Source organism: Saccharopolyspora flava (assembly GCF_900116135.1).
Lineage (GTDB): Bacteria > Actinomycetota > Actinomycetes > Mycobacteriales > Pseudonocardiaceae > Saccharopolyspora > Saccharopolyspora flava.
Genome location: NZ_FOZX01000001.1, coordinates 114,484 through 172,154, shown reverse-complemented (window position 1 = coordinate 172,154; position 57,671 = coordinate 114,484). Strand labels below are relative to the sequence as shown.

49 protein-coding genes and 1 pseudogene (1 of these 50 running past the window's edge) are annotated in these 57,671 nt (G+C 70.6%); 22 read left to right on the top strand and 28 right to left on the bottom strand.

Annotated features, from left to right (window positions below; translation table 11 throughout):
* The 7 genes from BM424_RS00695 to BM424_RS00665 all read right to left on the bottom strand — a co-directional run.
* A protein-coding gene (locus BM424_RS00695) for a proton-conducting transporter transmembrane domain-containing protein (protein ID WP_093412899.1) crosses the window boundary here: on the bottom strand, positions 1-770 show its 5' portion. 694 nt of this gene lie to the left of the window's left edge; only the first 770 of its 1,464 coding nucleotides appear in the window; it begins with the start codon at positions 768-770; the stop codon falls past the left edge of the window.
* Complete coding sequence (locus BM424_RS00690; RefSeq protein WP_093412898.1) at positions 770-1,423, bottom strand: hypothetical protein; 654 nt, start codon at positions 1,421-1,423, stop codon at positions 770-772. The genes BM424_RS00695 and BM424_RS00690 overlap by 1 nt, the downstream gene beginning before the upstream one ends.
* 4 nt (positions 1,424-1,427) lie before the next feature.
* A complete protein-coding gene (locus tag BM424_RS00685) occupies positions 1,428-2,375 on the bottom strand; it encodes a respiratory chain complex I subunit 1 family protein (protein WP_093412896.1) in 948 nt (315 codons plus the stop codon).
* Positions 2,372-4,384, bottom strand: a complete 2,013-nt coding sequence (locus BM424_RS00680; RefSeq protein WP_093412895.1) for a proton-conducting transporter transmembrane domain-containing protein — start codon at positions 4,382-4,384, stop codon at positions 2,372-2,374. The genes BM424_RS00685 and BM424_RS00680 overlap by 4 nt, the downstream gene beginning before the upstream one ends.
* Complete coding sequence (locus BM424_RS00675) at positions 4,381-4,863, bottom strand: NADH-quinone oxidoreductase subunit B family protein (protein ID WP_093412893.1); 483 nt, start codon at positions 4,861-4,863, stop codon at positions 4,381-4,383. The genes BM424_RS00680 and BM424_RS00675 overlap by 4 nt, the downstream gene beginning before the upstream one ends.
* Before the next feature lie 75 nt (positions 4,864-4,938).
* Positions 4,939-5,316: an ArsR/SmtB family transcription factor gene (locus BM424_RS00670; RefSeq protein ID WP_093412892.1), complete on the bottom strand. Its 378-nt coding sequence runs from the start codon at positions 5,314-5,316 to the stop codon at positions 4,939-4,941.
* 305 nt (positions 5,317-5,621) lie between these two features.
* Complete coding sequence (locus BM424_RS00665) at positions 5,622-6,533, bottom strand: hydroxymethylglutaryl-CoA lyase (RefSeq protein ID WP_245775523.1); 912 nt, start codon at positions 6,531-6,533, stop codon at positions 5,622-5,624.
* A gap of 128 nt (positions 6,534-6,661) precedes the next feature.
* Here BM424_RS00665 and BM424_RS00660 point away from each other — a divergent pair, with 128 nt between their 5' ends.
* The 4 genes from BM424_RS00660 to BM424_RS00645 all read left to right on the top strand — a co-directional run bounded on the left by BM424_RS00660 (position 6,662) and on the right by BM424_RS00645 (position 10,391).
* Positions 6,662-7,321, top strand: a complete 660-nt coding sequence (locus BM424_RS00660) for a GntR family transcriptional regulator (protein WP_217649599.1) — start codon at positions 6,662-6,664, stop codon at positions 7,319-7,321.
* A complete protein-coding gene (locus BM424_RS00655; RefSeq protein ID WP_217649598.1) occupies positions 7,318-8,523 on the top strand; it encodes a CaiB/BaiF CoA transferase family protein in 1,206 nt (401 codons plus the stop codon). The genes BM424_RS00660 and BM424_RS00655 overlap by 4 nt, the downstream gene beginning before the upstream one ends.
* A 99-nt stretch (positions 8,524-8,622) precedes the next feature.
* The gene (locus BM424_RS00650; protein WP_139273977.1) at positions 8,623-8,886 is read left to right on the top strand and encodes a hypothetical protein; all 264 of its coding nucleotides are present in this window, start codon (positions 8,623-8,625) and stop codon (positions 8,884-8,886) included.
* The gene (locus BM424_RS00645) at positions 8,883-10,391 is read left to right on the top strand and encodes a sodium:solute symporter family protein (protein WP_093412887.1); all 1,509 of its coding nucleotides are present in this window, start codon (positions 8,883-8,885) and stop codon (positions 10,389-10,391) included. The genes BM424_RS00650 and BM424_RS00645 overlap by 4 nt, the downstream gene beginning before the upstream one ends.
* A 72-nt stretch (positions 10,392-10,463) precedes the next feature.
* On the opposite strand, the gene BM424_RS00640 is transcribed toward BM424_RS00645, so the two are convergent.
* Positions 10,464-11,345 carry a poly(ethylene terephthalate) hydrolase family protein gene (locus tag BM424_RS00640; protein WP_093412886.1) on the bottom strand — a complete coding sequence of 294 codons (882 nt, stop codon included), beginning with the start codon at positions 11,343-11,345 and terminating at the stop codon, positions 10,464-10,466.
* Between the two features lie 142 nt (positions 11,346-11,487).
* On the opposite strand from BM424_RS00640, the gene BM424_RS00635 reads away from it, so the two are divergent.
* Both BM424_RS00635 and BM424_RS00630 read left to right on the top strand, forming a co-directional pair.
* Positions 11,488-12,078, top strand: a complete 591-nt coding sequence (locus BM424_RS00635) for a TetR/AcrR family transcriptional regulator (RefSeq protein WP_093412884.1) — start codon at positions 11,488-11,490, stop codon at positions 12,076-12,078.
* A 124-nt stretch (positions 12,079-12,202) separates the two neighbouring features.
* Positions 12,203-13,240, top strand: coding sequence for an alcohol dehydrogenase catalytic domain-containing protein (locus BM424_RS00630; protein ID WP_093412883.1), 1,038 nt, complete (start codon positions 12,203-12,205; stop codon positions 13,238-13,240).
* An 883-nt stretch (positions 13,241-14,123) separates the two neighbouring features.
* Here BM424_RS00630 and BM424_RS00625 read toward each other — a convergent pair.
* Positions 14,124-15,614 (bottom strand): SulP family inorganic anion transporter, encoded by a 1,491-nt coding sequence (locus tag BM424_RS00625; RefSeq protein WP_093412881.1) that lies wholly within the window; start codon positions 15,612-15,614, stop codon positions 14,124-14,126.
* Positions 15,615-15,841: 227 nt separating this feature from the next.
* Positions 15,842-16,222, bottom strand: a complete 381-nt coding sequence (locus BM424_RS00620) for a MerR family transcriptional regulator (protein ID WP_245775521.1) — start codon at positions 16,220-16,222, stop codon at positions 15,842-15,844.
* 267 nt (positions 16,223-16,489) lie between these two features.
* Here BM424_RS00620 and BM424_RS00615 point away from each other — a divergent pair, with 267 nt between their 5' ends.
* A complete protein-coding gene (locus tag BM424_RS00615; protein ID WP_093412879.1) occupies positions 16,490-16,759 on the top strand; it encodes a DUF3040 domain-containing protein in 270 nt (89 codons plus the stop codon).
* Between the two features lie 52 nt (positions 16,760-16,811).
* Here BM424_RS00615 and BM424_RS00610 read toward each other — a convergent pair whose 3' ends face one another.
* Entirely contained in the window at positions 16,812-17,933 is a 1,122-nt protein-coding gene (locus BM424_RS00610) for an aromatic ring-hydroxylating oxygenase subunit alpha (protein ID WP_093412878.1), read from the bottom strand.
* Positions 17,934-18,221: 288 nt separating this feature from the next.
* Between BM424_RS00610 and BM424_RS00605 the strand changes: the two genes are divergently transcribed.
* On the top strand, positions 18,222-18,563 hold the full coding sequence (locus BM424_RS00605; RefSeq protein ID WP_093412876.1) for a bifunctional 3-phenylpropionate/cinnamic acid dioxygenase ferredoxin subunit: 342 nt from the start codon (positions 18,222-18,224) through the stop codon (positions 18,561-18,563).
* Here BM424_RS00605 and BM424_RS00600 read toward each other — a convergent pair.
* From BM424_RS00600 to BM424_RS00565, 8 genes and pseudogenes are all read right to left on the bottom strand, one after another.
* Positions 18,564-19,034 (bottom strand): annotated as a pseudogene (locus BM424_RS00600) (N-acetyltransferase family protein); the annotation flags it as partial.
* A gap of 55 nt (positions 19,035-19,089) precedes the next feature.
* Positions 19,090-21,516 carry a PEP/pyruvate-binding domain-containing protein gene (locus BM424_RS00595; protein WP_093414499.1) on the bottom strand — a complete coding sequence of 809 codons (2,427 nt, stop codon included), beginning with the start codon at positions 21,514-21,516 and terminating at the stop codon, positions 19,090-19,092.
* A gap of 137 nt (positions 21,517-21,653) precedes the next feature.
* On the bottom strand, positions 21,654-22,043 hold the full coding sequence (locus tag BM424_RS00590; protein WP_093412873.1) for a VOC family protein: 390 nt from the start codon (positions 22,041-22,043) through the stop codon (positions 21,654-21,656).
* The gene (locus BM424_RS00585; protein WP_425441964.1) at positions 22,040-22,345 is read right to left on the bottom strand and encodes an ArsR/SmtB family transcription factor; all 306 of its coding nucleotides are present in this window, start codon (positions 22,343-22,345) and stop codon (positions 22,040-22,042) included. The genes BM424_RS00590 and BM424_RS00585 overlap by 4 nt, the downstream gene beginning before the upstream one ends.
* A gap of 81 nt (positions 22,346-22,426) precedes the next feature.
* Positions 22,427-23,104 carry a hypothetical protein gene (locus BM424_RS00580; protein ID WP_093412870.1) on the bottom strand — a complete coding sequence of 226 codons (678 nt, stop codon included), beginning with the start codon at positions 23,102-23,104 and terminating at the stop codon, positions 22,427-22,429.
* Positions 23,097-23,825, bottom strand: a complete 729-nt coding sequence (locus BM424_RS00575; protein ID WP_093412869.1) for a hypothetical protein — start codon at positions 23,823-23,825, stop codon at positions 23,097-23,099. The genes BM424_RS00580 and BM424_RS00575 overlap by 8 nt, the downstream gene beginning before the upstream one ends.
* Positions 23,707-25,374, bottom strand: a complete 1,668-nt coding sequence (locus BM424_RS00570) for a WXG100 family type VII secretion target (protein ID WP_245775520.1) — start codon at positions 25,372-25,374, stop codon at positions 23,707-23,709. Before BM424_RS00570 ends, BM424_RS00575 begins: the two co-directional genes overlap by 119 nt.
* A gap of 4 nt (positions 25,375-25,378) precedes the next feature.
* A complete protein-coding gene (locus BM424_RS00565; protein WP_245775519.1) occupies positions 25,379-25,795 on the bottom strand; it encodes a YbaB/EbfC family nucleoid-associated protein in 417 nt (138 codons plus the stop codon).
* A 162-nt stretch (positions 25,796-25,957) separates the two neighbouring features.
* Between BM424_RS00565 and BM424_RS00560 the strand changes: the two genes are divergently transcribed.
* Positions 25,958-26,734, top strand: a complete 777-nt coding sequence (locus tag BM424_RS00560) for an adenylate/guanylate cyclase domain-containing protein (RefSeq protein ID WP_093412866.1) — start codon at positions 25,958-25,960, stop codon at positions 26,732-26,734.
* A 74-nt stretch (positions 26,735-26,808) separates the two neighbouring features.
* The gene (locus tag BM424_RS00555) at positions 26,809-27,996 is read left to right on the top strand and encodes a glycosyltransferase (protein WP_093414497.1); all 1,188 of its coding nucleotides are present in this window, start codon (positions 26,809-26,811) and stop codon (positions 27,994-27,996) included.
* Positions 27,997-28,099: 103 nt separating this feature from the next.
* Here BM424_RS00555 and BM424_RS00550 read toward each other — a convergent pair whose 3' ends face one another.
* A complete protein-coding gene (locus BM424_RS00550; protein WP_175547883.1) occupies positions 28,100-28,534 on the bottom strand; it encodes a MarR family winged helix-turn-helix transcriptional regulator in 435 nt (144 codons plus the stop codon).
* Positions 28,535-28,614: 80 nt separating this feature from the next.
* On the opposite strand from BM424_RS00550, the gene BM424_RS00545 reads away from it, so the two are divergent.
* The 3 genes from BM424_RS00545 to BM424_RS00535 are packed head-to-tail and all read left to right on the top strand — an operon-like array spanning position 28,615 to position 31,846.
* Positions 28,615-29,250: a TetR/AcrR family transcriptional regulator gene (locus BM424_RS00545; RefSeq protein WP_245775518.1), complete on the top strand. Its 636-nt coding sequence runs from the start codon at positions 28,615-28,617 to the stop codon at positions 29,248-29,250.
* Positions 29,247-30,866, top strand: coding sequence for an MDR family MFS transporter (locus BM424_RS00540; RefSeq protein WP_093412861.1), 1,620 nt, complete (start codon positions 29,247-29,249; stop codon positions 30,864-30,866). Before BM424_RS00545 ends, BM424_RS00540 begins: the two co-directional genes overlap by 4 nt.
* Before the next feature lie 14 nt (positions 30,867-30,880).
* Complete coding sequence (locus BM424_RS00535) at positions 30,881-31,846, top strand: alpha/beta hydrolase (RefSeq protein WP_093412860.1); 966 nt, start codon at positions 30,881-30,883, stop codon at positions 31,844-31,846.
* A gap of 178 nt (positions 31,847-32,024) precedes the next feature.
* On the opposite strand, the gene BM424_RS00530 is transcribed toward BM424_RS00535, so the two are convergent.
* The 4 genes from BM424_RS00530 to BM424_RS00515 all read right to left on the bottom strand — a co-directional run bounded on the left by BM424_RS00530 (position 32,025) and on the right by BM424_RS00515 (position 39,000).
* A complete protein-coding gene (locus BM424_RS00530) occupies positions 32,025-33,002 on the bottom strand; it encodes a glycoside hydrolase family 64 protein (RefSeq protein WP_093412858.1) in 978 nt (325 codons plus the stop codon).
* A 1,366-nt stretch (positions 33,003-34,368) separates the two neighbouring features.
* Complete coding sequence (locus BM424_RS00525; protein ID WP_093412857.1) at positions 34,369-36,213, bottom strand: hypothetical protein; 1,845 nt, start codon at positions 36,211-36,213, stop codon at positions 34,369-34,371.
* A gap of 344 nt (positions 36,214-36,557) precedes the next feature.
* Positions 36,558-38,009, bottom strand: coding sequence for a helix-turn-helix domain-containing protein (locus tag BM424_RS00520; protein ID WP_093412856.1), 1,452 nt, complete (start codon positions 38,007-38,009; stop codon positions 36,558-36,560).
* 301 nt (positions 38,010-38,310) lie between these two features.
* Positions 38,311-39,000: a type 1 glutamine amidotransferase domain-containing protein gene (locus BM424_RS00515; RefSeq protein WP_093412854.1), complete on the bottom strand. Its 690-nt coding sequence runs from the start codon at positions 38,998-39,000 to the stop codon at positions 38,311-38,313.
* Positions 39,001-39,142: 142 nt separating this feature from the next.
* Here BM424_RS00515 and BM424_RS00510 point away from each other — a divergent pair, with 142 nt between their 5' ends.
* Complete coding sequence (locus BM424_RS00510) at positions 39,143-40,060, top strand: LysR family transcriptional regulator (protein WP_093412853.1); 918 nt, start codon at positions 39,143-39,145, stop codon at positions 40,058-40,060.
* A gap of 246 nt (positions 40,061-40,306) precedes the next feature.
* On the opposite strand, the gene BM424_RS00505 is transcribed toward BM424_RS00510, so the two are convergent.
* The 4 genes from BM424_RS00505 to eccCa form a co-directional block, all read right to left on the bottom strand.
* Positions 40,307-40,828 (bottom strand): sigma-70 family RNA polymerase sigma factor, encoded by a 522-nt coding sequence (locus BM424_RS00505; protein WP_245775517.1) that lies wholly within the window; start codon positions 40,826-40,828, stop codon positions 40,307-40,309.
* Positions 40,829-41,324: 496 nt separating this feature from the next.
* Complete coding sequence (locus tag BM424_RS00500) at positions 41,325-44,159, bottom strand: LuxR family transcriptional regulator (RefSeq protein ID WP_093412850.1); 2,835 nt, start codon at positions 44,157-44,159, stop codon at positions 41,325-41,327.
* 61 nt (positions 44,160-44,220) lie between these two features.
* Positions 44,221-45,372 carry a S8 family serine peptidase gene (locus BM424_RS00495; protein ID WP_175547882.1) on the bottom strand — a complete coding sequence of 384 codons (1,152 nt, stop codon included), beginning with the start codon at positions 45,370-45,372 and terminating at the stop codon, positions 44,221-44,223.
* Positions 45,369-49,295, bottom strand: a complete 3,927-nt coding sequence (eccCa, locus tag BM424_RS00490) for a type VII secretion protein EccCa (RefSeq protein ID WP_093412847.1) — start codon at positions 49,293-49,295, stop codon at positions 45,369-45,371. The genes BM424_RS00495 and eccCa overlap by 4 nt, the downstream gene beginning before the upstream one ends.
* A 428-nt stretch (positions 49,296-49,723) precedes the next feature.
* Between eccCa and eccD the strand changes: the two genes are divergently transcribed.
* From eccD to BM424_RS00450, 8 genes are all read left to right on the top strand, one after another.
* On the top strand, positions 49,724-51,103 hold the full coding sequence (eccD, locus tag BM424_RS00485) for a type VII secretion integral membrane protein EccD (protein ID WP_245775516.1): 1,380 nt from the start codon (positions 49,724-49,726) through the stop codon (positions 51,101-51,103).
* Positions 51,104-51,127: 24 nt separating this feature from the next.
* Positions 51,128-52,534, top strand: a complete 1,407-nt coding sequence (gene eccB / locus BM424_RS00480; RefSeq protein ID WP_093412844.1) for a type VII secretion protein EccB — start codon at positions 51,128-51,130, stop codon at positions 52,532-52,534.
* Positions 52,535-52,600: 66 nt separating this feature from the next.
* Positions 52,601-52,912, top strand: coding sequence for a hypothetical protein (locus tag BM424_RS00475; RefSeq protein WP_093412842.1), 312 nt, complete (start codon positions 52,601-52,603; stop codon positions 52,910-52,912).
* A gap of 34 nt (positions 52,913-52,946) precedes the next feature.
* Positions 52,947-53,234, top strand: a complete 288-nt coding sequence (locus BM424_RS00470; RefSeq protein ID WP_093412841.1) for a WXG100 family type VII secretion target — start codon at positions 52,947-52,949, stop codon at positions 53,232-53,234.
* 125 nt (positions 53,235-53,359) lie between these two features.
* Positions 53,360-53,743, top strand: a complete 384-nt coding sequence (locus tag BM424_RS00465; protein ID WP_093412839.1) for a hypothetical protein — start codon at positions 53,360-53,362, stop codon at positions 53,741-53,743.
* A gap of 64 nt (positions 53,744-53,807) precedes the next feature.
* Positions 53,808-56,768: a hypothetical protein gene (locus BM424_RS00460; protein WP_093412838.1), complete on the top strand. Its 2,961-nt coding sequence runs from the start codon at positions 53,808-53,810 to the stop codon at positions 56,766-56,768.
* Between the two features lie 61 nt (positions 56,769-56,829).
* A complete protein-coding gene (locus BM424_RS00455; RefSeq protein WP_093412836.1) occupies positions 56,830-57,267 on the top strand; it encodes a YbaB/EbfC family nucleoid-associated protein in 438 nt (145 codons plus the stop codon).
* On the top strand, positions 57,257-57,589 hold the full coding sequence (locus BM424_RS00450) for a hypothetical protein (protein WP_093412835.1): 333 nt from the start codon (positions 57,257-57,259) through the stop codon (positions 57,587-57,589). Before BM424_RS00455 ends, BM424_RS00450 begins: the two co-directional genes overlap by 11 nt.
* Positions 57,590-57,671 lie beyond the last annotated feature (82 nt).

The window sequence follows — 57,671 nt, the reverse complement described above, 5'->3', positions numbered from 1 at the left end:
AACGCCACCGACAGCAGCACGCCCGACATCAGCGCCGACACCGGTGCCGGAGCCTGGCTGTGCGCGTCGGGCAACCACGCGTGCAGCGGCGCCAGACCCGCCTTCGTGCCGAAGCCGAGGACGAGCAGCGCCACCGCGATGCGGGTGACCCCGGGGTCGAGCCCGGCGGCGTGCTCGGCGAGCCCCGCCAGGTCCAGGCCCGCGTCGCCGGGGGCGTGCGCGGAGGCGTAGTTGAGCAGAAACGTCCCGAGCAGCGCCAGCGCGATCCCGGCCGAGCAGATCACCACGTACTTCCAGGCCGCCTCGACCGCCGCCCGGGTCCGGCGCTGCCCCACCAGGAACGCGGTGACGATCGTGGTCGCCTCCACCGCCACCCACAGCACGCCCAGATCGGCCGCCAGCACCGCCAGGACCATCGCCGCCAGGAACAGCTGCACCAGGACGCCGTGCCGGGTCGCGGTCCGCGCGCTCGCCCGGCCCGCGGCGATCTCGGCGCGCAGGTGCGCCGGGGACCCCACCGCCGAGAGCACGCCGACGGCGCCGATCACCAGCAGCATGAACGCCGAGAGGGCGTCCACCCGCAGCGATCCGCCCCACGCCGTCACCGGCCCCGAACGCGCCACCCCGACGGCGAGACCGATCGCGGCGGCCAGGATCAGCGCGGCGCTCACGACACCGGTCCACGCCGCGGCCCGGTTCCACCGCAGCGCCGCGCAGGCGATCGAGGCCAGGACCGGGACCGCCACCGGGACGAGGATCAGAGTGGTCATCAGTCGCGCAGCTCCCGCAGCTCGTCCAGATCGGTGTCGCCGAACGCCTCGCGCATCCGGGAGATGAGGATGTGCAGCACCAGCACCGCGAACAGCACGTCCAGCGACACCCCGAGCTCCACGATCAGCCCCGCACCGGACGTGGTGAGGAACCCGGCGGCGGTGATCCCGTTGTCCAGCAGCAGGAATCCCACCAGCTGCGACAGCGCGTGCCTGCGCGTCACCAGCACGAAGAAGCCGATCAGCACCACCGCGATCGCCACCGGGATCGCCCGCGTCGCCGGGGACGGGGCCAGCGCGATCAGCGGCTGCGACATGCCGTGGGCCAGCAGCGTCAGCGCCGCCGCGGCCAGCAGCGACGCCGCCACGTTGACCAGCGGGCGCGCCTCCCGCCGCTGCTCACCGACAACCAGCGCGCGGTGCAGCAGCACCGGCAGCGCGCCCGCGCGCAGCAGCAGGACGCCGGCCGCGACCAGCCACAGCTCGGCCGAACCCTCGTGGGAGGCCAGGATCGCCACCAGCACCGCCAGCGCCACGCCCTGGGCGGCGAAGACGCGGATGATGATCGACAGCTCCCGCCGCCACAGCACCAGCACCGCGGTGAGCAGCAGCGCCCCGCAGGCCAGGTTGAGCAGTTGCACGTACACCGTCATCTCCTCAGGCCAGGAAGAACGAGGCACCGACGGCCAGCAGGGCCAGCAGGAACGACCCGGCCAGCAGCTCGGGGACCCGGAACAGCCGCAGCTTCGCCAGGAACACCTCACCGGCGGCCAGCGCGGCGCCCAGCAACCCGACCTTGACCACCAGCGCCACGACCCCGCCCAGCAGCGCGAGCGGGGTGAGCGATCCGGCCACGCCCCACGGCAGGAACAGGTTGGCCAGCAGACCGAGGAACACGCTCAGCCGCATCGCCGAGGCCCACTCGATCAGCGCCAGGTCCCGGCCCGAGTACTCCAGGATCATCGCCTCGTGCACCATCGTCAGCTCCAGGTGCGTGGACGGGTTGTCCACCGGCAGCCGCCCGGTCTCGGCGATGATCACCACGCTCAGCGCGACCGCGGCCAGCAGGCTCACCGGCGAGAGGACCCGCGCCGGGTCGTGCTGCACCGACGAGACGATCGCGGCCAGGTTCGTCGAGCCCACCGGCACCGACAGCGCGAAGATCGCCACCAGCAGCGTGGGCTCGACCAGCGCGATGATCGTCATCTCGCGGCTGGCGCCCATCCCGCCGAACGCGGTGCCGGTGTCGAGCCCGGCCAGCGCCAGCGTCGCCGTGCCCATCGCCAGCAGCGCCACCACCGCGAACAGGTCCGCGACCGGGTTCAGCGCCGACGCGGTGGTCACGAACGGCGCCACCACGGCGACCACCAGCGACGTCGCCACCAGCACCAGCGGCGCGACGCGGAACACCTCGCTCGTGCCGCGCGGCGTCAGCGACTCCTTGCGCAGCAGCTTGCGCAGGTCCCGCCACGGCTGGCCGATCCCGGCGCCGGCGCGACCCTCCAGCACCGCGCGGACCTGCCGCATGAGGCCGACCAGCAGCGGTGCTCCGGCGGCGATCAGCACCCACTGCACCGCGCCGCCCACCAGACCGAGAGCGCTCATCGGGTCACCGCCAACACGATCAGCACCGCGCAGGCGGTGTAGAAGCCGTAGCCGAGGTAGCGGTGCACGCTGCCGTTGGCCAGCCGCCGCCCGGCCCGCCCCCACGCGTCCACCAGGGCGAGAACCGGCCGGTAGAGCCGCTTTTCGATGCGATCGGGCACCGCGCGCCGGTACTCCACGGCCGCCACCAGGTAGCGGGACTCCTCGTGGTGGGTGACGTCGACGTCCTGCTCCGGGCGCACCACGTCGTCGAAGACCCGCTGCAACGGCTCGGCGAACGACGTCGCGGTGTACTCCATCCGCGGCGACATCGGGCCACCGCCGCAGTCCCACAGCCGCGCGGCCCGGCGGGCGCGCCGCGCGGCCACCAGCCGGACCGCGACCAGCACCAGGACGGCGGCCGCGACCAGCGAGATCGTCAGCATCAGCGGCGACAGCGCGCCGGTGATGCCCTCCAGCCGCAGCGTGATCGTCCCCGAGATCGCGGGCGAGGCCGCGCCGAGCGCGGTGTTCGCGGCCGCCGCCACCGGTCCCAGCGCGAGCGCCGGAACAAGGGCCAGCGCCGCGCACGCGACCCCGGCCAGGACCATCCCGGCGAGCATGCTCGGCGGGCTCTCGCGCGCCGATTCCGCGCCCGGGCCGCGGGGTTTGGCGAGGAAGCCGACGCCGAAGGCCTTCACGAACGTCGCCACCGCCAGTCCCGCGGTCAGCGCGATCGCCGCCACCGCCACCGGCAGCACGATCGCCTCCACCGGGCCCGGTGCGGGCAGGCCGTGGACCAGGGCCTGCAGCAGCAGCCACTCGGAGACGAACGCGGTTCCCGGCGGCAGCGCCGAGGCCGCCAGCGCGCCCCAGCCGAACGCCGCGGTCGTCACCGGCATGCCCGCGCGCAACCCGCCGAGCGCGTCCAGGTCGCGGGTGCCGGTCGCGTGCAGCACCGAACCCGCCGCCAGGAACAGCAGGGTCTTGAACGCCGCGTGGTTGAGCACGTGCAGCAGCGCCGCGACCAGCGCCAACCCGGCCAGCACCCGGTTCCCGGAGGAGGCGAAGAGACCGGCCGCACCCACTCCGACCAGCACCAGGCCCATGTTCTCGGTCGTCGACTGGCCCAGCAGCCGCTTGAGGTCGGTGCTCATCGCCGCCTGCAGGATGCCGTGGACCGCCGAGAGCGCGCCGAGCGCGAGCACCAGCAGCCACCACCAGCGCTCGCCGCCGCCGAGCAGGTCGAAACCGACCCGGACCAGGCCGTACACGCCGAGGTTGACCATCGCCGCCGACATCAGCGCCGACACGTGGCTCGGCGCCTCCGGGTGAGCGCGCGGCAGCCAGGCGTGCAGCGGCACGATCCCGGCCTTGGAACCGAACCCGGCCAGCGTCAGCGCGAACACGACCCCGCTCGCGGCGGGGGAGAGGTGGGTTCCCCGGAGTTCGGCGAAGGAATCACCCGGCGCGTGCGCGACGAGCACGAGCAGTCCGATGAGGACGGTCACGAAACCCAGGTGCGTCATCACCGCGTACCACACGCCCGCCGAGGCGACCTCGGGCCGGCGCCGGTGCTCGGCCACCACCAGCAGCAACGAGGTCAGCGCCATCAGCTCCCAGCACACCAGCAGGGTGCCGGCGCTCGACGCCGCCGGGACCAGCAGCATCGCCACCACGAACAGCGGCAGCACCGCCTGCGCGGGCCGCGAGTCCAGCCCGTGCCGGGAGTAGGAGACGCCGTAGACGCCCGCGGCCACCGCCACGGCGCCGGTCACGGCGACGAACAGGCCGCCCAGCGGGTCCAGCGCGAGCTGAAAACCCGCCAGCGGCAGCAGGAACGGGAACGCCGCCGCGAACGGCTCGCCGGTCGCGGCGGCGCCCCCGGAGACGATCCCGGCCGCGCCCGCCAGCGCCGTGCCCGCACCGACCAGCGCCGGGCGCACGCGCAGCGGGGCGATCAACGCCACCAAGGCGCTCAGCAGGCCCGCGGCCGCGGCCGTGCCCAGACCCGCTCCGGCGAGGTTCATCGGCCCGTCAGCTTCCGCAGGCCCTCGACGATCTGCTCCGGGCGCGGCGGGCAGCCGGCGATCTCCAGGTCGACCGGGACGACGTCGCGCACCGCCCCGGCCACGCCGTAGGCCTCGGCGAACACGCCGCAGTTGCGGGCGCAGTCGCCGACCGCCACCACGGCCTTCGGGCCCGGGACGGCGTCGTGGGTGCGGCGCAGCGGCTCGGCCATGTTGCGCGTGACCGGGCCGGTCACCACCAGCGCGTCGGCGTGCCGGGGCGAGGCGACGAGGCGGGCGCCGTAGCGCTCGGCGTCGTGGACGGGACCGAAGGCGGAGCCGATCTCGACCTCGCAGCCGTTGCAGGACCCGGCGTCGACGTGCCGGACCTGGACCGACCCGCCCAGCTCGGCGGCCACCGGGGGCCGGTCGCCGGACGGCGGTTCCGGTGCGGGCTCGGCCACCCGCCCGGTTCGGCGAATCTTGCGCCACAACCCCATCCCGCACCTGCCTCGGTTCGTAAGGTGCGGCCACCTCGCCGCGGGGGGCGTGTCCGGCGAGGTGACCGCGGGTCGTCAGTCGGTGGGAGGGGCCTCCCGCCGGGTCCGGGCCGCCTCGGCCTCGGACGTCGCGATGCGCAGGTCGGCCAGCAGATCGGCCTGGCCCGCCAGCACGCCGGTGAGGATCCGGCGCGCCACGGTCAGCAGCTCGGCCACGTGCGGGCTGGTCAGCGAGTAGAAGACGGTGGAGCCTTCCTTGCGGGTGACCACGAGCCCGGCCCGGCGCAGCACGGCCAGGTGCTGGGAGAGGTTCGCGGGTTCGACGCCCACCTCCGGCAGCATCTCCGACACCGCCTGCTCGCGGTCGCTGAGCAGCTCCAGCACCCGGATCCGCGCGGGGTGGCCGAGGGTTTTGAAGAAGTCCGCTTTGACCTGGTAGAGGGGCCTGCTCACGGTCGCCCCTCCTCGTGGAATCGGGTCGCGTCGCAGCGATCGTTCGTGGTCATGACGCTGATCCTCCCCTGCCCGGCGGTCCCGCAGGACGCCACCAGCCACCTAAGAGGTTCAGTAATTGCGAACTTTAGCAACTCCGAACAAGACCACGCCCCCGGGCCGAAAAGACCGCTTCGCCCGAAACCACACCCGACCGAACCCCAAGACCCAACCCGATCGGGCCACTCAAGTCGAATACCGCAGTTTTCGACCCGACGAAAACTGCGGTATTCGACCGGTCGAAAACTGCGGTATTCGACTTGAGGTCACTTTGGGGGGAAGGGGCCTGCTCGGCCGAGGAGGGCTGGGACTTCGGGTTTGCCGAGTTGTTCGCCGATCCAGGTGCCGGTGCGGGAGAGCTGGTCGAGGTCGAGGCCGGTGCGGATGTTCATGCCCGACAGGAGGTATTCGAGGTCCTCGGTGGCGATGTTGCCGGTGGCGTTCGGGGCGAAGGGGCAGCCGCCGATACCGCCGATGCTGGAGTCCAGAGTGGACACCCCGGCCGTCGTGGCGGCGAAGGCGTTGGCGTAGCCGGTGTTCCGGGTGTTGTGGAAGTGGCAGCGCAGGCGAGCGCCGGTGGCTTCGCCGACCCGCCCCAGCAGCTCGGTGACCTGGGTCGGGACGCCGACGCCGATGGTGTCGGCCAGCGCGAGCTCGAACGGTCCGGAGTCGGCGATGCGGCGGGCCAGCTGCACCACGTGATCGCCGCTCACCGCGCCCTCGAAGGGGCAGCCGAACGCCACGGCGATCGTGGCCACCGGCCGGATCTTGGCGTCGTGGGCGCGGGCGGCGACGTCCTCCCAGGTGCGCAGCCCCTCCTCGGTGGTGACGCCCTGGTTGCGCTCGCTGAAGGTGTCGGTGGCCACGACGACCACGTTGACCTCGGTCAACCCGGTGTCCAGCGCGCGGTCGAAGCCCTTGCGGTTGAGCACCAGGCCCGAGTAGGCGACGTCGTCGCGCCGCGGCACCGCGGCCATCACCGCTTCGGCGTCGGCCATCTGCGGCACGAGCCGCGGGTGCACGAAGGACGCGGCCTCGATGCGCCGCGCCCCGGCCGCGATCGCCCGCTCGACGAGCTCCACCTTCGTCGCGGTGGGCAGCAGGGTGCTCTCGTTCTGCAGGCCGTCGCGCGGCCCGACCTCCACGATCTCGACGCCAGCTGGCTGCGCTGCGGTCACCATCGCCTCCACGTTGTGCACAATCTGAGTCGCGACCCATCCTGACTCCTCGCAAAAGCCAGGCGCAAGGTCTGTTCAAGGACGAATCGGGTTGCTAGGTTGTGCACAATCTCGAAGGGAAGTGGGACGTGTCACAAGCCGCCGCGCGGGCCTACCAGGCGCTCCGCGAGGACATCCTCACCGGCGAACGCCCGGCGGGATCCCGGCTGCGCGAGGAGCAGCTCGCCGAGGACTACGGCCTGAGCCGCACCCCGGTGCGCGAGGCCATCCGCCGGTTGCAGGCCGACGGGCTCGTGCAGGTCGTGCCCAACCGGGGCGCCGAGGTCGTCTCGCTCAGCGACGAGGACTTCGAGGAGATGTTCGGGCTGCGCAGCGTCCTGGAGAGCTACGCCGCCCGGCACGCCGCCCTGCGCGGCGAGGCCGACGTCGACCGGCTGCACGAGCTCTGCGATGCGATGGAGCGGCAGCTGGAACGCCTCGACGAGGACGGGGCGCACGAGGAGATCACCCGGCTGAACATGGAGTTCCACCAGGCGATCCACCGCGCGGGCGGGCGCAGGCTGCTGCCCGAGCTGCTGTCGCGGGTGATCGAGGTCCCGCTGGTGCGCCGCACGTTCCACCGCTACACGACCGCCGAACTGCACCGCAGCTTCACCCAGCACCGCGAGCTGGCCGAGGCCATCGCCGCGGGTGACGGCGACTGGGCGCAGGCCGTCATGCGGTCGCACGTGCTCGCCGCCCGGGCGACCCTGCTGCGCCCGGTGCAAGAACAGGAGGACAACCAGTGACGGCAACCAGGAGCGGTCCGCTCTCCGACGTCCGCGTGATCGAGGCGGGAACGCTCATCGCGGGCCCGTTCTGCGGCCAGCTGCTCGCCGACTTCGGCGCCGAGGTCATCAAGGTGGAGGATCCCGGCGCGGGAGACCCGATGCGGCAGTGGGGTCAGGTCAAGCACGAGGGGAAATCCCTGGCGTGGCCGGTGATCGCGCGCAACAAGAAGTCGGTGACGGCGAACCTGCGCACCAGCGAGGGCCAGCGCATCCTGCGCGAGCTGGTGGCCGGCGCGGACGTGCTGGTGGAGAACTTCCGGCCGGGCACGCTGGAGCGCTGGGGCCTGAGCTACGACGAGCTGCAGGAGCTCAACCCGGGCCTGGTGCTGGTGCGCGTCACCGGCTACGGGCAGGACGGCCCGTACGCCTCGCGCGCCGGGTTCGGCGCGATCGGCGAGGCGATGGGCGGGATGCGGCACATGACCGGCGAGCCCGACCGGCCGCCGAGCCGGGTGGGCGTGAGCGTCGGCGACTCGCTGGCGGCGACGTTCTCCGCGCTGGGCGCGGTGATGGCGCTGCACGCCCGCAACCGGACCGGGCGCGGCCAGGTCGTCGACACCGCGATCTACGAGGCGGTGCTGGCGTTCATGGAGTCGCTCATCCCCGAGTGGGAGATCGCCGGGTACCGGCGCGAGCGCACCGGCTCGGTGCTGCCGCGCATCGCGCCCAGCAACGCCTACCCGACGGCCGACGGTGCCGAGATCATCATCGGTGCGAACCGCGACACCGTGTTCTCGCGCCTGTGCGAGCTGATGGGCGAGCCGGAGCTGGCCACCGGCGAGCGCTACGGCACCCACGACGCGCGCGGTGAGAACCAGGTGGAGCTCGACGAGCTCATCTCGGCCTGGACGCGGCGGTTCGACGCCGACGACGTGCTCGACAAGCTGCACGAGGCCGGGGTTCCGGCCGGTCGGGTCTACACCGCGCAGGACATGGTCGACGACCCGCACTTCGCGGCCCGGCAGGCCATCGTCCGGCTGATGCACCCCGAGCTCGGCGAGTTCCCGATGCAGAACGTCGTGCCGCGGCTGTCCGACACCCCGGGCAAGGTCCGCTCGGTGGGGCCGGAGCTCGGCGAGCACAACGCCGAGATCTACGGCGAGGTCCTCGGCGCCGACGAGGCCCAACTCGCCCGCTGGCGCGCCGACAACATCATCTGACCCCCACCGCACCACCCCGGCCCGGGGGTCCCCAACCTCGGGCCGGGTGATCAGTTCTGCGCGAAAAGCAGTGTCACACGGAATGATTCGGAGTCCACGATGGATCAACGACGATCTCAGGACAGACCCCGCTACGAACCGATCCGCGTCCGCTCGCTGTGGGCGGGCTTGGCGCTGGTGGTGCTGGTCGGCGTCCCGTTCTACCTGCCCGTCGGCTCCGCGCACCCGATGCTGCTGGGCGTGCCCTACTGGGTGGTGATCTCGGCGGTGGCGACGCTGCTGTTCGCGCTGCTGGTCAGCTGGGCGTGCCTGTACCGCTGGAACATCGTCGAGCCGGAGGAAGAAGCCGGAGGTGACCGATGAACGGCCTGAGCTTCGCCGGTCTCAGCGGAATCCTGGTGCTCGCCGCCTACGCGGTCATCATGCTGGTCATCGGCTACTTCGCCGGGCGCGGGCAGCCCGAGGGCGACCAGAAGACCTCCCGCGGCTACTACCTGGGCGGCTCCGGACTCGGTTTCGTCGCCCTGTTCTTCACCCTCTACGCCTCGCAGTACAGCGGGAACTCGATCGTCGGCTACGCGCCGGAGGCCTACCGCTCCGGCTTCACCTGGTGGCAGTCGGTGCCGTTCATGATCGCGGTGATCGCCGGGTACCTGGTGTTCGCGCCGAGGCTCTACGCGGTCGCCAAGCGCGAGAAGTTCGTGACGCCCACCGACTGGGTGCGCCACCGGTTCGGCTCGACCCGGGTGTCGCTGCTGGTCACGGGGCTGATGCTGTGGGGTCTGGCGAACTACCTGCTGGAGCAGCTGGTGGCGATGGGCCACGGCATCTCGGGGCTGACCGGCAACACGGTGCCGTACCAGATCGGGGTGATCGCCTTCGTGGTCGTCATGCTGGTCTACTCCTGGTCGGGCGGGATGCGCGCGGTGGCGTTCACCGACGTCATGCAGGGCATCGCGCTGCTGATCGGCGTGGGGGTGCTGCTGGTCGGCGCGCTGCACCTGGTCGGTGGTGACTGGGGTTCGGTGACGCGCTACCTGGCCGAGAACGAGCCCGAGAAGCTGGGCGTGCCCAGCGGCGAGGACTCGGTGAACTGGCTGTCGATGATCATCATGATCGGCATCGGCGCTGCGGTGTACCCGCACGCGATCCAGCGCATCTACGCGGCGCGCAGCGAGCGGACCCTCAAGCGCTCGCTGGCGATCATGGCGTGGATGCCGCTGGCCACCACCGGTGTCGTGTTCGTCGTCGGCATCGTCGGGATCAAGCTGTTCCCGGGACTGTCGGAGGACGACTCCGAGCAGCTGGTGGGCCTGATCGCCAACGAGGTGGCGGGCATCAACCTGTTCTTCTACCTGCTGATGATCCTGCTCTTCGGCGGAGTCGTCGCCGCGATCGTGTCCACAGCGGACTCGGCGCTGCTGAGCTTCTCGTCGGTGATCTCGCGCGACCTCTACGGCCGCTACCTCGCCCCGAACTCCTCGGAGCGCAAGCAGGTCGCGGTCGGCAAGATCGCCGGTGTGGTGGCGGTGGCGCTGCTGCTGGTGCTGGCGTGGAACCCGCCGAGCACGCTGTACAACATCTTCGTGCTCAAGTTCGAGCTCATCGTCCAGATCGCCCCCGCGTTCATTCTCGGCCTGTACTGGCGCAGGCTTTCGGCGGGACCGGTGTTCTGGGGCATGCTCGCGGGCGCCCTGCTGGCCGGCGCCTGGACGGTCTTCGACATCGACAAGCTCTACGGCATCCCGGCAGGCCTCCTCGGCCTCGCCCTCAACCTCGCCATCTGCACCCTCGGCTCCCTGCTCACCAAAACCCCGAACTCCCCGAACGAAGACCCCCTCCCAACAAGAACACCCGAACCGGCCTGAGTTGGGGGAAGAACGCCGCGGCGGCGCCGGACCCCCAGGTGTCGGCGCCGCCGCGGTGACCTGCCCGGACCGTCAGTACGGGCAGGTGGACTGGTAGTCGGAGATCGAGTCGTCGTTCTCCGGGGGTGGGCAGAGGAACTGGTCGTAGCGGGTGTCGTCGTCGAGGAACCGCTTGAGCCAGGCGATGCTGAACTTCGCGATCGTCGTGTTGTCGGTGTTCGGGGCGAGGTGGCTCGCTCCCGCCAGCTCCAGGTAGGCCTTGCCGGGATCGTCCGGCAGGCTCTCGTAGAACGGCTTGGCGTGCTGGGAAACCGGTGCCACCGTGTCGTTCTGGGCGCCGATGATCAGCGTCGGCGTCTGCACACCGGAGAAGTCCTTGGTGGTGTGCCACGGGGTCAGCGGGATCGCGGCCTTCAGCGCCGGGTTGTCGAGCGCGGCCTTGAGAGAACCGCCGCCGCCCATCGAGTGGCCCATCACGCCCAACCGGGCCGGGTCGATGATGTCCTTCACGTCGCTGTCGTTGACCAGGTAGTCCAGCGACGCCTGCAGCTGGCGGGCGCGGGAATCCGGCTGGTCGGTGGTGGTGATCGTGTCGATGGTGAACACCACGAAGCCCTGGGAGGCGAGTCTCGGGCCGTACCAGGCCATCGTCTCCTGGGTCCCGGTGAAACCGGGGGAGATGCTCACGGCCGAGAACAGGCCGTCGGTGGTGTCGGTCGGGTAGTAGATCGTGCCGCCGCCGAAACCGCTGACGCTGAGCCGGGAAACGGACTCCTCGTCGACCTCGAACGGGCCGCGCGGGGCGGTGATGCTCTCCTCGGTCGGATCCGGCCCGTGCACGTCGGCCGGTTCGGCCGCCTGCGCCAGCGTCGCGTTGCCCGCGAGCAGACCGAAGACGGCCGCCGAGGCGACGAGTAATCGGGTGAGGGAACCGGTGGAACGCTTCAATTCCATGTTTGGCCCTTTGCAGAAGGCGTCCGGTCGTCCGGACGCGCCGGGACATGTTCGTCGTTGAGCAAGATCTCCGGTGCGAGATCGACTTTAAAGTAGCTCTACCGATCGGTCAATCAATCTGGTCGCGGATTAGGCTGACCGCATGAACGAACGGGTCGACGGCCGGAAGCTGCGCTTCCAGCACCGCCGCGGCGAGGTGCTCGCCGCGGCGACCGAGCACGCCCTCGAACAGGGGCTCGACGATCTGTCGCTGCGCAAGGTCGCCCACACCGCCGGGGTCAGCCACGCGACCCTGGTGCACCACTTCGCCACCAAGGACCGCCTCGTCGCCGAGATCGTCGACCGGGTGCTCGCCGAAACCCTGGCCGTGCGGGACCTCCCGCAGGACGACCCGCTGCGCGCCCTCTGGCGCCGCGCCACCACCGACGAAGGTCGCCGCTACGTGCGGCTGTTCATCGCGATCACCGGCCGCGCCATGTACGGCGACCCGGCGGTGACCGAGGCCGTCGCGGCGTCCATGCGCCAGCGCACCGAGCTCCTCGCCGCCGGTCTCGTCGGCTACGGCTGCCCCGAGGACCAGGCCCTGTCGGTGGCCACCGCGCTGCTCGCGGGCCTGCGCGGCCTGTTCGTCGACCTGCTCACCGGCACCGACGAGCAGCGGGTGCACGCGGCCTTCGAGGACCTCATCGACCAGCTCGAACGGCGCCTCGCCGGGTGGGTGGCGTCCCGGTGAGGCGGCTCCCCGGCCCGGGCCTGATCGCCGTGCGCGGTGTTCGCCGCGCGCTCACCCTGGTGCGTGACACCGGCCGCGTGGCGCTGCGGTCCGCCCGGAGGAGTCGAGCAACCGGAGAGAACTCATGCGCGCAACAGTGATGTACGAAGCGGGGGACGTCCGGGTCGAGAACGTGCCGGACCCGAAGATCGAGCGACCCACCGATGCGCTGGTCACCATCACCGCGGCCTGCATATGCGGCAGCGACCTGTGGCCCTACGGCAAGATGCCGGCCTCGGACGGGCCCGCGCGGATGGGGCACGAGCTCATCGGCGTGGTGCAGGAGACCGGATCCGAGGTCGCCACGGTCAAGAAGGGCGACCTGGTGGTGGCGCCGTTCGCGGTCTCCGACGGCACCTGCGAGTTCTGCCGCGAGGGGCTGCAGACCTCCTGCGTGAACGGCCTCTTCTGGGACAGCGACAAGAACGCGGGCTGCCAGGCCGAGGCCATTCGCGTCCCGCACGCCGACGGCACGCTGGTCAAGCTGCCGGTGGCCGTCGACTCGGTGCTGATCCCGTCGATGCTGACGCTCTCCGACGTGTTCGGCACGGGCTACCACGCGGCCGTGGTCGGGGGAGTCCGCCGGGGCAGCAAGGTGACCGTGATCGGCGACGGGGCCGTGGGGCTGCTGGCGGTGCTGTCGGCCAAGCGCCTCGGTGCCGAGCAGATCGTGCTCATGGGGCGGCACACCGAGCGCACCGATCTGGGGCGCGAGTTCGGCGCCACCGACGTCGTGGCCGAGCGCGGCGAGGAGGGCGTCGAGCGGGTGCGCGAGCTCTCCGGCGGGCACGGTTCGCACGTGGTCCTGGAGGCGGTCGGCAACATGCCCGCCTACCAGCAGGCGGTGGGCGTGGTGCGTCCCGGCGGGGTGATCAGCCGCGTCGGCGTGCCGCAGTACGAGGAGGCGCCGGTCGGGTTCGGCAGCCTGTTCGGGCCCAACGTCCGCCTGGCCGGCGGCCCGGCACCGGTCCGCGCCTACATCGAGGAGCTGCTGCCGCCGGTCCTCGACGGCAGCATCGAGCCCGGCAAGGTCTTCGACGCCACCACGGACCTCGACGGAGTCCCCAACGGCTACCAGGACATGGCGGACCGAAAGACCCTCAAAGTCCTGGTGAAACCCTGACCCCGAGCGCCCCGGGGGGGCAGTTTGAGGATGCGTTCCGAAAGGAACGCGACCGAGGCGGCCCAAGCTTCGGTGAACGCGACCCACTACGGGTACGTTTCGCAACGGACGCGACCAAGGCGACCCAAGCTTTGGTAGAGGCGACCCACTACGGGTACGTTTCGCAAGGAACGCGACTAAGACGACCCAAGCTTTGGTAGAGGCGACCCACTACGGGTACGTTTCGAGAGGCAGTGGCAATTTCTTCTGAAATTGGCAGACCGCACAACGCGAGGAAGCCCCAAGACGAAGCCAATTTCTGGAGAAATTGCCACTCCGCACGCAAGCAACCCGACCCCGCGAAGCGCTCCCGAGGAACCCCGTGGGGGTGGTGACAGTTTTCATGAAAACTTCCGACCCCCACGGGGTCTCTCCGTGGAGGGGACCCCCGACCCTCGAGGTGGTTGATCTGGGTTTTGGGGTCCCGTCGTGTGGGTGGAGTGACAGTTTTCATGAAAACTGTCCCGACCCCTCGGGGTCGTCTTGGGAGCGCTCCGTGGGGTACTTTGGGTGCGTGCGGAGGGGCAATTTCTCCAGAAATTGGCTTCGTTTCGTGGTTCTCCTCGCGTTGTGCGGTCCGCCAATTTCAGAAGAAATTGCCCCTGCCTTGCGAAACGTATCCGTAGTGGGTCGCCTCTACTAAAGCTTGGGTCGCCTTAGTCGCGTCCGTTGCGGAACGTACCCGTAGTGGGTCGCGTTCACCAAAGCTTGGGTCGCCTTGGTCGCGTTCCTTTCGAAACGCATCCGTAGGGGGTCGCCTCTACCAAAGCTTGGGTCGCCTCGGTCGCGTTCCTTGCGAAACGTACCCGTAGTGAAAACCGGTTTCGCTCGGTCAACGATCCGGTCAGTGGCCGGACAGCGCGCCGCTGAGGCGTCCGTGCATGGCGGCGCTGGGCTCGTTGAGCCCGACGATGCCGACCCGCTTGCCGCGTGCCTCGTACTTGGTGGTGATGGCGTCGAGGGCGGCGACGGTGGAGGCGTCCCAGATGTGGGCGTCGGTGAGGTCGACGACCACGTCGTCGGGGTCGCCCGCGTAGTCGAAGCGGTGGACGAGCTCGTTGCTGGAGGCGAAGAACAGCTCACCGGTGACGTGGTAGACGACCTGGCCGCCGTCGGGATCGGTCACCGAGGTGACTTCGACGAGGTGCGCCACGCGGCGCGCGAAGATGACCATCGCGGTGATCGAGCCGACGACCACGCCGATCGCGAGGTTGCTGGTGGCGACCACGACGGCCACCGTCACCACCATCACGATGATCTCGCCCGCCGGCATCCGCTTGAGCGTCTTGGGGGCGATGCTGTGCCAGTCGAAGGTGCCGACCGAGACCAGCACCATCACCGCGACCAGCGCGGCCATCGGCATCCGCGAGACCAGCGGTCCGAAGACGATGCACAGCACCATCAGGAACGCACCGGCCAGGAACGTCGACAGCCGCGTGCGCGAGCCCGCCGTCCTGACGTTGATCATGGTCTGGCCGATCATCGCGCAGCCGCCCATGCCGCCGAAGAAACCGGTGACGATGTTGGCGATGCCCTGCCCGATGGACTCGCGGGTCTTGTTCGACCGGGTGTCGGTGATGTCGTCGACCAGCTTCGCCGTCATCAGCGACTCCATCAGCCCGACCAGCGCGAACGCCAGCGCGTAAGGAGCGATGAGCTGCAGAGTGCCCAGCGTGAACGGCACGTCCGGCAGGCCCGGGACCGGCAGCGAGGACGGCAGGGCGCCCTTGTCGCCGACGGTGGGCACGGCGATGCCGGCGGCGATGGTCACCGCGGTCAGCGCCACGATCGACACCAGCGGAGCCGGGATCACCTTGGTCAGCTTCGGGAACAGCACCATGATCACCAGGCCCGCGGCGAACAGCGGGTAGACCGCCCACGGCACGCCGATGAGCTCGGGAACCTGCGCCATGAAGATCAGGATGGCCAGCGCGTTGACGAACCCGACCATGACGCTGCGCGGCACGAACCGCATCAGCTTCGCCACGCCCAGCGCCCCCAGCACCACCTGGAACAGGCCGCCCAGGATGACCGTGGCGACCAGGACGCCCATCCCGTGCTCGCGGGCCAGCGGCGCCACGACCAGCGCGATCGCACCGGTGGCGGCCGAGATCATCGCGGGCCGCCCGCCGACGATGGAGATCACCACCGCCATCGTGAACGAGGCGAACAAGCCCACGCTCGGGTCCACCCCGGCGATGATCGAGAACGAGATCGCCTCGGGGATCAGCGCCAGCGCGACGACCAGGCCACCGAGGACCTCGGTGCGGGCGACCGCCGGCGACAGCCAGGCGGGACGGGACAAGGACAGCTTGGGCACGCGACAACCAGACATGCTCGGGCGCCGCACGCGGCGGCGGGGTGAAGTGCGGGGGAGGGCGCCGTTGCCCGGGAGGGGACGGATTACTCCCGTACTCCGGCACCCGAATACGGCGGTAATCGGACACCCGAATACCGCCGTAATCCGGTGACCGAGTACTGCGGTAATCCGTCCAACCCTTCCGTTACGTTAGAGGAGGGATGGGGTGGTGACCCAGCCGAGTCGTCTTGATGAGGTCGGGATCACTGCGGGCTGTCGAGGCGGTCGCGCAGCATCGCGGCGAAGCGCTCGGCGAGCGCGAGTCGCGTGCGCAGCTTCCGGCAGGACTGCTCGGCCTGCTCGCTGAACTCGCTCAACCGCCGCCGCGGGTCGTCGATCTCCGGGGAGTCGGGGGTCGGATCGAGGATCGCCAGCAGATCGCGCATCTCGTCGAGCTGGAAGCCGAGCGGCTTCATGCCCTTGATCAGCTCCAGCCGGTCGACGTCCGGGTCGGTGTAGAGCCGGAAGCCGCCCTGGCTGCGCGCGCTGGGCACCACCAGCCCGACCTCCTCGTAGTAGCGGATCGTGCGCAGCGACAGCCCCGTGCGCTCGGCGACCTCGCCGATCTGCATCCGCTCACCCACGCCCGAACCACTCCTCGATCGATCTAGGCCCCGAGGCCGTTTTCGCTGCTCCCGGGAGGGACCACGATACGCAGTGCGCGACGGACGCCGCCCGCCACCGTCTCGGCCCTTCCCTGGGCTGCGCACCGGGTTTATGTTGAGAGGTATCGCACCTCCGCGGTGACGATGGCGTGCCGGGAAGTCTGGTCGGCGTGACGAGTGAATCCTTCGCGGAGGGGCCGTCATGGTGATCGTCCCTCTCCGCGGCGAGCGCGCCGGGAGGTCGTGATGCTGAGCCGCAGTGAGCGACGGAGACTCCGCGAGATCGAGCGGTGGTTCGAGGAGAACGACCCGCGCTTCGCCGCCTCCGTCAGGAATCCCCCGCCGGACCCGGTCACGCGCACCCGGCGTCGCGTGGCGATGTCGGTGTCCGCGCTCGGCGTCCTGGTGTTCTTCCTGGGACTGCTCGCGTTCAGCCCGCTGGTGATCTTCATCGGCATCGCGCTCGGCGTCGGCGGGCTGGCCGTCCGCTACCTGCTCCTGGACACCCGCCCCTGACCCGCCGAGCCCCGGAGAGGGCCCGGCGGAAGAGGGTGCGGCGGAACGGTTCTCAGTCGGCGATGCGGTCGCGGACCCAGTCGTGGAACTCGGCGATGTGGTGCTCGCTGGGCACCAGCACGCCGCCGGAGGCGTAGGAGCGGGAGTCCATCGCGAGCTGGCAGCGCTCGCAGGCCTCGAAGTCCTGCTGGTTGACCCGGTGGAACAGCTCCACCGAGCGCGACAGGTCCTGGCCCGAGGCGACGACCTCCGGCAGGTACAACCAATCGCAGTCCACGAGGGTGCGTTCGGCGGTCAGCGGGAACATCCGGTGGATGATCACGTGGTCGGGCACGAGGTTGATGAACACCTGCGGGCGCACGGTGATCGCGTAGTACCGCCGGTCCTGGTGCTCGCCCACGCCCGGCAGCGGTTGCACCCCGTCACCGCCGTCGACGGTGAAACCGGAGACGTCGTCTCCGAATTCGGCTCCGTGGCCGACGTAGTACTGCGCGGCGAACCCGTCGGCGAACTCCGGCAGCACCTCGGTGAGCTCCGGGTGGATCGTCGCGCAGTGGTAGCACTCCATGAAGTTCTCGATGATCTGCTTCCAGTTCGCCTTGACGTCGTAGCGGATCCGCTTGCCGAGCTCCAGCGCGGCGATGTCGTAGGCGTCGATCTCCCCGGCGTCGCCGAGCCGCCCGGCGACGTCGGCGATCACGGTGTCGTCGAACGAGGGCGGTTCGCCGGCCAGGCACACCCACGCGTAGCCGAGCCATTCGCGCAGGTGGACGCGGTTGAGGCCGTACTCGCCGCGGTCGACGTCGTCCATCGCGCCGAGGTTCGGCGCGGCGATCAGCTTGCCGTCCAGGCCGTAGGTCCAGGCGTGGTACGGGCATTGCAGCGAGCGCTGGACCTGCCCGGTCTCCTCGGTGCACAGCCGCGCGCCCCGGTGCCGGCAGACGTTGAGGAACGCGTTGAGGTGGCCCTTGCGGTCGCGCGCGACGAGCACGCTCTCGCGCCCGACCTGCACGGTCTGGAACGCTCCGGGCTTGTCCAGGTCGGCGCTGCGCACCGCGCAGAACCACCCGGTTTCGAAGATCCGCGCCTGCTCCAGGGCGAAGATCGACGGGTCGGTGTAGTGGTGGCCGGGAAGAGTGGCCAGCAGGCTCTGCGGCAACTCCGCAGCGGTCATCTCGGGGTGCCTTTCGGCTCGGTCCGCAGGGTGTTCAGTTGTTGCGCCATGAGCACCTCGTTGCTCGATCGACAACACGATGCGATTGCGTCTCCCGCGCTGTCAAGACGTCCGAGCGGGTTACCACCGGGTAGTCGCCGGGGTTCGGGTAAACGGCCGATGTCGTTGGTTAACGGGGAAATCCACGCGAAAATCGACGCTTCCGACGTCTTGACGCACCTCTCCGGTGGGCCGCACTCTGTTGCGCATGGCGTTATGAGTTCTCTAATGCGCAACACAGGAGGTTCGATGTTCGCTGTCTGCCGCGCCGACGAGCTCGCTCCGGGCGAGTCGACCCGGTTCGTCGCCGACGTCCCGATCGCCGTGTTCAACGCCGACGGCGTGTTCTACGCGGTCGACGACACCTGCACCCACCAGGACGCGTCCCTGTCAGCCGGGTTCGTCGAAGGCTGCTTCGTCGAATGCCCGCTGCACGCGGCCTTCTTCGACCTGCGCGACGGCAAACCGACGTGCCCGCCGGCCAAGCGGGCGCTGCGCACCCACCAGGTGCTCGTCGAGGGCGGCACCGTCTACGTCCAGCTCACGCCCCGCGAGGCGGCGGTTCCGCTGGAGACCGAAGGCGCGGCCTGATCAGTCGGCGCGGCGGCGTTCCAGCAGGACGGTGTCGCGCCACACCCCGTGAAGTCGAGCGATGCGCTCCCGGGTTCCGACCTCCCGGAACCCGGCCGCGCGATGCACCGCGATGCTGACCTCGTTCTCCGGGAAGATCGAGGTCTGCAACGTCCACAGCCCTCCCTCGTCGGCTGCGCCGATCTGCTTGCGCAGCAACGCCTTTCCCACACCGCGACCGCGGAAATCCGCTCCGATGTAGAGCGAGGTCTCGGCTACCCCGGCGTAGCACGCGCGCGCCGACACCGCCGTGGCCGCACCCCACCCCGCGACCTGCCCGTCGAGTTCGGCGACCCACCGGTGCCCGGCCAGCCACTTGGCGTCGAGGACGTCCCGGCCGGGAACCTCGGTCTCGAAGGTCGCGTTGCCCGTCGCGATGCCCTCGGCGTAGATGCGGCGCACCGCGTCCCAGTCGTCGTCCCGGAGCTCCCGGATCAGCGGCTCAGCCATCTCACCAGGCTGAGCCGCTGGATCCGGTGGGGCAAGCTCATTCCGGTGTGACGGTGCCCGCTGCCGCGTCGACGGTGATGACCTGGCCGGTGGTGATGGCGGTGGTGGCGTCGCGGACGCAGATCACCGCCGGGATGCCGTACTCGCGCGCCACCGTCGGGCCGTGCGCCATCGGCGACCCGGTCTCGGTGACCAGGCCCGCCGCGGTCATGAACAGCGGTGTCCAGCCGGGATCGGTGGTGGTCGCCACCAGGATCTCGCCGGGCTCGATCCGGGCGTTGGCCGGGTCGTGCACCACCCGCGCGGGCCCGGTGACCTTGCCCGGGGACGCGCCGAGCCCGGTCATCGCCCCGTCGGCGGCGGGCTCGCTCGGTGCCGCGGCCTCCAGGTCCGTGCCGTCGGAGAGCACCGCGATCGGCACCGAGCGGCGCCGAACCTCCCTGTCGTAGAAGGACTTCCGCTCGGCCGCCGGGGTGCGTTGGTCGGTTCCGCGGATCGCGGCGCGGATCTCGTCGAGGTCCAGGAACATCACGTCCCCGGCCCGCTCCAGCCGTCCCTGCCGGGTCAGGTCCTCGCCGATGAGCAGCAGCTGCTCGCGCACGGTCCGCAGCGAGTGCAGCCACGCGAACTTGCCGAGCTCGCGCAAGCCGGTGAGCTTGCGGGCCCGGCGCATGCAGAACCGGGCCAGCCGCGCCCGGATCGGGCGACGGCGGCGGGCCCGCTCGTAGAGCTCGTCGATGGCGGCCTCCGCCCGTGCCGCCGCCTGCTGGAACCGCCGGTCGGGGGCCTGCTCCGGGTCGGTGATCTTCAGGTAGGCGGCGAGGGTGTCGAAGATCTGCGTCGGGTCCTCCGCCCAGCGCGGCATCCCGACGTCGACCTCCGCGGGAGCCCGGTGGCCGTAGCGGGCGAGGAAGTCCTCCAGCCCGATGTCCGGCAGCGTCCCCGCCCGGTAGCGGGAGGCGAGCTCGGCCGGGGGAGTGCTGCTCAGCAGGGCGCGCTCGTCGTCGCCGAGACGTGTGGTGAGCCGCCACAGCGCCAGGTCCATCTCGGTGGTGACGTTGTGCGGCAGCCCGCCCAGCACCACGTCCACCTCAGGACCGCTCGCGATGCCCTTGAGCAGCGATTTCGGCAGCTGGCCGACGAGGATGCCGACGAACAGCGGCCAGATCACGTCCGAGGCGGTCATGAAGTCCCGCTGCACTTCCTCGGCGAAGCGCAGCCGCTGCTCGGAGTTCGCGAACTCCGGCGCCTGCGCCTGGTAGCGCAGTTGCTCGGTGGCCCGGAACGCCCGCGTGCGGGCGGCGTCGGGGAAGGCGAGCGTGCGCATCAGCTCGAGCTTCGCCTTGGGCACGAAGGTGAGGCTCTTCTTCAGCAGCGGCCACACCGGGAACGGCAGACCGCCGTGGGTCGGCGCGAAGCGCGGATCGTCGAGCAGCCGCTGCACGATCTCGACGTTGCGCGGCCCGTAGACCTCCATCATCTGCGGCAGCCGGGAGCGGAACCGCTTGTTGCGCAACAGGTCCGAGAGGTCCATGAACAACCGGCCGCCGACCGGCGTGATGCCCATCGCGTCGCCGAACGCGCCACCGGCCAGTCCCGCGGACTCCATCCACTGCTGCGCGCCGTGCGTCATCGCCGACATGCCGGCCGGGGTGAACGGGCGGGTCATGCCCTGCATGTGGCCCATCTCGAAGTAGGCCCGCAGGTCGTCGGTGCGCGGCGGCAGCGGGAAGAGCGTGGTGACGGCCCGAGATTGCAGCAGCCACAGCTCGCCGTCCTGGTCGATGGCCCACTCGATGTCCTGCGGCGACCCGAACTCCTCCTGCACCCGCGCCCCGGCTTCGCGCAGCGCGTCGAGCTGCTCGCGGTCCAGGCACCCGTCGGTGCGTGGCGGGGTTCCGTCGAGCACGTAGTGGTCGGCGATGACCGATCCGTCGACGACCACGTCGCCCAACCCAGGCGCGGCGTCGACGACCATCTCCGATCGCGTCCCGGTCAGCGGGTTCGCGGTGAACAGCACCCCGGCGACCTTCGCGTCGACCATCCGCTGCACCACCACGGCCATCCGCGCCTCGGCGGTGAAACCGTTGGCCGCGCGGTAGGCGACGGCCCGTTCCGAGTGCAGCGAGTCCCAGCAGCGGCGGATCGCCGACAGCAGCTCCTGCTCGCCGCTGACGTTGAGGAAGGTGTCCTGCTGCCCGGCGAAGCTCGCCTCCGGCAGGTCCTCGGCGGTCGCGCTGGAGCGCACCGCCACCGGACCGCCCCCGAGCCGCCGGTAGGCGTCGAGGACCTGCTGCTCGGGCAGCTCGCCGGCCGCGTGCGCCCGGGTCGTCAGGCAGAACCCCTCGGGCACCCGGAACCCGGCCTTGACCAGCTCCCCGAGCCCGGCGGCCTTGCCACCCACGAGTTCGATGCGTCCCGCGTCCACCTGCGCGAGTTCCACCACGGCGTCGTCGCCGGTCATCACCATCACTCCAGTCTCAACGGCACGTCCGCACACCGCCGACCAGACTTCCCGGCACACCACGACCGAAGCCGATCCCCGAATGCTAAGCCCCCACATGCCCCCTGGACCGTCAAGAACCCGTCAAAACGTTCTCGTCAGGACTTATCCTGGGCGAGTTGGATGAGGTTGCCGCAGGTGTCGTCGAGGACTGCTGTGGTGACCGGGCCCATGTCGGTGGGGGTTTGGGTGAAGCGGACGCCCTGGGCCGTGAGGCGGTCGTGCTCGGCGTGGACGTCGTCGACGGCGAACGAGGTGAACGGGATGCCGTCGGCGACCAGGGCCTCCTTGAACGGCTTGGCCGCCGGGTGCTGGTCGGGTTCGAGGACCAGCTCGGTGCCGTTGGGGTCCTCGGGGGAGACGAGCGTGATCCAGGCGAACTCGCCCATCGGGATGTTGTGCTTGACCTGGAAGCCGAGGAGCTCGGTGTAGAAGCGCAGGGCCTTGTCCTGGTCGTCGACCATGATGCTGTGCAGGTTGATCCTCATCGTCCCGGCCTTTCCGTGAGCCACCGCTCGACGATCGGTTCGAGCGGTGCGGTGTCGATGTGCAGGAACTTGTACCGGCCCTCCCGGCGCGTCCGGACCAGGCCCGCGGACTCCAGGACGTCCAGGTGCTGCGAGACGGCCTGCCGCGACGAGGCCAGCCCGTGCTTCGACGCCAACCGCGCGCACACCTCGAACAGCGTCTGACCGTCCTGCTCGGTCAACTCGTCCAGGATCGCCCGCCGCGTGACATCGGCCAAAGCCTTGAACACGGCATCATCCACACCCCGACGATAGGCAAGCATCCACTTGCACGTCAACCCGTGACCAGCTGCTTCAAGATTTCCATGGAAATCAGGCCCCCGATTTCCATGGATATCGCGTCCTCAGCGGGCGGGGAAGACCTCTGCCGGGTCCCGCTTGGTGCGGGAGTGGACGAAGAAGGTCGAGCCGTCTGTGAAGTCGAGGCGGAGGCAGGTGGCCCGGGGGATGCTGCGGCCGACGTGGACCGGTTGGATCGCGGTGATCCGATCCATCGGGACCTCGAAGTAGGAGACCGGGTGGTTCGGCGACGGCAAGTTGTCGGCGGCTTTCTGGACGACCGATCGGGCACGGCCGAACAGGCCTTGCGGTTCCTCGGTCTCCTTCGCGACCTGGTTGCTCTTCACCACGACGGCCACGCGTTGTTCGGTGAAAGCGAGGAACGCCTCGCCGGGGACGTTGGCGATGTGGTCCGCCATGCGGACCGCGTCGCGTTCCGGCTGGTCGGCGAAGGCCCACCACATGACCGAAGGATCGTCGGCCCACTCGTCACCGAGGAAATCGCCCTGGGTGAGCTGCAGGCTGGGCAACGGCCAGTTCGGTTCCTCGACCGATGACTTGCGTACCTCGGTCAGGGGCTTGTGCGGGACCATCGGCTTCTGGTTCACGACCGAGCCGACGTAACCCTGCGCTGGAATCTCCCGCCAACGCACGGTTTCCCCATCGCTGAGCCAGGTTTCGGCCAGCGTCTTCTGCCACTTCTCGCGGAGCAGCTCCCGGTCCAGCAACTTCAGATCAGCCACGGCTTCCTCGCTGGTCGTTCACGGCATCGACCATGATCTGCGCATCGGCGGGAGTGCGTGCGTTGAGCACGAAACCCGAGCCGTCGGCGAACTGCAGACCGCAATAGCGGTGGGGTTGCTTCTGCTCGCCCACCGTCCGGCAGTCGACGATGTCCTGCAGAGCGAGTTCGAACCAGGTCGCGACCGGCTTGTTGGAGAGCGGCTCTCCTGGCTGGTTCGCGCCGAAGCGCTCGGTCTCCTTCCCGACCAGAATCCGCCCCATCTCGCTGAACGTTTCGGACAACGTGGGGTGGGCGGAGATCTCGGAGTCCTCCGTCCTGGGCGGTACGAGGACCGCGAGCCGTTGCGGAGTCAGCACCCACAGCATGTCGGAACCGACGTGGTCGTCCGGATACCGGCTCTTGATCAGGCGCATGGCGATGCATTCATCGCCGGAGCCGACGACGGTGAGGTCTCGGCTGCGCTGGGCGGTGCCGGGGCCGGAGCTGCTGTCGCCGCCTCCGAAAGTCATGGTGAGCGCACCTACCGCGACGGCTCCGGCGACGTTCGCAGTAGCGCCACCTAGTTTGCGCCCGAGTCCCTTCTTGGGGTGGCCGTTCTCATCAAGCCCCTTGACTTGGTAGCGCTTGTCCGCCTGCCAGGTCGCCCACAAGATCGGCTCGCCGGGTCGGCACCACTGGCGCGCGGTCAACGCGGCGCCGAGCGTCTCCGAGACCGTCATGGGTCAATCGTCTCCTCAACCTCGAAGCCGCGTTCCGTCGCGGCCTCCCGGTCCTCAGCAGTGGACGGGTCTGCTGCCTTGTCGTAACCGTATTTGACGCCCTGCTCGATGCCTTGTTCGGTGAGGGCCTGGCCACCTGCGTGGAGAGCGGCGTCGGTGACGCGCGTGGTGCCGCCCAGACCGAGAGTTCCCAGACCGCCCTGGACGACGTGGCGGCGAGAGCTCGTTCACCCGTCGCGCTTTCCGTCAGGTTGCCGTTCCAGCCCGTGCGTACGCCCGGTGCTTCAGGATCAGTGGCTTCTTGCCGGGCGAAGCGGTTCCCCGTCGTGGAGGCCATATCGCCCGTGTGATCCCCACGAGTGAGCGTCTTGGCCAGGGGGTTCGCGTCGATCTGGCGCGAAACCCAGCGTTCTGCGATGTTGCCGTCGCGGAGGTCGTTCATCTTCTCGACGACCTTGCGGAGCGGGCCCTTGCGGAGGGCGACGAGGAGCTTCTCCAGCTGCGTGACCAGTGGCTTCAGCTTGTGGAGGAGGTCTGCGACCTTGGTGCCGAGGCGGGTGCCGGTGATGGCGACCTGGGTGGCCGTCATGCCCGAGGCCGCGGCTGCTGAGGCGCCGGCGGTGATCCAGGAAGCTGCCAGGGCGGCGATCCATTCGATGATGAGGCCGAGGACGAGTTCCTGGATGATGTCGATGACCATCTCGACGAAGGCGTCGAAGAGGTCGGCGGCGATCTCCAGGGTCTGCTTCAGGTCCAGGATGTCGGAGGCGAAGGCCTTGGTGCCGCCGGTGAACTCGGTCATCTGCTTGCGGAACGCGTCGCCCGCCTGCCCTTCCCAGATCGGGCGGGTGGCCTCGGCGCGCTGCCGCTCCTGCTCGCCGAGGTTCTCGACCCACTGGGCGACCTGCTCCCAGCCCTTGGCCGTGGCGCGCATCTGCTCCGGGTCGCCGATGGCCGGTTCCAGCACGAACTCCACGAGCGGGCTGATGACCAGTGAGATCAGGAAGCCGAGTCCGTTGTCCACGAAGGACTTTCCGGGGCTGGCGACCAGCTGGAGCTGTTCCATCCGGGCGTTGACCGTGGCGATGGCGATGTCCGGCGGGTTGTCGGCCTTCGCGAGGTCCTGGGCGGCGGAGGCCGTCGACATGCCGTAGGCCGCAGTCTGGTCCATGAAACCGCGGCGCGGTCCTCCGGCGCCGTTGACCGCGTCCATCGTGCCCGGGCCGGAACCCGAGCCGCCCAGACCCGCGACGTCGATCTTGCCGAGGTCCTGGGCCTGCTTCTGATCGGTCTCGGCGTAGTCCTTCGCGCACTCCGCGACCGCGTCGGAGATGTGCTGCATGAAACCGCCGGCCTTGGTGGCCAGGTCGCGGCACTCCTGCAACGAGTCGAAGTAGTTGAAGGCCAGGAATTCGCCGATCGGGCCGAAGCAGTCGTCGCTCACCCGCGCCTGCTCCAGCATCTCGGCCAGGTGGCCGAGGTGCTGGGACACGCCTGCGGAGCCCTGGCTGTGGGCGGACAGCGCCTCCGGGGCGACCTTCATCGTCATCGGGTCACCTCAGGAAAGAGCCGTCGGAGAAGTCGTCATCGTCGTCCGCGCGAGGCGGAGCGGGTGGTGCCGTGGGCGCGGCAGGGGTGTGGGCGTTGAAGGCGCTCTTGAACTGCTCGGCGCGGTCGCCCAGCACCGGCGTCACCGTCTCGTCCATCTGCTGCGCGGCGTCCTGGGTGGCTTCGCGGATCGCGGTCATGATGCTCTGCTGCAGCGATGAGTGCGGTTGGCGGGTGGCGGCGGCCGTGAGCTGCAGGTCCAGCACGGCGCCGGAGGGCGCCACGGTGACCGAGACGCTGCCGTCGGCGCTGCGGGCGGTGCCCCTGATCTCCTGCATCCGTTCGCGGAGCCGGCCTGCCTGCGCGGCCTGCTCCTCGAACTTGCGCATCATCTCCTGGACGCGCTCCGATGGCTGAGCCACGAACTCCCCCTCCTGTTCGAGCCACTGGCGGGCACGAATGCTAGTCAGCGGGGGTGGGGTTCGTGGGTCGATTTGGCGTGATCGGGGACTCACCGGCTGAACCTACTTTGGAGTAGGTTCTGGGTATTCTGGTGGTGTGGTCGGGTTGCGAGGAGTTGCGGGATGATCGATGAGTCGCGGCCTGCCGGGTTCTGGGGGAGGGCCGGGGATCGGGTTCGGCAGGTGAACCAGAGCCGCCGCGTGGTCGGGGCGCTGCGCGGGGTCCGGCGGATGCTGCCGGGTTCCGGTGAGGTCGCGTTCTCCGGTGACGGCACGCCCTCGGACCGGGTGGCGCGACTGATGCTGCAGGTGGCCGGGGATCGTCCCAGCGCCGTGCGCGAGCTGGGGTTGGCGACCGTGCAGGCCTGGCAGGCGCTGACCAGCAAGGGTGCCTCCGACGGGGCGGTGACGATCATGTTCACCGACCTCGTGGGGTTCTCCAGCTGGGCGCTGCGGGCAGGTGACGACCAGGTGCTGCGGCTGCTGCGGGAGTTCTTCGACGTCACCGACGACGTGGTCCGGGGTTACGGCGGCGTGGTGGTCAAGTCGCTGGGCGACGGGGCGATGGTGGCCTTCACCGACGTGGACAAGGCGATCGAGGCGGCCGCCGCGCTCGGCTCGGCCGTCAGCGCGCTGCACCACGACGGCTACCGCCCGTCGCTGCGGGTGGGCCTGCACCGCGGGTGGCCGCGCAAGGTCGGCAAGGACTACATCGGGGTGGACGTCAACATCGCCGCGCGCGTCGCCGACGCCGCCGGCGGGGGCGAGGTGCTGGTCACCGAGCAGGTCCTCGACGCCGCCGACCGGGAGCGGTACGTGGCGCGCAGCAGGCGTTTTCGGGCGAAGGGGACGCCGAAGGACCTCGCGGTGTACGCGGTGGTTCCGCGTCACGAGCGGTGACCGGTGGGTGTACCGTCGCAACTAGACAGCATGCTGTCTAGTTGCTTCCGGACTCCGGCCGAATGGGATTGACCTTGCGCATCGTCCTGACCGCCATGCCCGTCTACTCGCACCTCGTGCCGCTGCTGCTCCCGGTGGGCCGGCAGCTCGCCGACGCCGGTCACGACGTCCGCGTCGCCACCAGCGAGGACATGATCGGCCCGGTGGAGCAGGCGGGTCTGCGCCCGCTGGTGCTGCCCGGGCTGCTGACCATGCGCGACGTCGCCGCCGCGCCCGCCGAGCACGGGCTGACCACCGACTTCGAGGAGGTCGCCAAGCGGCGCGGCACCGCCACCGTCGGCGTCACCCCGGCGATGTTCGGGCAGAGCTTCATCGGCGTGCTGGGCCGCAACTTCGGCGAGCGGCTGCTCGAATCGGGCGAGAAGCCGGACCTGATCCTGCGCGAGGGCACCGAGTTCGGCGGCTACTACGCGGCCGAGAAGTGGGGCATCCCGAGCGCCGTGCTCGACATCAGCCCGATGGCGCCGTACGAGGCACCCGAGGTGACCGCCGCGATCAACGCCGGTCGCGCGCACTTCGGCCTCGGCCCGATCGACGACCCGTGGCAGCCGATGCGCACCTTCCGCGCCGGAGTCGTCCCGGACGTCTACTACCCCGAGCACGCGCGCCTGGAATCCGCGCACCACTACCGGGTTCCGGCCGGGGACGAGCAGCGGCTGGATCCGGAGATCGCCGCGCTGCCGGATCGTCCGCTGGTGCTGGCCAGCCTCGGCTCCAACGCCCCGCTCATGCTCGGCGAGCGCCCGCAGCTGCTGGAGACGATCATCGAGACGCTCGGCAAGCTGCCGGTCACCGGCGTCGTCGCGCTCGGCGCCAACCGCGATCCGGAGCGGTGGGACGGGCTGCGCGCGGACAACGTGCACCTGACCTCGTTCGTCCAGCAGCAGACGCTGCTGCCGTCGGTCGACGCGTTCATCACGCACTGCGGCTTCAACAGCACCCGCGAATCGCTCTACGCCGGGGTGCCGATGGTGGGCCTGCCGATGTTCGCCGAGCAGCCCGCCAACGCCGCCAGGATCACCGAACTCGGGGCGGGCCTGGCCCTCAACGTCGAAGACGCCACCGCCCCCGCCCTCCACGACGCCCTCGTCCGCGTCCTGGACGATCCGTCCTTCCGCAACGCCGCCCGGGGCGTCCAGCGCCGCACCCTCGCCCTGCCCCCGCTCTCCCAGCTCGTCGCCGACCTCGAAGCGGCACTCTGACCTGCCCTGCCACGCCGCCGGTCAAAAACCGCACCATTCATCGCGGCGAATACCGCGGTTTTCGACCGGTCGAATACCGCGGTTTTTGACCCGGGGCGGGGTTTCAGGGGGCGAGGTTGTGGGTGAGGTGGGTGATCAGGGCGCTGAGCTGGTCGATCTCGGCGGGGGAGAGGCCGGCGACGAGTTGTTCGTTGGCGTCCCGGGAGGCCTGTTGGAGTCGGCGGTGGGCCGCGCGGCCCTCGTCGGTGAGGTGGAGGCGCACCGCGCGGCGGTCCCGTTCCGCCTCGGAGCGCTCCAGCCAGCCCATCTCCGCCAGGCGGTCCACCTGACGGGCCAGGGTCTGGCCGCTGACGTGCAGCGATCCCGCCAGATCGCGCTGGATCAGCGGCCCGTGGACGGTGAGCGCCTCCAGGATCGTCCAGGTCGTGAAGCTGGCGCCCGCTTCGCCGAGCCGCTGCTCGAAGTTCGCGCGGGCCTGCCGGGCGACCACGTTGAGCCGGTACCCGAGGCTGCCCAGACCTGAGCCGATGGCGTCCACCGACCTCACCTCCCGGCGCACAGTTCTACCTCACCCCACCGGATCTGCACGCTGTCGCCTAGAGTGCAATAATGCACTCTGTGGTTGATGGTGCAACTCCTGCTCTGAAGCGTCGGGTCAACACGGCCCACCGGCTCACCGCCGCCGCTCGCCGCCGCACGGGCGAGGACGGGCTGTCCGGGTTCACCGTGGACGAGATCTGCGACGAGGCGGGCATCTCCAGACGCACCTTCTTCAACTACTTCGCGTCCAAGGAGGACGCGGTGCTGGGGTTCACCACGCTCTGGGACCAGCAGGAGCTCGAAGAGCGGTTCACCGCCGGAGGCGACCCCGACGAGCCCGGGATCTCGGCGAGCCTGCTCGACGACTACGCCGCGCTGCTCGTGGAGCGCTGGACCGAGGTCGGTCTCACGCCCGAGCACGTCGCCGACCTGGTCGCGGCGACCGACCGCGAACCGCGCCTGTTCTCGCGGCTCTTCGAGAGCATCCGCGCGCGCGAGCGGGCCGACATCGACCTGGTCCGCACCCGCGAGGGCCTTCCCGAGGACGACGTGCGGGCGAACGTCGCCGTCCAGATGGTCAGCGCCCTCGCCGGCGCCTGCATGGGCCGCTTCCTCGACCCCGACAACACCGACCCGCTGCACACGATCATGCAACGCCGCCTGGTTGCCGCCCGCGAGGTCTTCGCCGCCACGCTCACCGGAGGGAACCGATGACCGAGACCGAACCGAAGTTACTGCTCACCAAGCGCAGGATCTGGATCATCTTCAGCGCCCTCATCGCGGGCATGCTGCTGGCCAGCCTCGACCAGACCATCGTGTCCACCGCGATGCCCACCATCGTCGGCGACCTCGGCGGCGTCGAGCACCAGGCGTGGATCACCACCGCCTACCTGCTGGCCACCACCATCGTCATGCCGATCTACGGCAAGTTCGGCGACGTGCTGGGACGCCGCAAGCTGTTCCTCATCGCCATCGCGCTGTTCACGCTCGCCTCCGTCGGCTGCGCCCTGTCCACCGACTTCTGGACGTTCGTGACCTTCCGCGCCGCCCAGGGACTCGGCGGCGGTGGCCTGATGATCCTCTCGCAGGCGATCATCGCCGACATCGTGCCCGCCAACGAGCGCGGCAAGTACCTCGGACCGCTCGGCGGCATCTTCGGGCTCGCCGCGGTCGGCGGACCGCTGCTCGGCGGGTTCTTCGTCGACCACATGTCGTGGCACTGGGCGTTCTACATCAACATCCCGATCGGCATCGCCGCGTTCGCCATCACCTACTTCGCGCTGACCCTGCCCAGCAAGAAGGCCACCAAGCCGCTGGACATCCCCGGCGTGCTGCTGCTGGCCGCGGCCACCACCAGCCTCATCTTCTTCACCGACTTCGGCGGCGACACCGCCCACGGCTGGAGCGCCCCGGAAACCTGGATGTGGGCGGCGGGCCTGGTCGTGGCCGCGACGCTGTTCGTGCTCGTCGAATCCCGGGCGGCGGACCCGATCATCCCGCTGTCGTTGTTCCGCAACCCCATCTTCATCAACGCCACCAGCATCGGGCTCGTGCTCGGCGTGAGCATGTTCGCCGCGCTGGGCTTCCTGCCGACGTTCCTGCAGATGTCCACCGGGACCTCCGCCGCGGTGTCGGGGATGGCGATGCTGCCGATGATGCTCGGCCTCATGCTGACCTCCATCACCTCCGGCGCGCTGATCACCAGGACCGGCAAGTACAAGATCTTCCCGATCCTGGGCACGCTGATCACCGGCGGCGGGATGCTGGCCATGACCACGCTGTCGGCCGACACGCCGGTGTGGCTGCTGTGCGTGTTCCTGTTCGTCTTCGGCGCCGGCCTCGGCCTGATCATGCAGGTCGTCGTGCTGGTGGTGCAGAACTCCGTCGACCCGGCGATGCTCGGCACCGCCACCAGCACCAACAACTACTTCCGCGAGGTCGGCGGGGCGCTGGGCACCGCGGTGTTCGGCACCATCTTCTCCACCCGGCTCACCGAGAACCTCACCGAGATCTTCGCCGGTGCCGGGGCCTCGACCGACCAGGCGCAGCAGTCCGCCATGACGCTGTCGCCGACCATGCTGGAGCAGCTGCCCGAGCCCGTGCGTGACGCGATCGTGTCGGCCTACGCCGATGCCCTGGCGCCGGTGTTCTGGTATCTGGTTCCGTTCATGGCCGTGGCGTTCCTGCTCGCGCTGCTGCTCAAGCAGATCCCGCTCTCGGCGGTCGCGGGACTGGTCGCCCGAGGCGAGGCCATCGGCGGCGAGGAAGCCGAAGCGCTCGAGGCGCAGCAGCGAGCCGCCGCGAAGACCTCCGCCGGGAACAGTCACTGAACGAAGGAGCTCGCATGGCCGAGATGGATCTCCGCGTCCGGTTGCTCGGGAAGCTGCTGGGGCTGAGCCCCAGCGTGACCGGCATGACCGATGAGCAGCTGATCGCGCGGCAGTCGAAGTCGTTGCCGCGCAACAAGATCGTCGACTACCTGCTGGGATCGCGGGCGTCCGGCATCATCACCAGCGACCTCACCGCCGCCGGTGCCGAGGACCGGATCGGGATCCGCGTCTACCGGCCGATGCACGCCCGCGAACCGCTGCCGCTGGTGGTGCACATCCACGGCGGCGGCTGGATCGGCGGCAACCTCGACATGGGCGACTGGCTGTGCGGCCGGGTCGCTCGGGAGGTCGGGGCCGTCGTGGTCTCGCTGGACTACCGGCTCGCGCCGGTCCACCGGTTCCCGGCCGCCGTCGAGGACTGCTACGCGGCGCTGCTCGACCTCGTCGACCGGGCCGCCGACCTCGGCGCGGACCCGAGCCGAATCGCGGTGATGGGCGACAGCGCGGGCGGCAACCTCGCCGCGGTGACCTGCCTGCTCGCCCGGGACCGGTCCGGGCCGCCGATCGCGTTCCAGGGGCTGATCTACCCGGGCACCGACCTCACGCTGGGCAGCGACTCGCTGCGCACCAACGCGGAGGCGCCGGTGATCACCACCCGCGAGATCGTGCGGATGCGGGAGGCCTACCTCGGCGACGAGGACCCGGCGAACCCGCTGGCCTCGCCGCTGAAAGCGGCCACCCACGAGGGGTTGCCGCCTGCGCTGATCCAGGTCGCCGAGCACGACCCGATCCGCGACGACGGGCTCCGCTACGCCGAGGCGCTGCGGGCCGCCGGGGTTCCGGTGCGCAGCACGACCTACGTCGGGATGCCGCACGGTTTCGTGGCGTCGCCGAACCTCTGCCGCAGCGCGCCGCAGGCGCTGGCCGAGCTGTGCGCGGAGCTCTCGGCGGCGCTGGTGCCCGCGCGCGTCGTCGGCTGAGACAGGTTGAGACAGGTCCGGGACGCGCCCGCGCGGGAGGGTGCGGGCGCGTCCCGAGCTGTCGGGGGGAAGTTTTCATGAAAACTTCCCCCACCCGGAGAACGGTCTGAACGTTCACCGGAATTCGTCGTCCCCGCGCATCGGGGTCGTCGTCACCGGTGCGGTTCTCAGGGGAACCTCACCAGCCGACGGCGACCACCAGCCACTGCGGGCCTTCGTGGGAGACGTAGGAGGCCTGCTCGGCGACGTCGTCGTACGGGAATCCGTAGGCCTTGCCGTCGATGTCGTGGTCGTGCCAGAACTTCGCGTAGTAGTTCGCCGGGCCGGACGGGTAGAACTTCGACGCGTCGTGCTGCTGGTCCTCCGGCAGGTCGGCCACGTGGCGGTTCAGCGCCGCGCACTTGTTGGCGTCCCCGCCGAGGCTGCCGGCGCAGCCGAAGATGTTCTTCGTCGTCTCGTTCACGCCCACCGAGTTGGCGTAGTCGGTGAAGTAGTTCGCCTGCGCGCCGCCGTCCTGGAACTCCGGCGAGCTCCCCGGCGCGATGATCTTGTTCGGGTCGTCGGCGAGGTGCTTGAACTCCTCGGGCACCTCGTCGCGGAACTTCTGGAACGTCGCGTCGCGGCTCTCCTGGAACGTCTCGTAGTCCTCGCCGAAGGACGCGTCGAACCCGTCGTCGGCGTGCAGCCGCATCGCCAGCTTCAGGCCGAACGCGTCGACCCGCGTGGTGTTGCCGTTGAAGACGTTGTCGCCCACGGTGAACTCGATGAAGTCGGTCAGCGGGCTGTCCGGGGCGCCGAGGTGGAACTCCATGCGGCCCGACGAGTTCGCCGGCATGTCCAGGTAGGGCTGCTCGGCGATCGAGTGCGTCTCGCCGTTGAACGTCCAGTACACCTGGTCGTCCGGGTACTGCCCGTTGGTCTGGTTGATGACCTTGACCATGAGTTCGTTCTGCGCCGGGGGAATGCTGCTCACGTCGCCCCAGAACTCCTCGGGCGGCGGGCTTCCCGCGGGGGTGACCGCGGCCGGGTGCGGCTCGGCGGGTCGGGCGGCCTGCGCGGGCAGCGAGGTGGCGACGGTGGCCGAGGCCAGCGCGCCCGCGGTCAGCAGCCCCAGAGCGCCGCGGCGCCAACGCCGCGTCGTTGCGGTACTGGTCATGGTTCACTCTCCGAACTGTGGAGGAATGAAGATCGGTGAGAGCGCTCTCAGGTGCAGACTTTCTCGATCAGGAACGGAAGTCAACATTCCACTTCAGCCCTGTCCGCTTCTCGCCATGCGAGGACCGGAGGTTCGCGCATCTCGGGCGTTCTGCGGCATTTTCACCTCCGCCGAGCGGAACACCCCGAAGCGGAACGGTTTTCCCACAGCGACCCCGCGCACGGGGTTCGTGCGTCACGGAGGGACGGTTCACCACGGATACGTTTCGCAACGGACGCGACCGAGACGACCCAAGCTTTGGTAGAGGCGACCCACTACGGATACGTTTCGAAACGGGCGCGACCAAGGCGACCCAAGCTTTGGTAGACGCGACCCACTACGGATACGTTTCGAAAGGCAGGGGAAATTTCTTCTGAAATTGGCGGACCGCACAACGTGAGGAGAACCACGAAACGAAGCCAATTTCTGGAGAAATTGCCCCTCCGCACGCACCCAAAGTACCCCGCGGAGCGCTCCCAAGACGACCCCCGAGAGGTCGGGACAGTTTTCATGAAAACTGTCACTCCACCCACACGACGGGACCCCAAAATCCCAGCTCAACCACCTCGAGGGTTGGGAGTCCCCTCCACGGAGAGACCCCGTGGGGTCGGACAGTTTTCATGAAAACTGTCACCACCCCCACGGGGTTCTTCGGGAGCGCTCCGCGGGGTCGAGCTGCTTGCGTGCGGAGTGGCAATTTCTCCAGAAATTGGCTTCGTCTTGGGGTTTTCTTGCGTTGTGGGGGCCGCCAATTTCAGAAGAAATTTCCACTGCCTCTCGAAACGTACCCGTAGTGGGTCGCCTCTACTAAAGCTTGGGTCATCTTGGTCGCGTTCTTTTCGAAACGTATCCGTAGTGGGTCGCCTCTACTAAAGCTTGGGTCGTCTTGGTCGCGTTTCTTGCGGAACGTATCCGTAGTGGGTCGCGTTTACCAAGGCTTGGGTCGTCTTGGTCGCGTTTCTTGCGGAACGTATCCGTAGTGGGTCGCGTTTACCAAGGCTTGGGTCGTCTTGGTCGCGTTTCTTGCGGAACGTATCCGTAGTGGGTCGCGTCTACCAAGGCTTGGGTCGTCTTGGTCGCGTTTCTTGCGGAACGTATCCGTAGTGGGTCGCGTTTACCAAGGCTTGGGTCGTCTTGGTCGCGTTTCTTGCGGAACGTATCCGTAGTGGGTCGCGTCTACCAAGGCTTGGGTCGTCTTGGTCGCGTCCGTTGCGGAACGTGCCCTGAAGCTGTCGTGCTCCCCGACTCGGCGCTCCGGGGGACCGCCGCTGAACGCCGAGAAGCCGGGCGGAGCCGTTGGCTCCGCCCGGCTTCTCGGGGGTGGGGGTTACGGGAAGTTGGCGAGGTTGGAGGGGGTGGTCTCCGGCGGGGTCACGTCGCCCGTGTCGTTGATGACGTGGGTGATCGAGCCCTTCTCGTTCAGCGAGACCGTCGCCATGCTGTGGAACTTCACGCCCGGCGCGTCCGGAACCTCGAACGCGTGGTGGTTCTTCACCTCGGGGTTGGTGTTGAAGAAGCAGTAGCTGCCCAACCCCCACGCCTCGTGGTTGGTGACCTGGTCGCCCACCTTGTAGGCGGCCCAGCCCTCCAGGCCGTTGTCGTTCATGTACGAGGCCTGGTCCGGGACGTCGTAGGGCATCTCGTTCTGGAAGAACACGGTCTTGCCGTTGTTGCCGTTCCAGATGACCTGGTACTTGTTGTAGTGCTCGACGAACAGGCCGGTGGCCGTCACGTCGTCACCGTTGACCAGCACACCGGTCTCGCCCGGGTTGACGTCCCAGCCGAAGGTGCCCTCGTTGCCGTGGTCGGCGCGCCAAGCCCAGATGTGGTCCATGACCGCGTTCTTGCTGTTGACCACGAGGCTGTTGGTGGCCTTGCCCGCCACCGTGCCGCCCAGGCGGAAGAACACGTCCTGCATGATCGTCGGGTTCTGCGAGTGGTCCGCCGAAGCGCCCTCCTCGCCGACGGTCAGCAGGCTCGGCGAGTTCTGGGTGCCCGCGTCGAACAGCACGCCCTTGATGCGCACGCCGTCGACGTCGGCGACCTCCATCGCGGTCTTGCCGGTGTCGGGCATCAGCGTCGGGTAGCCGATGCCGAGCACGATCGTGTCCGGGTTGGTGATCTTGATCGTGTCGTCGAGGTGGTAGACGCCCGGCGTGAAGAACAGGTTGCAGCCCGAGGCGACCGCGGCGTTGATGTCCGCGGCGGTGTCGGTCGGCTTGGCCACGTAGAACTGGCTCATCGGCACCGACGTGCCCGGGGTGTCACCGTTGGCCCAGCTCGGCCCGGTGGCGTTGGTGCGCACGTCCGGGCGGAACACCTGGTACTTGCCCTCGCCGTCGACGTACAGGTACGGCACGTCGGCCGACACCGGGGTCGACTCCAGGGTGGTGTGCGGCGGGTCCGGGAACGCGGTGGGCGGGGCGCCCTCCACGCCGGAGAACGTCATGTTCCAGACGCCGCCGTCCCAGGAACCCAGCTGGGAGTCGCGGGTGTACCACTGCTGCTGCGACGAGGACTCGGTGGTGCCCGAGACCTTCGTGTCGGCCAGGTAGCCGCCGCTGGCCCAGCCGTAGCTCTCCGGGTACAGGTCCAGGTCGCCCTGGATGTCCATCCGCCGCATCGGCGCGGCCTGCGACACGCCCCAGCGGTTGGCGCCGTTGGGCTTGACGGCCATGTTCTCGGCCGAACGCCAGAAGTTCTGGGTGGCGTTGCCCTCGTCGGACTCGTTGAACGCGTCGACGGTGATGTTGCCGTTGATGGTGACGTCGCCGGGGTTCTTCCCGAGACCGGCCACCGAGGTGTAGTACCCGACGTTGTCGTTGACGGTGTACTCGCCCGGCTTGAACAGGTGCGCGACCCGGTCCTCGGACATCTGGTCGGCCAGCGTGTCCTTGAGGTTGTTGAAGTCGTCGTCGAGCTGCTTCTGGATGTCAGCGGCGGGCATCGACGGGTCGAAGATCCGCACGTTCGGACCGAAGTCCGGCGTGTCGGTCCCGGCGCAGGCCTGCGGCCCCGGAGCGGGAGCCGGGGCCGGAGCCGCGGGTTGCGCGGGGTGCGCACCGGGCATCGCCGCCGCACTCGGCGCGACGGCGGTAACGGCGGCGACAGCGGCCATTCCCGCGAAGAACGGGAACCGGCGTCGCCCACGCCGTTGTGAGACGGGAGTCATGTTTCAAGCACCTCCGGAAAAGGACAATGCGTCGAACGCACTGCGTGAGAGCGCTCTCAGGTCGGCACCCTAGACCGATCAAGAGCGGAACCGGAAGTCGTGCTTCGGGAAACCGCCAGTGCCGCAAGGGATTCCCGTTTTCCCAGCTGAGGGGTCTGCGGAGGTCAAAAGGGTCGACGCAGACCGGCATTCACGAATTCGGGTTTCTTTCCCCGTTTTCGTTCCCGCCCCGCAGAGCGGAAAACGCGGGGTGCACGTTTTTCAGCGTACCTCGGTTCAATTCTCAGGTCACGAAATTCTTCCATCCCCGATCCCGGGACCCGGGTGCTGCGGCCGGTTTCCGGTCAGCCGAGCGGGTTGAGGGCGCGGAAGGCCAGGTGCAGGTCGTAGCTCAGCGACGGGGAGTGCAGCAGCGAGCGCTCCAGCAGCTGCTCGGCGCGGACGAGCCGCTTGCGCACCGCCGTGGTCGACAGCCCCAGCGCCTCGGCGGTCTCGGGCAGGCGGGCGTCGGCGAGCAGCCACGCGCGCACGGTCTCGCGCAGCCTCGGGGAGGCGCGCAGCGGGTCCAGCAGCTGCGCGGCCCAGCGGCGCACCGCCTCCGCGCGCAGCAGCGCGTCGAGGTCGGCTTCGGCGGAAGCGTCCGCGGCACCGGAGTTCCGCAGGCGCAGCGCGAGGTCCACGCAGGCCTGGTCGTGCAGCCGGTGCAGGTCGCGGTCCAGCAGCGCGCCGATCTTGTGCAGCCGGGCCTGCAGCGTGTTGCGGTGGATCTTGAGGTGCCGCGCGGCCTGCTGGTGGAACATCAGCCAGGACGTCAGAGTGCCCCGCAGCTCCTCGCGGGTGGGGTCCTGCGGCCGCTGCGGACTGAACTCCTCCAGCCCGGCCAGCACCTGCCGCGCCCAGCGCTGCCCGGCGCCGGCGATCTCGGCGGCGAGGTCGTGGCCGCGGCCGAAGGTCGCGAAGCGCTCGGCGTTGCCGCGCGCATGCGCCAGCGCGTGGAAGGCCTGCTGGTAGCCGACGGCGTAGTCGCGCAGCGGCAGGACGTTGCTGATGCCCACGCTGATCCGGCCGGTGCTCTCGGTCGCGGTCGCTACCAGCTCGGCCAGGCAGGCCCGCTCCCGCTCGTGGTCCATCGGGGGCACGGCCGGGATGAGGTGACCGCTGTAGACCGGGCACTTGATCATCCACGCGCGACCGCCGGTGAGGTGCACGAGCCGGTCGGCGACGGCGTCGCGGTCGCCGCGCTCCAGGGCGCCGATCTCGACGACCCACACCCGCATCGGGTCCGGCAGCGGATCGCCGAGGGCTCCGGCGGTGCGGTGCGCGGCGGGCAGGGCGCCGTCGATGAGCAGGTGCAGCACGGCTTCCCGGACCTGATCGCCCGCTTCGTCGGCGCGCCGCCAGCGCTCGTGGGCGTGGTGCGCGCGCCACGACAGCGCGAGCAGGCGCAGCGCGTCGGTGCGCGCGGGTTCGGTGGTGAAGCGGTCGAGGGACGGCCCGGCGAGGGCGAGCGTCGGGGCGTCGGGTTCGGCGGACAGGGCGAAGGCGGCCACCCGGTGCGCGCCGTCGTGCTCGACGACCGACCGGGCCTCTCCGCCGCGCAGGCGGCGGGCGGTCTCGGCGAGCGACCCGGGCAGCTCCCGGTGCGGGGTGAGGGGCGTGCCGTCGGGGGTGAAGAGCGCGGCGTGGCCGTCGATCTCCTCGGCGATGCGGTCGAGCAGGCGCTGCGGCCCGCCGGTCTCGGCGTCGCGCTGCAGCGCGCGCAGCCGGTCCAGGCTTTCCCGCTCGTCGCCGGGCACTGCCGAACACCCCCAGAAGGTCACTCGTACGGGTGGTGATCGTAGGGGTCGGCCGGAGCCTGGCGCAGCGGGCCGGACCCGAATTCCCGGTCCGGCTGTGCGAAGCGGAACTGGAGCGCCATGATCATCGGCCCTAGCCTGGTCGCGTCGTGCTCGCGAGAGACGGACCGGCGCATGGGAGTCGGCCGGCGTCCCGCGCGCGACGAGAGGTCGACGCCGCGTCGCCCTGGGGGTCGGTGTTCGCACCGCGCTGAGGCGAGGAGGAAGAGGGAATCCTCCTCGCCTCAGCGCTTTTTCGGTACTACAGGGATTCCAGGAAGCGCCGGGCCAGCGGGCCCGAGGACGCCGGGTTCTGGCCGGTGTGCAGGTTGCGGTCGACCACGACGTTCGGCGCCCAGGCCGGGCCTTCCTTGAAGGTGACGCCCAGGGCGTTGAGCCGGTCCTGCAGCAGCCACGGGGCCTTGTCGGCCAGCCCCGCCTGGGTCTCCTCGGCGTTGGTGAAGGCCGTGACCTCGTAGCCGCGGAACGGCGAGTCGCCGCTGCCCTCGGTGGCCAGCAGCGCGGCCGGGCCGTGGCAGACGACCGCCAGCGGCTTGCCCGAGCTCAGCGCGCCGGTGAGCACGCGGGCGGAGTCGTCGTTGACCGCGAGGTCCTCCATCGGGCCGTGCCCGCCCGGGTAGAACACCGCGTCGTAGTCGTCGAGGTTCACGGTGGCCAGGTCGATCGGGTTCTTCAGCTCGGTGGCCTTGTCCAGCACCGCCGCGATGCGGTCGGCGGCCTCCTGGCCGCCGTTGGCGTCGGCGCTCAGGCTGCCCTGGTCGACGGTGGGCACGACGGCGCCGGGGGAGGCGACCACGATCTCGTGCCCGGCCTGGGTGAAGGCCTCGTAGGGCGCCACGAACTCCTCGGCCCAGAAGCCCGTGGGGTGCTTGCTGCCGTCGTTGAGGGTCCAGTGGTCCGCGCCGGTGAGCACGAACAGGATCTTCGCCATGATGTGTCGCTCTCAGGGTCGTGATGTGCGGTGTCGAGTCCGACGGTAGGCGCGGTCTCGGTGGCGGTGCCAATCGGCGAACCGATGACCGCCATCAGGATTCCGATGGCTGAGCGAGCAGGCCCGGCGATAGCCTCGCGGCATGAGCGAGGGTGAGGCGCAGGGCTCCGGTCCGGTGGAACTGGGGTTGCTGCGGACGTTCCTGGCGGTGCACCGGACGGGTTCGTTCACCTCCGCCGCGCGCGTGCTGGGGCTGGCGCAGCCGACCGTGACCGGTCAGGTGCGGGCGCTGGAGAACCACCTCGGGCGGCAGCTGTTCGAGCGGTTGCCGCGCGGTGCCGCGGCGACCGCAGTCGCCGACGAGCTCGCCGCGGAGGTCGCCGGGCCGCTCGACGCGCTGGCCGCCGTCGCCGAGCGCGGCACCCGCCGGGAGGACGACGAGCCGGTGCGGCTGGGCGGTCCGGCGGAGCTGCTGGGCGAGCGGGTGCTGCCCGCGCTCGCGCCGCTGGTGGCCGACGAGACCCGGCTGTGGGTGACCACCGGGCTCGCCGACGAGCTGCTGGAGGGCTTGCGGGCGGGGCGTTTCGACCTCGTGGTGTCGGCGATCCGGCCGCGCGGGCGCACCATCACCGCGACGACGCTGGCCGACGAGGAGTTCGTGCTCGTCGCCGGACCGGCGTGGGCGGAGCGCCTCGGCGGGCTGACGCCGGAGGACCCGGGCGCGCTGGCGGGGGTGCCGCTGCTGACCTACGCCGAGGACCTGCCGATCGCGCGCCGCTACTGGCGGCACGTCTTCGGCAGGAGGCTCACCGCCCCGGCGGCCGTGGTGATCCCGGACCTGCGCGCGCAGGCCACCGCCGTCGCCGCCGGCGCGGGCGTCGCGGTCCTCCCGCGCTACCTCTGCGCGGGCGCGCTGATGTCCGGAGACCTGATCGCGCTGCTGGAGCCGCCGGACCCGCCGATCAACACCCTGTTCCTCGCCGAGCGCGCCGGGACCGCCCGCAGCGCTCACCACGCGCGCGTGCGCGACCGGCTGCTGGGGGCTGCGCGCGACTGGTGAGCGGCTCGCGGACGGGTGATTTCCGGTCGGGGCGCGGTTCTTCCGCAACGCCCCTTCGCATTGGGCCGAACAGGTGATCGCGATTCATCGGAGCAAACACATAGATTGGAGTCGAGTCTCATCCATAGAATTCGACTGGACGATTGAAACGATTCCAGTGGTGCGGGAGATCAGGGAACCTTATGATTTCGGTGGGACGTTTCGCCGTCGAATGTCACATCGGAATTCGAGCGGGAGAAAACGCCGTTATCGGGAGTGCTCTCCGCGCGGGGTGTTGTAGATGTCCCGCGACCGCGGGTCCATCGTCGTTTTGAGGTTCCGCAGGGCGTGGTGCAGCCGGGATTTCACCGTTCCCGGCGGAATGCCCAGCGATCTCGCGGCCTTGGTGGCGGTGCTGTCGGCGAAGTAGACCTCGTAGAGCACCGAGCGGTGCCCGGGGGTCAGCCTGCTGACCATCTTGGCCACCACGACCCGGTTGACCACCGCGTCGGCGTGGTCGGAGTCGTAGTCGCCGACGGTGCTGCCCGCCGCCTCGTCGACCTCGGTGGGGCGCGCGCGACGTGCGCGAATGCGGTCGATGGCGATGTTGTGGGCGACCCTGGTCAGCCAGCCCCACACCGAGCCGCGCTCCGGCGTCAGCGAGTCGGCGTGCTGCCAGGCGCGGAGCATCGTCTCCTGCACGACGTCCTCGGCGTGGTGCGGATCGGAGAGGATCTTGTTCACGTACGCCAGAAGGCGAAGGTAGTAGTCGTCGTAGAGCGACTTCAAAGTCGTGTCTGTGTTTCGAACGGCGTGCTCACCGCCCTGGGTCGTCGTGGTGGTGCGTGCCCGTTCGAATGCGATCGCGGATCGCGGATCTCCGACTAGCGTCATGTGGCTTCTTCATTCGGTTGTCTGCCCCGCCGGTGAATCGTCCGCGGAACTGGGGGACGGACCGGAAAAGGGGATTCCGGATGGCAGCGATGAGCTTGCCCGTTAGCTCGATCGGAGGAAATCCGGGAGCTCACGTAGATTTTCTACGTAGTACCGAGGAGGTGCTCATATGAGCGTTCCCGTGGGCGATTTTTCGGGTTTCGTCCCCATGTGCCGGACCAACTGGTCGGTCGAGAACATAAAGGTACTGTGAACGAACGATGACGGGTTTGTGATGGGTGACACAGCGTCAGAATCCGGACCCGCAGAGTCGTGATGACCGCCCGTGCGGTTGCGCTCAACGTGTGAGCGGAGGGTGATCGCCGTGACGATGCGTCACGGTTTCCGGGGGTCAGGCGGATCTGGTGTCGACGTCGCCGCCGTCGTGGCGGGTCGCCTCGACCGCGATCTCCACCCGCGAGCGCACCCCGAGCTTGGCCAGGATGTGCGAGACGTGCACCTCGACCGTGCGGCGCGAGGAGAACAGGGCCGCCGCGATGTCGGGGTTCGGCAGCCCGTCGGCCACCAGCCGCGCGATCTGCCGCTCCGTCGGCGTCAGCGACTCCCAGCCGTTGGTGGCGCGCCGGCGCCGCCCCCGCGGGTGCCGCAGGCCGTGCGGCCGCATCCGGGCGTCCGCGCGCCGCAGATCCCAGCCCGCGCCCAGGTTCTGGTAGATCTGCACCGCCCGCGCGTAGGCCGCGCGGGCCGGGGCGGACTCGCCGCGCTCGGCCAGCACCACCGCCATGTCCTCCAGCGCCCGCGCGCGGCGGGGCGGCTGGTTCGTCGTGCCGTAGAGCTCGATCGCGGCGCGCAGCGCCGTCGGGTCGCGCTCCAGCAGGCCGCGGCAGTGCTGCGAGGCGGCCACGATGTTGGGCACCGCCCCCACAGCCGCGTCCTCCGCGCAGGCGTCCGTGGCGCGCCCGGCGATCTCGCTCTCACCGGTCTCGACCGCCAGCCGCACCAGCTGCGGCAGCCACAGGTAGCGGGTGCCGAACCGCTTGCCCGCCGTCAGCGCCTCCGACAGCAGCCGCACCGCGCGCTCGGGCTCCTCGTCGGACTCGGCGAGCAGCGCCTCGGCCAGCAGCAGGAACTCGCCGGAGACCCGGGTGGCCGGCTGCCCGTCACCGTCATCGCCACCGGCGGAGCGCAGCGCGCGGCGCAGCGTCGCGCGGTCGTCGCGGTGCCCGGCCAGCAGCGCCGAGAGCCCGTGCAGCAGGCGCAGTCCCGCCGGGTCCAGCCGGTCGGCGAGCTCGCCCGCGGCCTCCAGCTCGGCGGTCGCGTCGTCCCAGCGGCCGATCGTGTAGTAGTGGTTGGCCGCCGACAGGCGCACCGCGCCCAGCCGGGACGGCGTCGCCGAGCGCTCGGCCATCGCCAGCATCTCGTGCAGGGCGCTCTCGGCCTCCTCGGCCTGGCCGAGCCCGAACAGCAGCGTCATCCGGTTGCCCAGCACCGTGAGCCGCAGATCGGTGTTCTCCGGGGCGTCGCCGAGCGCGGCACCCGCCTGCTCGTAGCAGATCACCGCCTCGGCGAGGTCGCAGCGGCGCGCCAGCGCGGCCCCGCGCACGTGCAGCGCCAGGCCGAGCGCGAAACCGTCGCGGGACGGCCGCGCCTCGGCCAGCGCGCGCTCTACGGCCGCGTCGGCGGCCTCGAAGTGGCCGCGCGAGAGCATCACCTGGCCCAGCACCGCGTGCATCCGGGCCAGCCACGGCCGCTCGAAACCCGGTGTGCGCAACGCTTTCTCGACCACCTCGGTGGCCAGGTCGTCCTGCCCCAGCACCGCCAGCGACCACGCCAGGTACCAGCTGAGCTCGGCCGAGCAGGAGGCGTCGCGGGTGTCGTCCAGCGCGCGCTCGCTGAGCTCGCGAGCCTGCTCCGGACGGCCCAGCTGCACCATCGCCAGCACCCGCGCGGTGCGCAGCGCATCGCGACGATCGTCCTGAGTGGACAGCAGCGGGATCGCGTTGGCGAGCAGGCCTTCGGCGCACTCCGGGGCTCGGTGGGCCAGCATCCGGCCGTTGTCGACCAGCCAGTCCAGGCCCCAGTCGTCGATCTCGGCGTCGTCGACCGACAGCGAGGCCATCAACTGCTCGCCCACCCGCTCCACGGGCGCGCCGGAGGAGGCCAGCGCGCGGGCCGCCTGGTGGTGCAGCGCCAGACGCAGTGCGGTCGGCGTGGTCTCGTGCAGGGCTTGGCGGATCAGCCCGTGCTGGAAGGTCAACCGCGACCCCGATTCGACCAGCAGCCCCGCGGTGAGCGCCTCCTCGACGCTGCCGACCAGCGCCACCACCGGGCGCTCGGAGACGGTGCGCAGATCGGTCACCGAGAACGTCGGGCCCAGCAGCGCGGCCATCCGCAGCACGCCGATGGTGTCGCTGCCGACGAAACCGAGCCGGGCGGCGATGGACTCGGCCAGCGAGCGCGGCAGCGCGCCGTCGCTGAACTCGGCGGTGAGCTCCGCGCGCTCGGCATCGGTGTCGAGGTGCTGCTCGCGGCTGAGCGCCAGCACCATCTCCCGCGCGTAGCGCGGGTTCCCGGCCGCGCGGCCGAGCGCGGACCGCAGGGCGGGCCCGATCCCGGCGGCGCCGGTGAGGTGCGCGGCCAGCTGCGCGGTCGCGGCCTCCTCGAGCGGGTTCACCGGGATGCGCACGGCTGCGCGGTCTTCGCCGCGCACCACGCCGAGCTCGCTGCGGCCGCCCGACGGGCGCACGGCTCCGGCCAGCAGCAGCGGCAGGTGCTCGGTCAGCCGGCTCAGCCGGTGCCACACCAGCAGGCTCGCCTCGTCGGCCCAGTGCACGTCGTCGACCGCCAGCACCAGAGGCCCTGCCGCGCACAGCTTCTCGGTGAGCGCGATGAGCTGCTCGGCGACCGCGGGCACCGGGTCGTCGCCCGCACCGCCCAGGCGCTCGTGGATCGCCAGGACCTCCGGGTCGGAGGAGTTCGGCCGCACCGCGAGGCAGTCCAGCAGCACCCGCAGCGGGAACCGCTGCGACAGCTGGTCGGCCGCGGCGTGGTGCACCGCGCAGCCGAGGGTTTCGGCCTCGGCGAGCAGGGCGCGCAGCAGCGCCGTCTTGCCGATGCCGGGTTCGCCCTCCAGCCAGAGCACGGTGCCGCGCCCGGCGGCGACCTCGCCCGCGAGTCCGCGCAGCTGTGCCAGTTCGGCGTCCCGCCCGAACAGCTCCGGTCCCATCAACGCGCTCCCGCCTGAGCCCGGAAAGCCCGGTGCTTGATCAAGTTCTGCCCGCCCAAGCCTAGCTCCCGCTCTGCGGCGGGGTGTGCCACGCCGAGCGCCAGCCGCGTTGGCGGGCGCGCGGGATCAGCACCGCGCCCAGGCCGGTGAGCACCACCAGCAGCCCGACTCCGCCGGTGACCAGCAGCGCCACCAGCCGCGGCAGCGGGTCGACGGCGGGTTTCGGCGTCAGGTGCGCGGGCGGCGCCGCGGCCGACAACGGCTTCTCGCCGGATTCCGACGGCAGCACCGAGGTGACCGCGGCCGCGGGGTTGACCACGCCGTAGCCGCGCCTCGGGTCGGGCAGGTCGGCGGGCGGGTGATCGGCGGTGTCCTGCAACCGGTTCCGGACCTCGGCGGCCGAGAGATCCGGGTGGTAGGCGCGCACCAGCGCGGCCGCGCCCGCCGCGAACGCGACGCCGATGCCGCCGCCGGAGGCCACGATCTGGCCGTTGCCGCGCGGCGCGATGCCCACCACATCGTCGCCCGGCGCGACCAGCGCGGGCTGCCCGGCGGCGTGCTGGATCGGTTCGCCCTGCTCGGTGATGCCGGTGACGGCCAGCGCCTCCGGGAACCCGGCGGGGTAGGGGACCGCGTCGTCGCCGACGTCCACATCGGACGGTGCGATGACCAGCGCGTCCTTGCTCAGCGCGTAGGACACCGCCGCGCGCAGCCCGCCATCGGCCGACGCCGTGCCCACCGACACGGCGATCACCTGCGCACCGCCGTCGGCGGCCGAGCGGATCGCCGAGGCCAGCTTACCCGCGTCGACCTCGTCGGGGTCGTTGGTGATCCGGATCGGCAGGATCCGGGCGCCCGGGGCGATGCCGGTGAACCCGGTGCCGGCCGCCGGGCGCGCGGCGATCACGCCGGCCATGAAGGTGTCCCGGCCCGCGCAGTCGTCGTTTCCCGCACCACCGCTGAGGCTCTGGCCCGGCAGCACCGCCCCGGACAGCGCCGGAGCCGCCGCGCTGACCCCCGTGCCGATCACTGCGACCGTCACCGCGGCGCCGTCGGTCAGGTCCCACGCGCTGCTCGGGTCGAGGCGCTGCAACGCCCAACCCTCCTGCGGTACCACCTGATTCGCCGGTGGCGCGCACTGCTGGGCGAGGGCCGGGACCGGTGCGGCGGTGAGCAGCGCCCCCGTCACCAGGACGGTCGCCAGCGCCCTCACGAGCGGTCTCCCGCCGGGCGCGGCTCCAGCCAGCCCGCCTGCATCAGCGTCGCGCTGCGGCGGGTCACCAGGTGTGCCCGGCCCGCGGGCAGCACCTGCGGGCGCATCCCGTTGAGCAGCGGCATCTCCGTGGGCGGGCAGGAGAACGCCAGGTCCGGCGTGTTGGATTCCTGCATCCGCCGCACCACCGAGTCCATCGACAGCCGCGAGGACCCGGCCGCGCTGCGGGTGAGGATCACGTGCAGACCGATGTCGGCGGCCTGCGGCAGCAGGTCCAGCAGCGAGTCCAGCGGGCCGCCCATCGTGCTGGCCAGCAGGTCGTAGTCGTCGACGAGGATGAACACCTCCGGACCCGACCACCAGTCGCGGCGCTGCAGCTGCTGCGGCGTGACGTCCGCGCCCGGCAGGCGTTCCCGCAGCTCGTTGGCGGCGGTGCCGATGATGTCCTTGGCCGCCGTCGCGGAGAACGCGAAACCCCGCCGGTAGGCGTCCGGGACCGCGTCCAGCAGCACGCGGCGCGAGTCCACCAGGATCAGCTCCGCCTCGCCCGGCGCGTAGGTCTTCGGGATCGCGTCGGCGACCAGCCGCAGCAGACCGGTCTTGCCGCTGCCGGTGTCGCCCAGCACCGTCAGGTGCGGCTGGGTCGCGAAGTCGTGCCACACCGGCTGCAGGTCCGCCTCGCCCCAGCCCAGCGCGAGGCGCAGTTTGCCCTGCGGCTCGGGGAGCTGCTCGGCGGGCAGCACCGCCGGCAGCATCCGGACCCCGGCGGCGTCCTCGCCGTCCCAGTTGTCGGCCACCGCTTCGGCCAGCATCCGGGCTCCCTTGGCCAGGTCGTCGACCCGGCGCAGCCCGTCCAGGCGCGGCACCGCCGACAGGAAGTGCAGCTTGTCCATCGTCAGACCGCGACCCGGCTGGCGCGGCACCCCGGCCGCAGCGCGCATGTCGATGACCGAGTCGATCGAGTCGCCCAGCCGCAGCTCCAGCCGGGTGCCCAGCTGATCGCGCAGCTGGCTGTGGATGTCGGCCCAGCGGCTCGTGGTCAGCATCAGGTGGATGCCGTAGGTCAGGCCGCGCGAGGCCAGCGAGCGGATCGTCTGGTCGTGCTGCTCGAAGTCGCTGCGCAGCGTGCCCCAGTTGTCCACCACCAGGAACACGTCGCCGAAGGAGTCCTCCGGAACCCGGCCCGTGCGGCGCAGCTCCCGGTACTCGGCCATGTTCTCCACACCGTGCCGGGCGAACAGCGCTTCGCGCTGGGCCAGCACGCCCTGCACCTCGGCGACCGTGCGGCTGACGCGCTCGGCGTCCATCCGCCCGGCGATGCCGCCGACGTGCGGCAGCTCGCCGAGGGTCTGCAGCGTGCCACCGCCGAAGTCCAGGCAGTAGAACTGCACCTCGTCGGGCGTGTGGGTGAGCGCGAGACCGGCGATGAGGGTGCGCAGCATCGTCGACTTGCCCGCCTGCGGGCCACCGGCGATGCCGACGTGCCCGCCGACGCCCGACAGGTCCACCATGTACAGCTCGCGGGCCTGGTCGAAGGGCTTGTCGATGACGCCCACCGGCACCTGCAGCTTGCCGCGCCCCGGCCAGCTGACCGGCGTCAGACCGCGATCGGGGTCGGGCACCAGCGGCGGCAGCAGCTCGTCGAGCGTCGGCGGCTCGTCCAGCGGCGGCAACCACACCTGGTGCGCGGGCGGGCCCTGGCCCTTGAGGCGGCTGACCGCGACCTGCAGCAGCGTCTCGGTCGCCTCCTCTTCCTCGGTCTCCGGCTCCGGCTCGGGGACCTGCTGGGCGGGCGCGTCCGGCAGCCGCGCGGCGCCGAAAGGCACCACCTGGCGGCTGATCTCGGCCTTGCGCTGCTCGGCGGTGCGCCGCTTGAACGGCGCCGAGACGTAGGCGGCCTTGAACCGCGACAGCGTCGCCACGTCCGAGCGCAGGTAGCCGTTGCCCGGCGCGCTCGGCAGCTGGTAGGCGTCCGGAACACCGATCACCGAGCGGCTCTCCATCGCCGAGAACGTGCGCAGACCGATCCGGTAAGACAGGTGGCTCTCCAGCTTGTGCATCCGGCCGTCGTCGATGCGCTGCGAGGCCAGCAGCAGGTGCACGCCCAGCGACCGGCCCAGCCGGCCGATCATCACGAACAGCTCCGCGAAGTCCGGGTGCGAGGCCAGCAGCTCGCTGAACTCGTCGACGACCAGGAACAGGCTCGGCATCGGGGCCAGCGGAGCGCCGTTGGCGCGGGCCTTCTCGTACTCCAGCAGCGAGCTGTAGTTGCCCGCCGAGCGCAGCAGCTCCTGGCGGCGCACCATCTCGCCCTGCAGCGCGTCCTGCATGCGGGTCACCAGCGGCGCCTCGTCGGCCAGGTTGGTGATCACCGCCGAGGTGTGCGGGAGCTCGTCCAGACCCAGGAACGTCGCGCCGCCCTTGAAGTCGACCAGCACGAAGTTGAGGACCTCGGAGGAGTGCGTGACGGCCATCGCCACCACCAGCGTGCGCAGCAGCTCCGACTTGCCGGAACCGGTCGCGCCGATGAGCAGGCCGTGCGGGCCCATGCCGCCCTGGGCGGACTCCTTGATGTCCAGCTCGATCTTGGTGCCGTTCTCGGCGATGCCGATCGGCACCCGCAACCGGTCCTGCTGCGAGGTGCGCGCCCAGGTGCGGGCGGCGTCGAGCTTGTCCATCTCCCCGACCTCCAGCAGCGCCGCCAGGTCGAAGTCGGTGACCATCGGCTCGACGATGTCGGTGGTGGCGCTGAGCCGGAACGGGGCCAGGGTGCGCGCCAGCGAGGCGACCTGCGGCAGGCCCAGCGAGTCGGGCACGCCCAGCTCGGTGCGCACCTCCGCGCCCGAGCGGTTCAGCCGGATCATGTCGATCCGGTCGTGGGCCAGCTCCAGCCGCAACGTCGTGCGCTGGGCGGGACCGGACATGTCGAGGCTGAGCACGGTGGCGTTGCGGTAGCCCGCACCGGCCAGCCGCGACTCCGCGGGGGTCGCCACGCCGTCGAGCACGACGACCACGTACGGCTCGTCGCGGGTCGGGCTCGCACCGGCCTCGAACCGGCCGCGGTCGTTGAGGTCCGGGCCGACCAGCGCTTCGAGCTCGGCGAGCGAGCCGGTGAGCATCCGGACGTGCCCGGCGCCGTCCTGCTGGCTGGTGTGCTGGGCGTGCGGCAGCCACTTCACCCAGTCCCACTCCGGGGCGCGCTCGGGGCTCGCGCACACCGCGATCTTGAGGTCGTCGGGGGAGTGGAAGGTCACCAGCTGCGCCAGCACCGCGCGCAGCAGGCCGCGCGAGGCCTCGGCGTCGCCGCGCATCTGCACCTGCGAGAACCCGCGCAGGAACAGCGCCGTCGGCAGATCGTCCACAGTGGTGTAGGCCTTGATGAACCGGCGCAGCGCCCGCGCCGACAGCGGCTCCAGGTCCTCCACCGGCTTGGACTGCACCGGCGTCATCTTCATCGCCAGCCGCTGCGCCGAGCGTCCGATGCGGACCTCCGCGAAGTCCGCGTGCGACAGGCGGCGCTCCCACAGCCGGCCGCTCATCGCCACCGACCACAGGCCCGACGGGTCGGGGTGCCGCCACGACAGGGCTTTTCGCTGATCGGCCGCGACCTGGCGGACCTGCTTGCGCATCTGGCCGAGGTAGCGCAGGTAGTCGCGGCGCTCGCCCTTGAGGCGTCGCTTGCGCTCGCCGACGCTGCGCCCCATCTGGCCGAAGCCCATCGCGAGCATCGACACGGCCATCAGCGCCACCACGATGAGACCGATGCCGCCGAACCCGCCGGAACCGCCGCGGCCCATGAACATCAGCATCATGGCGCCGGAACCCAGCGCCATCGGCAGGTACATCAGCAGGCCGCCGAAGCCCCCGCTGACCTGCTCGGGGATGACGGGCGGCTCCTGCAGGGACAGTTCCCCGTCGGGCATGGCCGGGGGCTTCTGCCTGGCCGGTCGCCGAAACGGCGTCACACTCACTGCGATCAGATCCTTTCCCTGCGACCCCTCATCCCTCCACACGGATGGAGCACTCCAATCGGGTCAAAGGGGAGGGGAGAACCCGGAGCAACGAATTCATCACGGCGGCCCCGCCGGGGTTTTCGGAGAACGGCGGATGCCGTCCCGCTCCCGGCCCGGGTCGCGGGGATCGAGAGATGTTGCGCGGAGGTTGCTTTCACCATCATTGCCAGAAATGCGGACTCCTCGACCGGCTCGAATCCCGCCCCGATAGCGGGAGAACCTGAATCCGGTGTCCGGGGGAGAGCAGTTCGGCAAAACGGTTGAACTCTTCATGACCCGAGCCGCGTGTGGTGGGTATGACGGGAACGACGGCTCAGCCTGCCGTTGCGGCAGGCGAGGTGTGTCGACTGACGATCCAGGGCCCCAGCTCTCGGGTCGAGCTCGCGGTGCCCGCCCACATCCCGCTCGCGGACCTGCTGCCCACCTTCCTCGACCACCTCGGCGGTGGACTCGGGAACGCGGGCCTGGAACACGACGGATGGGTGCTGCAGCGGCTCGGCGAGCCCGCCCTGCAAGAGGATCTCGGCACCGCCGCGCTGGGCCTCTACGACGGCGACATCCTCCACCTCCGGCCGCGCAACGACCAGTTGCCGCCGGCCGACTTCGACGACCTCGCCGACGGCGTGGCGACCGGAATCCGCAACCAGCGCAAGGACCTGTGGCGCCCGGAGAGCACCCGTCGCGCGTTCCTCGCCCTGCTCGGCGCCTCCCTCGCGCTCGGGCTCGTGCTGCTGCCCGGCATCGGCGCCGGGCAGTGGGTCGCCATCACCGCGGGCAGCATCGCGCTCCTCCTGCTCGGCGCCGCCACCCTGTCCTCCCGGGCGCTCGGCGACCGGACCGCCTCGGAACTGCTGTTCACCGGAAGCGCCGCGTTCGCCGCGGCCGCCGGATGGGCGCTGCCGATGATCGGCAGGCCCGTCCTCGCCATGAACGCCCAGCTCGTCGCGCCCTGCCTGACCGCGGCCGCGGTGTGCACCAGCGCCATCGTGCTCGGCCGGTTCCTCGTCGGCGGCGGGTTCGGCGCCGGCTACCTCGCCGCGATGCTCGCCACCGGCCTGACCGCGCTCGTCGGACTGCTCAACACCTTCGACATGCTGTCGGCCGGAGGCGCCGCCGCCGTCGTGCTCGCCGTGACGCTGCTGGTCGGCACCCGGGTCCCGCGCATCGCCGCCTGGCTCGCCGGGCTGAAGGTGCCGCCGCTGCCGACCTCCGCCGAGCAGTTCCAGGAGGGCATCGACCCCGAGCCCGGCCGCGAGCTGATGGACCGCACCGCCGAGGCCGACTCCAACCTCACCGCGCTGTGCGCCGGACTCGGCGTCGTCATCGCCGGATGCCTGGGCATCCTCGCCTTCACCCCCGGGTGGGCGTCGCCGACGCTGGCCGCCATCGCCTCCCTGCTGCTCCTGCTGCACTCCCGCGAATTCGTCAGCTCCCGGCAGCGGGTGGCCGTCATGGTCCCCGGCTTCCTCGGCCTGGCCGCCGTGATCACCGCGCTGTGCCTGGTGATCCCCGGGCCCTGGCGGATCGCCGTCATCGGCGGGCTGATCGTCCTGTCCGGACTGCTGCTCGCCGGCGCCCGCAGCCTGCCCGGCCGCCGCCTGCTCCCGCACTGGGGCCGCGCCGGCGACTGGGCGCACATGATCCTCGCCATCGCCATCATCCCGATGACGCTGGCAGCGCTGAACCTCTACGCCGTGGTGAGGGCCGCATGGTCGTGACCTCGAACCCGGGGGGAGGTCGTCGTGCACTCGCGCAGTGATCAGGTCCAGGCTCACTCGTTCATGGCCGCGCGCGTCGTCTCCGCGCTCGTGCAGGCCGAACCCGACGCACCCGACCCGCCGCTGCGGCGGACCCCGCTGGGCTACGTGATCGGCCTGATGCTGTCGATGCTCATCGTCGCCGGATTCGCCGTCGCGGGCGTGCTCGGCTTCGGCGGTGCCACCGACTGGTCCGAGCCCGGCAAGCTCATCGTCGAGAAGGAAACCGGAAGCCGGTACGTGCTGGCCTCCGACGGCACGCTGCGCCCGGTGCTCAACTACGCCTCGGCCCGGCTGCTGGGGGCCAACGAGGTCGCGGAGGTGTCCCGCTCCACGCTGAGCGAGGTGCCGCGCGGCACTCCCATCGGCATCATCGGCGCCCCCGACGGGATCCCGGCAGGCGACGCGGGAGGTGCGGGCCAGGCGTGGGTGGTCTGCGCCACCACCACCCGCGACGCCGCCGGGGCCCCGCACCCCACCGTCGCGCTGCACGTCGGCGACGCCACCGAAACCGAGCCCGCGGGCCCGGACGAGGCCGTGCTGGTGCGCTCCACCAGCGGCGACCAGTACCTGGTGTGGCGGGACAAGCGGATGAAGCTCAGCGCCCCGTGGGTCGCCGCCGTCCTCGGCTACGACGCCTCCACGGCGCTGCCGGTGCGCGACGCGTTCATCAACGCGATGCCCGCCGGACCCGACCTCGGACCGCCGCAGATCCCCGGCGCAGGCCAACCCGGACCCGCGCTGGGCGGTCGGCCGACCCGCATCGGCCAGATCTTCTCGGTCAGCGTCGTCGGCCGGCCCCAGACGCTGTACATGCTCACCACCGGCGGGCTCATGCCGGTCAACGGCACCACCGCCGCGCTGGCGATGGGCGACCCCTCCGGGGGCGGGCAGACCGGCCCCACCGCGCTCTCGCCCGCGGCGATGGCCTCCGTCGGTCAGGTGCCCTCGTCGCCGACGATGGCGCAGCTGCCCGACAAGCCCCCGGCGCTGCTGGCCACCGACGACACCACCGCGCCCTGCGCCCTGACCCGGCCCGGTCCGCGCGGTGCGCAGTCCGCGCTGGCCATCGGACCCGCCGACGGCGGGGTCGTCGTCGGCGGACCCGGCATCGACGGCGACGAGTTCACCGCCGATCGCATCGACGTCCACCCCGGTGCGGGTGCGCTCGCCCGCACCCTGCCCGCCCCCGGCGTGCCCGGCGCGGGCCTCTACCTCGTCACCGACTCGGGCGCCAAGTACCCGGTGCCCGGCCAGAACGCGGCCGAAGCCCTCGGGTACCGGCTGACCGACGCGGTTCCGGTTCCAGCGCACCTGCTCTCGCTGCTGCCGACCGGACCGGTTCTCGCACCGGAGCGAGCCGCAGGAGGTGCTGCGCAGGCAGCACCGTGACATGCCGACCCACCCGGTCGGCGCGCAGTACGCAAGTTCCATCCCGCACATGGCAAGGAGAAACCGATGACCGCCCCAGGTGCCCAGTACGGCCTCAACGACGCTCAGCTGCAGCAGATCATCGAGGCGACCAACCAGTCCCTCTCGCAGATGCGCCAGCTCAACAACCAGGTCCAGATGCAGGCCTCCTCGCTGGGCCAGGCCAACCAGTCCGACTCCGGTCGCATGCTCGTCGACAAGTTCGGCGTCTGGGCCGGTGACTTCTCGCGCATCGAGAACGAGCTCAACCAGCTCAACCAGCGCGTCATGGACGTCCGCAACGCCTCCCTGCAGGCCGCCCAGCAGGCCCAGGACTCGGCGTCCGGCGCCAACCTCTGATCGACACCCCTTACTTCTCAGAACGGAGATTGAGATGACCCAGTTCAGCGTGCAGCACGGGGCCTACGAAGAGGTCAACATGGGGCTGCAGCAGGCCGTTCGCCAGATGGGCACCATCCTCGACGAGCTCAACGGCTTCCTGAAGAACATGGGCGAGGCCACCCAGGGCAAGGCGGCCCCGCTGTGGGCCGAGAAGCAGCAGAAGTGGAACCAGGCCTACACCGAGATGAACACCCGCCTCAGCAGCGGCCACGTCTCCTCCACCAACGCCGCCCAGGCCTTCCAGGACGGAGACAACCGCAGCGCCCAGATCATGGCGTGACGGGTTCTTCCGGCGGCTCGTGCCGTTGAGAGGTGCTCGTGCGGTTGAAGCGTCGGGTGCGGGTCGCCACGCGCAGCGGCCCGCACCCGATTCCCCGTTTTCCTCCCCCGTGACAAGGAGAACCAGTGGCTGACGAGACGAAGACCAAGTTCGACAGCGGTCAGTACGAAAAGCTGATCAAGGACGTCGACACCCGCGAGGACGAGCTGCGCAAGCAGTTCCTGGGTGCCAGCTCCGGCATCCGCCTGGCGGCCGACCTCGGCGAGCGGGTCCACGCGGGCAACCCCGAGTGGCCGGCCATCCAGTCGCTCAACGAATCCCTGGGCGCCCTGGGCAAGTCCGCCGAGACCATGAACGAGAAGACCAGCAAGGACTGGCGCAAGTTCACCGAGGCCCTCAACGACGCCAAGCGCGTCTTCGAGGACACCGACGACCTCGCCACCTACTCGGCCACCGAGTTCACCCAGGAATACCCGGATCTCGGCGGAACCTCGACCCCGGCCGCCTGAGTCGGTTCCCCCTCACTCGATCGACCTCAGCTGACGGCATCAGCCCAGGACCAGGAGAAAGCCCATGCCCGAGAACGCGGACCTGTCAGGCCCGAGCAGCGACTGGACGTTCTTCCAGGCGCTCAACGCGTTGACCGGAAAAGGGCCGGACCTGAAGTCCAAGGCCGAGGGCATCAAGTGGTTCGAGGTCGCAGGCGGTGGCGACGGTGGAGCCGGCGGCAAGGACGCCGACTTCACCGGCGACAAGCTCAAGGAAGACCTGACCAACCGGGTCGCGCCCACCGAAGACCTCACCTACACCGCGTTCGACCGGGTCTACTACCGGGTCAACCGCAACACCGCCGCCGCCGACGCCTGGACCCAGGCGATCAACGACGCCGGAACCATCGTCGAGGAGATGTCCTCCGGCAAGAGCGGCACCCTGGACCTGCCCACCCTGCGCCAGGCCCAGGACCTCGTCGGCAAGTACGAGAAGTGGCTGGAAGGCACCGGCCAGGACTTCCGCTCCTGGGCCAAGTCGCTGGACTCCGAGGAATCCGGGTTCAGCGGCAAAGCCGCCTCGGTCATCCAGGGGCGCATGGACCAGAACGCCGACAAGCTGGAAGGCCTGCACGAACAGCTGACCCTCGATCGCGGCGTGGCCGTCTCCGTCGCGCTGAAGAACCTCGGCGACAAGCTCGAAGCCGCGATCAAGAGCCTGGCCGAGGCGTTCTACGACTTCCGCAGCCGCGCCCTCTACGCGCCCAACAACAAGCGCGTGGGCTACGAGAACCAGCTCTACGACTTCCTCACCAACGGGGTCGGCCTGGTCCAGGGCGCGCCGAACTACCAGCTCGACGGCAAGAGTACCTCCGAAGCCCAGGAGTACATCAACACCTCGCTGGCCAGCTTCAAGGAAGGCAACCTCGTCACCGCCGGTCCGTGGGACAAGATGAACACGGAGATCAGCAACGCCGCGCTCACCGAGCTCAAGACGCTCGACACCGCGGCCGCGGCGGCGCTCAAGCCCCTCGAGGAGGAGCTCAAGTACACCCAGTCGGCGATCAAGGAGCTCACCGAGCCCGAGACCAGCGCCCCGAACACGCCGCCGACGACACCGCCTCCCGGTGGTGACACGAACATCCCGCCGCCCCCGGACGGCAACACCGAGATCCCGCCCCCTCCGGGCGGGAACACCAACGTGCCGCCACCCGGCGGGGGCGCCAACGTCCCGCCGCCCGGCGGGGGAGCGAACGTGCCGCCGCCCGGCGGCGACGGGCTCGGCGGGCCCGGCGGCGGTGATCCCGCGAACGGTGGCATCGGCGGCCTGGGCGGCGGCGACGGTCTCGGTGGCGGTGATGCCGCCAACGGCGGTGTCGGCGGACTCGGTGGCGGCGACGGGCTCGGGGGAGCCGGTGGCGGTCTCGGCGGTGCCGACGGCCTGGGCGGCGATCCCGCCAACGGCGGGGTCAGCGGCCTCGGCGGGGGAGACCTCGGTGGCGCCGACGGGCTCGGCGGTGCCGGGGGAGGCCTCGGCGGTGGACTCGGTGGCGATTCCGGTCTGGGCGACGGCGGTGCCAACGGTGGTGCGACTCCGCCGCTGGTCGGCCCCGGTGGTCTCGGACTCGGCGGCGCCACCGGCGGCGCGGGCAGCAGGCCCGGCTCCAACGGCAGCGGCACTCCCGCCAACGGAGGCGCGGGCGGCTTCGGGGACTTCGGGCAGAACGACCCGGCCAACGGCGGAGCCGGTGGACTCGGCGGGGGCCAGCAGCCGGGCCTGGTCGACAGCGGCCTGACCCAGAGCTCCTTCGACCCGGCCAACGGCGGTGCGAGTGGCTTCGGCGACCTCCCCGGCCAGCAGGACCAGGACCGCCCCGGCGGCATGGCCGGCCTGCCCCTGGACTCCAACGGCAACCCGATCCCCGGTGCCGGGGAAGGCATCGGCGACCTCGCCAACGGTGGTGCGGGCGGATTCGGCGACACCGGTCTGCCGGGCGGCGCGGACTCCGGACTCGGCACCGGGCAGGGCATCGGCGACCCCGCCAACGGCGGCGTCGGTGGCTTCGGCACCGGCGGCAACGACGGTCTCGGAACCGGTGCGGGCCTGGGTGATCCGGCCAACGGCGGCGCCGGCGGCTTCGGTGATCTGCCCGGTGGTGCCGACGGCGGCCTCGGTGCGGGGCTGGGCGACCCGGCCAACGGTGGCGCCGGTGGTTTCGGCACGGGTGGCAGCGACGGTCTCGGAGCCGGTGCGGGCCTGGGTGATCCGGCCAACGGTGGCGCGGGTGGTTTCGGTGATCTGCCCGGCGGCCAAGGCGGTTTCGACCCGGGCGGCCTCGGAGCCGGTGCCGGGCTCGGCGACCCGGCCAACGGTGGACTCGGCGGCTTCGACCCGGGCGGGCTCGGCTCGGGTGACGGTCTGGGCTCCGGTGCCGGGATCGGGGACGTCGCCAACGGCGGTGCCGGTGGATTCGGCGACGGCGCAGGCGGTCTCGGCTCCGGCGGTCTCGGGTCGGGCGGCTTCGACGGCGTGACCGACCCGGCCGACGGCTACGGGTTCGACAGCGTCTCCGACGGTTTCGGCTCCCCGGACGGCTCCGCCGACGGCCTCGGCGGCTCCGGCACCGGTGCCGAGCAGCAGCGCGGCGGCGCCGGCGGCGGCACCACCGGCTTCGGCATGGGCTCCGGCGCGGGATCCGGGCTGGGCGGCTCGCAGGCCTCCCCGCTGCCGCCCGGCATGAGCCAGCTCAACGGGCCCTCGACGCACCAGGGCATGGGCGGAATGCCGTTCATGCCGCCGATGATGGGCGGCATGGGCGGCCAGCAGGGCGACAAGAACGAGCGCGAGCGGCAGACCTGGTTGTCCGAGGACGAGGACGTCTGGGGCACCAACGCCGACGCGGGGTTCGGCGTCATCGGGCTCCCCGACGAGGCCGACTTCGACGTCGACGAGCAGATCGCCGCAGGCCCGGTCCGCCCGCCGCGCCAGCCCCAGCAGGCCCCGGCGGAACAGCAGGAGCAGACGCAGGCAACGGCGCAGGGCTGACGGCGCCGATCGGACAGGCATTGGGGCCGATCGGACAGGCATCGGGAAGGAGGGAGTGGCGATGTCCTCTCCTCTGTTCAACCAGATGGAAAACGCGCTGGCGGACCTCCGCAAGCAGCAGGAGCGCATCCGCGAGGCGCAAGAGCGGGCCGAGAAGGAGACCACGACGGTCTCCAGCAAGGACCGCTCCCTCACCGCGACCGTGGACCACCGGCAACGGCTCACGGGTCTGAAGTTCTCCGGAACGCGCTACCGCACGATGGCGCCCGCCGAACTGGCCAACAAGATCGTCGAGCTGGTGCAGCAGGCCCAGGACGAGGCGAATCAGAAGTCCCTCGCCGTCTACAGCGCGATGGCGCCCGCGGGCTTCGGCTCGGCGCTCACCGACATGGTCAACGGCGACTTCGACCTGGACAAGATGTTCGACGAGGCGGTCCGGGAAGCCGACAGCATGTCCGGCACCGCCGACGAGGGGGAGGGAACCGATCGTGGCAAGTGAGGAAAACGACCTGGTCGCGGCCGACATCGAGGCGCTCAAGAAGGGAGGCGTCGACCTCACCCGCATCGCCGAGACCGCCAACTCCATCTACGCCGACCTGGCGCACGACTGCAACGCCTTCGCCATCGAGGGCGACGACGACATCGCCAAGACGCTGCGCTCCAAGTACGAGCCCGGCGAGAAGGACGGGCTGGAGTTCCTGCGGATGCTCGGGCTGAGCATCGGCACCGACGGCGAGAAGGTCGTCGACGTCGGCAAGACCTTCGACGACATGAACTCGACCGCGAACAGCGAGGTGACGCGGGGCGGCAGGAAGGCGTGAGCGCGGGCGCGCGGCGCGAAAGGGGTTGCGCCGCGCCCGTTCACGTGCGGACGAGGGGGCGTGAGGGCGAACTATGGCGATC

Coding starts and splice junctions, on each gene's coding strand:
- BM424_RS00510 (WP_093412853.1), top strand. CDS start 39,143: ATGAGCGAGGGTGAGGCGCAGGGCTCCGGTCCGGTGGAACTGGGGTTG.
- BM424_RS00605 (WP_093412876.1), top strand. CDS start 18,222: ATGTTCGCTGTCTGCCGCGCCGACGAGCTCGCTCCGGGCGAGTCGACC.
- BM424_RS00570 (WP_245775520.1), bottom strand. CDS start 25,374: ATGACGATGAAGGTCGCCCCGGAGGCGCTGTCCGCCCACAGCCAGGGC.
- BM424_RS00525 (WP_093412857.1), bottom strand. CDS start 36,213: ATGACTCCCGTCTCACAACGGCGTGGGCGACGCCGGTTCCCGTTCTTC.
- BM424_RS00470 (WP_093412841.1), top strand. CDS start 52,947: ATGACCCAGTTCAGCGTGCAGCACGGGGCCTACGAAGAGGTCAACATG.
- BM424_RS00595 (WP_093414499.1), bottom strand. CDS start 21,516: ATGACCGGCGACGACGCCGTGGTGGAACTCGCGCAGGTGGACGCGGGA.
- BM424_RS00590 (WP_093412873.1), bottom strand. CDS start 22,043: ATGAGGATCAACCTGCACAGCATCATGGTCGACGACCAGGACAAGGCC.
- BM424_RS00460 (WP_093412838.1), top strand. CDS start 53,808: ATGCCCGAGAACGCGGACCTGTCAGGCCCGAGCAGCGACTGGACGTTC.
- BM424_RS00535 (WP_093412860.1), top strand. CDS start 30,881: ATGGCCGAGATGGATCTCCGCGTCCGGTTGCTCGGGAAGCTGCTGGGG.
- BM424_RS00540 (WP_093412861.1), top strand. CDS start 29,247: ATGACCGAGACCGAACCGAAGTTACTGCTCACCAAGCGCAGGATCTGG.
- BM424_RS00475 (WP_093412842.1), top strand. CDS start 52,601: ATGACCGCCCCAGGTGCCCAGTACGGCCTCAACGACGCTCAGCTGCAG.
- BM424_RS00630 (WP_093412883.1), top strand. CDS start 12,203: ATGCGCGCAACAGTGATGTACGAAGCGGGGGACGTCCGGGTCGAGAAC.
- BM424_RS00615 (WP_093412879.1), top strand. CDS start 16,490: ATGCTGAGCCGCAGTGAGCGACGGAGACTCCGCGAGATCGAGCGGTGG.
- BM424_RS00625 (WP_093412881.1), bottom strand. CDS start 15,614: ATGTCTGGTTGTCGCGTGCCCAAGCTGTCCTTGTCCCGTCCCGCCTGG.
- BM424_RS00560 (WP_093412866.1), top strand. CDS start 25,958: ATGATCGATGAGTCGCGGCCTGCCGGGTTCTGGGGGAGGGCCGGGGAT.
- eccCa (WP_093412847.1), bottom strand. CDS start 49,295: ATGCCCGACGGGGAACTGTCCCTGCAGGAGCCGCCCGTCATCCCCGAG.
- BM424_RS00650 (WP_139273977.1), top strand. CDS start 8,623: ATGGATCAACGACGATCTCAGGACAGACCCCGCTACGAACCGATCCGC.
- BM424_RS00635 (WP_093412884.1), top strand. CDS start 11,488: ATGAACGAACGGGTCGACGGCCGGAAGCTGCGCTTCCAGCACCGCCGC.
- BM424_RS00455 (WP_093412836.1), top strand. CDS start 56,830: ATGTCCTCTCCTCTGTTCAACCAGATGGAAAACGCGCTGGCGGACCTC.
- BM424_RS00675 (WP_093412893.1), bottom strand. CDS start 4,863: ATGGGGTTGTGGCGCAAGATTCGCCGAACCGGGCGGGTGGCCGAGCCC.
- BM424_RS00515 (WP_093412854.1), bottom strand. CDS start 39,000: ATGGCGAAGATCCTGTTCGTGCTCACCGGCGCGGACCACTGGACCCTC.
- BM424_RS00610 (WP_093412878.1), bottom strand. CDS start 17,933: ATGACCGCTGCGGAGTTGCCGCAGAGCCTGCTGGCCACTCTTCCCGGC.
- BM424_RS00530 (WP_093412858.1), bottom strand. CDS start 33,002: ATGACCAGTACCGCAACGACGCGGCGTTGGCGCCGCGGCGCTCTGGGG.
- BM424_RS00690 (WP_093412898.1), bottom strand. CDS start 1,423: ATGACGGTGTACGTGCAACTGCTCAACCTGGCCTGCGGGGCGCTGCTG.
- BM424_RS00585 (WP_425441964.1), bottom strand. CDS start 22,345: ATGCTTGCCTATCGTCGGGGTGTGGATGATGCCGTGTTCAAGGCTTTG.
- BM424_RS00500 (WP_093412850.1), bottom strand. CDS start 44,159: ATGGGACCGGAGCTGTTCGGGCGGGACGCCGAACTGGCACAGCTGCGC.
- BM424_RS00645 (WP_093412887.1), top strand. CDS start 8,883: ATGAACGGCCTGAGCTTCGCCGGTCTCAGCGGAATCCTGGTGCTCGCC.
- BM424_RS00575 (WP_093412869.1), bottom strand. CDS start 23,825: ATGACGGTCTCGGAGACGCTCGGCGCCGCGTTGACCGCGCGCCAGTGG.
- BM424_RS00685 (WP_093412896.1), bottom strand. CDS start 2,375: ATGAGCGCTCTCGGTCTGGTGGGCGGCGCGGTGCAGTGGGTGCTGATC.
- BM424_RS00680 (WP_093412895.1), bottom strand. CDS start 4,384: ATGAACCTCGCCGGAGCGGGTCTGGGCACGGCCGCGGCCGCGGGCCTG.
- BM424_RS00640 (WP_093412886.1), bottom strand. CDS start 11,345: ATGGAATTGAAGCGTTCCACCGGTTCCCTCACCCGATTACTCGTCGCC.